The sequence below is a fragment of the Lutimaribacter marinistellae genome, assembly GCF_042648365.1.
GTDB classification, from domain to species: Bacteria; Pseudomonadota; Alphaproteobacteria; order Rhodobacterales; family Rhodobacteraceae; genus Lutimaribacter_A; species Lutimaribacter_A marinistellae.
Genome location: NZ_JBHRXI010000002.1, coordinates 113,000 through 169,897, shown reverse-complemented (window position 1 = coordinate 169,897; position 56,898 = coordinate 113,000). Strand labels below are relative to the sequence as shown.

Sequence of the window (56,898 nt, the reverse complement as noted above, 5' to 3'; positions counted from 1 at the left end):
TCGCGGTCTGGTTGAGGCCCTGAAAGACGAGGCTTCCAAAGCCGCCACCGCCGATCAAACCGGCAATCACCGCAAGGCCGATGTTCTGTACAAGGACGATACGCACCCCGGTCAGCAGGACCGGCAGCCCCAGTGGAAGCTCTACCTGCAACAGCCGCTGGGTTGCGGACAACCCCATGCCGCGGGCGGCCTCGGCGGTGGCTGGCGGTACCGTGTCCAGCCCCGAAACCGTGTTGCCCACCACCGGCAGCAGGGAATAGAGGACCAACGCAAAGAACGCCGGTGCAAAGCCGATCCCGGCAATTCCGATTTCGCGCGCGCCGGGCACGGTCATGGCGACCCAGGCCAGCAGCGGGATCATGATGCCGAACATGGCAAGCGACGGTATGGTTTGAAGAAAACTGAGAATGGGCAGCAAGGCACGCCGCAACCGCTCGCGACGATGACACAGGACACCCAAGGGAAAGCCGATGACGATGGCAACCGCGACCGATCCGAATGCCAGCTGCACGTGCCGCTCAAGCGCGGTCCAGAACGGATCCGCCCGCGATGCGAATTCCTGCGCGATCGAGAGATCACCCAGCCAACCGGACCCAAGCACCCAGGCCAGCACGACTGAAGCCGCCACCAGCAGCGCGACCCGTGCAGTCGGACCGGGGCGCATCTGGCTTAGCGCGTCTGCCGTAAGCAGCGCATAAAGGACGAGCAGCGCCCAGAACCCTCCGGCGGGCGAGGCGCGGGCATAATCGCCTGCCCCGTCGAGCAAAACGCCCGCTCCATGAGACAGCAGCCAGACAAGGCAGGCCATTCCCAAAAGCCCCGCGACCAGACGCATCAGGGCACGGGTCGACAGGCCCAGTAACAGAGCAATGGCCAAGCCCAGCATGGCCGGCCACAACCCCAGCGACCAGGCCAGAACGCCCTCTCCGCCGACTATGCGATTTGGAGCAATCGTCATGAAGGGCGCCCAAAGCAGCGCCCCCCCGACAAGACCAAACACGAGCCCCGGTGGCGAGACCGCCGGCATCGATCAGTCCAACGCGCCGATCTGGATCAGATACTCACGGGCAACGGCCTCGGCCGGCTCTCCGCCGACCTGGATGCGACCGTTGAGTTTTTGCAGCGTCTGCATGTCCATCTCGGCAAAGATCGGGTTCAGCACCTCGGCGATGGCCGGATACTCCTCCAGCACTTCGGCCCGCACGACGGGTGCAGGCTCGTAAACCGGCTGCACCCCCTTGTCGTCCCGCATCACGACAAGACCGGTCGCGCCCACGCCGCCATCGGTGCCGTAGACCATTGCCGCGTTGACCCCGGATGTGCCGCGCGCGGCGGCCTGGATCGTCGCCGCCGTATCGCCGCCCGACAGGATCACGGTCTGATCCGGCGCAAGCACAAAGCCATAGGTGTCCTGCATCGCGGGCAATACCGCAGGGGATGATACGAACTCGGTGGAGGCAGCAAGTTTCACATCGCCGCCGGCGGCCACCCATGCGCCGAAATCCGACATTGTGGCCAGACCATTTTCCCGTGCCAATGGTCCTCTCACGGCAATCGCCCAAGTGTTGTTGGCAGGCGCGCTTTGCAGCCAGATCAGGCCCTGACCGACATCCAGCTCGGCCGCCCGGTCATGCGCATCCGCAGCGTTTTTCCAGATGTCGCTATCTGCCTCGTTGTGAAAGAAGGCCGCGTTGCCGGTGTATTCGGGATAGATGTCGATCTGCCCTGCCAGAATGGCCTCGCGCACGATCTGCGTGCCCCCAAGCTGAAGACGCCGTTCGACAGGCAGGCCAGCGTTCTCCAGCGCCAGGGCGACAACATTGCCGAGCAGCCCGCCTTCAGTGTCGATCTTGGACGATACGGTGATGTCTGCGGACAAGGCAGAGGTAAGGCCAAGCGTAATGGACGTGGCCAGAGCGGCCGCGATCAGGGATTTCGAGGGCATCGGGGAAAAGGCTCCTGCCAGAGGGGATCATTGGGGCGCGCCCCAGCTCGCCCCAATGATAAGTACGCCTGCCGGATTTCCAACCTCTGTAGACGGAATTGCAGTCAGGTTCGGACACATGGTCTGCTCCATGACCGGAATGGCGGAAAAGGTTCCACCCCAAGTCAATTGCCGAAACGCATATACTTATCTGTTTCAGACGGTTGATCGCGCGCTGTGACTGGCCATGTCAGCAACCAACAGTCTTGAACCGCCCGAGTCACATTTCGGGCCCAAGTGGAAATTGTGACATGAACCGTATCGCTTCTATTGCCCTCGCCTTGACGCTGGGCACCTCCGCCGCCGCCGAAACGCTGACCGTTGGCATGTCTGGTGGCTATTTTCCGTTCACTTTCGTCAAACAGGACGAGCTGCAAGGTTTCGAGGTCGACGTGATGAATGCCGTCGGCCAAGAGGCCGGTCTGGACATCGAGTTCGAGACCATGTCCTTTTCCGGGCTGATCGGCGCGCTGGACGCGGGCCGCATCGATACCATTGCCAACCAGATCACGATTACGCCCGAGCGCGAGGCACGTTTTACCTTTACCCAACCCTATGTCTTCGACGGCGCGCAAGTGGTGGTGCGCAAGGGCAATGACCAGATCACCGGGGTCGAGGACCTCAAGGGTCAAACCGTGGCCGTCAATCTCGGGTCGAACTTCGAACAGTTGCTGAACGACCTGCCCTATGCCTCGGAGATCAAGGTCAAGACGTACGAGTCCAACATCGCACAGGATACCGCGCTGGGACGCGTGGATGCCTTTGTAATGGACCGGGTCTCTTCGGCGCAGCTGATTGCGGAAAGCCCGCTGCCGCTGCAACTGGCCGGTAAGCCGTTCTCGGAAATTCGAAACGCCCTGCCCTTCCGCGACGACGACGAAAGCCGCGCCCTGCGCGACCGGGTCGATGCCGCGCTGTCCACGCTGAAAGAAAACGGAACTCTGGCCGAGATCTCGGACAAGTGGTTCGGCACCGACATCACGGAGCAATAAGACATGCGGGGACTTGACCTCGACTACATGCTGGGGCTGGTCCCCGTCATTGCGGGTTACATCCCGTTGACGCTGGGAATGGCGGCGGCGGCCATGGTGCTGGCTCTGGTGCTGGCTGTGGCTTTGGCCGTCGAACGGGTGATCCGCGTGCCGGTGCTGGATGGAGCGGTACTGCTCTTCATCAGCTTCTTTCGCGGCACGCCGCTCCTCGTGCAGCTGTTCCTGTTCTATTACGGCCTGCCGCAGGTGCTGTCTTTCCTGACGTCGATCGATGGGGTCACGGCGGCGATCATGGGGCTGACCCTGCATTTCGCCGCCTACATGGCCGAAACGATCCGCGCCGCCATCATCGGCGTCGACCGATCCCAATGGGAGGCCGCGCAGTCGATCGGCATGACGCAATGGCAGATGATGATGCGGGTGATCCTGCCACAGGCCGCGCGAACCGCTGCGCCGACGCTGGTCAACTACTTCATCGACATGATCAAGGGCACCTCGCTCGCCTTTACCCTCGGCGTGACCGAGATGATGGGCGCGACCCAGAAGGAGGCCGCCGGCAGCTTTCTGTACTTTGAGGCGTTCCTTGTGGTGGCCGTGCTCTACTGGATCATGGTCGAGGGGCTTAGCCAGGTGCAGAAGCTGCTGGAAACCCGTTTGAACAAGGCATATGCGAGATGATCCGCATTGAAGGACTGACCAAGCGCTTTGGCGCGAACACGGTGCTGGATGGCATCGACCTGATCATTCAGGATGGCGAGCGTGTGGTGATCATCGGCCCTTCGGGGACCGGGAAATCCACGTTGCTGCGCACGCTGAACTACCTTGATCGGCCTGACGCCGGGCGGATCACCGTGGGCGATGTTTCCGTCGACGCCGCCAAGGCAAGTCGATCCGATATCCTCGCGCTGCGGCGGGTCACGTCGATGGTGTTCCAGAACTACGGCCTGTTTGCCAACAAGACCGCGTTGGAAAACATCATGGAGGCTCTGGTCACCGTCCAGAAACGACCGCGCGACGAAGCCGAGGCACAGGCGCGTTCGATCCTTGCGGAAACTGGTCTGGTTGACAAGGCAGACAGCTATCCCGCCAGCCTTTCGGGCGGGCAGCAACAGCGCGTCGGCATAGGGCGCGCAATGGCCATCGGGGCCGAGCTGATGTTGTTCGACGAACCGACCTCGGCGCTTGATCCCGAATGGGTGGGCGAAGTGCTGGGCCTGATGCGCTCGGTGGCGGAGCGGCGTCAGACCATGCTCATCGTGACCCACGAGATGCGCTTTGCCCGAGAGATCGCGGATCGCGTGATCTTCATGGAGGGCGGCCACATCGTGGAACAGGGCGCGCCCGACGCAATCTTCGACACACCGCAAGATCCACGACTGAAAAAGTTCCTCAGAAGCGTATCCGGCTGATCAGGTGGCCAGAGCCGTGGTCAGCCCCCCAACTGCTTGTCGGTTGAAGGGCCTGCCTGTTGGGGCGGTCTAGCGGCCAGAGAAGGCGGGCTCTCGCCCTTCAAGAAATGCCGCAATTCCTTCGCGGGAGTCGTGGCTATCAGCCGCGAGAAGGAATTGGTCGCTCTCCATGTGCATCAGCGCAGCATCCAGCGCCCCGCTCACGGCATTCACCGACCGTTTCACCATCTGTGCCGCAAGCGGAGGCAGGCCAGCATATTGCTGCGCCATGTCTTCTACCGTGGCTGGTAGCTGGTCCAAAGGAACCACCTGATCGACGAACCCCCAGCGTTCGAGCGTTTCCGCCCGTTCCAGCCGGCCCAGCATGATCAGACGCTTGGCGCGGGCCGGGCCGATCAGCCGGACGCACAAGGGCAGCGCGCCCCACATCAGGTTGAAGCCGCGGCGCACCTCGGGATAGCCCATGCGCGCGTCTTCCGCCGCGATGCGGAAATCGCAGGCCGTGGCCAGACAGGCCCCGCCCCCCGCGGCCACGCCCTGGACGGCTGCAATGGTGACCGCAGGGATTTCCGCCAGCGCGGTCATCATCCGCCTGCCAAGGTCGGCCTGTCTGCTGCGATTCATGAGCGAGGCATCGGACTTCAATTCCGTCAGACGTTCCTCAAGATGGAAACCACCACAGAAATGTGGACCCTCCCCTCGCAGTATCACCACGCGCGTTTCGGCATCTCCATGCAAGTCGCGGGCAAAGCGTTCGATTTCAGCCAGACTGTCGATCGTCAACAGGTTCGGGCCGTCGCCCCCGTGCAGGGTCGCTGTCAGGATCGACCCGTTTCGGGTCAACCGCAATCGGGCGCCGGCAAATGTCGCAGTCCCGGTCATGCGGACGCCCTGAGGATCTGGTCCCGCAGTTCACGTTTCTGGATCTTGCCGGTCGCGTTCTGCGGAAGCGTATCGAGGAAGACGATGTCGCGCGGATGCTTGTAGCGGGCCAGATTGGCCGCACAGGCGTTCCGGATATCATCTTCGCCGAGTGTCGCGTTCTCGCGCAGTACAATGCAAGCGCAACCGGTTTCGCCCCATTTGTCGTCGGGGACACCTATAACGGCCACCTGGAGCACACCGTCGAGGTTCGAGATCACGTTCTCGACCTCGGCGGGATACACGTTTTCACCACCGGAAATATACATGTCTTTCCAGCGATCCACGATGTAGTAGAATCCGTCGGCGTCACGATAGGCCGCATCGCCTGTCTTGAACCAGCCATCGCTGTAGTCGTTCTTGTTGGCCTCGGGCCTGCGCCAGTATCCCGGCGTGATCGACGGCCCCTGCAGCCATATCTCGGCCACCTCATCCTGCCCGGCATCGGTGCCGTCCTGACGCACCAGCCGCACATCGACATGCATCAGTGGTTTGCCCGAAGACCCGATCCGCTGTTGCGCGTCTTCCTTGTCGAGTACCAGGACACCCGGCCCGCTTTCGGTCATGCCGTAGGCCTGCGCGACCTCAAGACCGACCGATGCGCAGCGCCGCAACAGCGCTTCGGGCGCGGGGGCACCGCCCACCATCACACCTTCGAGCCGCGAGTAATCGGTGGTTTCAAAGGCGGGTTTCTCAGCCATGAACTGGAAAATCGTGGGCACGCCGATGAAATGGCTCACGCCAAGGTCCTTGTCGTCGATAATGTCGAGTATCTGCGCGGGATCAACGCTGCGGGTCACCACATTGGCCCCACCGATGTGAAAGGTCGGATTGGCGAATACGTTCAAGCCGCTCGTATGAAAGAATGGCAGCAGGCACAGGTTGACGCTTCTTGGGGTCAGCGATGTGACCGCGCCAACGTTCACCGCATGGGCAAAAACCATCCCATGGGTCAGGCGCGCGCCCTTGGGGCGGCCCGTCGTTCCAGAGGTGTATATGATGATCCAGTCATCGTCATGGGTCAGATCAACCATGTCATGAACAGGCATGGCCGCGGCGCATGCAGTCGACCATTCCGTATCGACCCCCAGCCCTTCGATCCCCATCAAGGGGGCAGAAACCTCCTCCGCGAGTGGCACCGCCATCTCGTGGAAAGTGGTGTCAGCGAGAACGAGAGATGGTTCGAGATCGTTGAGAATGAACAAAAGCTCGGGTGCGCTGAGCCGGATGTTTAGCGGGCAGAAGATTGCCCCGACACGCGCACAGGCGAATTCGATTTCGAACAGCGTCGGGGAGTTGAGGGACAGGACAGCAACGCGGTCGCCCTTCCCGACGCCCTTGTCACGCAATACGCCAGCGGCCTGTGCGACGCGTTCGTGCATCTCGCCATAGCTCACCCGATGCCCGGTGGCATAGTCGAGTATCGCAAGCCGTTCGGGGCGGCGGGCGGCGTGGGTCTGGATCCAGTCATATACTTTGTGCATCGAAATGCGCTCCTCGCATGTTGTTTTCGTGGGGGTTACAAGCGGTCAACTACCGCCAAGCACACCCACATCTGCGGCGGCACCGGTCTTCCAAACCGGTTCCAGCGCAGGGTCACAGTTTGGACGGCAGCCAAAGGGTGAGTTGCGGCACAAGTGCCAGAACGACGATTGCCGTGATGAAGATCGCCACGATAGGAAGGCTCGCCCGGAAGACGGTCGCGGTTGCGACGGTCTGGGCGGCGCCCGAGAAGGCGAAAAGGGTATAGCCAAAGGGGGGCGTGATGCCTCCGACCGTGAGGTTGATCAGAAAGATCGTCCAGAACCAGATCGGATCGAACCCCATGGCGCCGATGATCGGTTCATAAAGCGGCACCGCCAGCAGCAAGAACGCGACCTGATCGATGAACATGCACAGGACAAGCGGCAAGGCCATCATCAGCGCGAACATGACCATGGGCGAAAGCCCCAACTCGGTGGCCCAGGACACCAGTGCCCGAGAGGCCCCGGTGAACGCCAGCAACTGTCCGAACAGTGTCGAGCATGAAACGATGATCATGATCATGACGCTCAGCCGTGTGGCGGATGAGACGGACTCGAGCACCATGCCGAGTGAAAGTTTGCGATAGATCGCCGCCACGCCGATGGCGCCCAAAACCCCGATTGCCGCGGATTCCCCGGGTGTTGCGATCCCCAGAATGATGAACCCCATGACCGCGGCGATAATCAGGACGAAAGGCGTCATTCTCAGCAATGCCGCGATGGCACTTCCCTGCGCCGTTGTGTCCGTTTCGGCCCTTTCCGGTGCCAGCGAATGATCCAGCCCGACGCGCACGGCGACGTAAACAGCGGTCATAACGGCAATCAGAATGCCCGGCACGACCCCCGCGATCAGCAGACCAGAGATCGAAACATCGGCCAGAGAGCCGACGATGATCGCAAGCAGCGATGGCGGAATGATCGGCGCCAGCGACGCGCCTGCAAGGATGACGCTTGAGCTGAGACGGGTCGAATAACCGCGTGCCTCCATGTTCGGCAGAGCCGACCGGCCCAGCATTGCGGTTACGGCGATCGCGGATCCCGACAAGGCACCGAAGACCGTGGCGATCAGAATGACAACCGCATAAAGCCTCCCTCGGATCTGGCCGACAAGCCGGTCGATGGAGTCAAACAGGACGTCGACGCTTCCGGATCGGAACAGAATCTCTCCCATCAGAATAAAGAGCGGGATCGTCGCATAGCCACCGGTGGTCAGACTGTCGAGAACGCTGTTGGTGAACAGGCCGAAGCCCCTGTCGCCGATCAGCAGCGTCACGACGGTCAGGTTGACGATCAGGAAGGCGACAAAGACGTTCACCCCCATCATCATCAGCCCCATCAGGCCTCCGAAGAAAAACAGCAGTATGAATTGCCATTCCATTCCCGCTATCCCTTTCTTGCCGGAGATAATGCGACCATCACGAAGGTGAGCGTCGACATGGCAAACCCGAAGACCAATGCGCCGGAAAGCCAGTAACGATGGATCTTCCAAAGCCCCTGCGTCAGCGCACCGCTGTTCAGATGTCCGATGAAGACGTCGAGGAAGATCAGAGATGCAATCGCGCTGACGATGGCGCAAAGGACGGAAAGACCACGATTGTACAAACCTTCGGCGCTGAACTTTCGTGTGAAAAGATCAATCGCCACATGCTGCTGGTTCAAGGTCACATCCGGTAGGCCGAAGATGATGACACAGGCCATGAGGTACCGTACCGCGTCCGAGGCCCATATCGTCGGGCTTGAAAAGAAGTAGCGCGAAACGACTTCGATGAAGGTGATGGCGGCCAATGCCGCCAAAGAGATCTGGGCCAGGACGAAACTCGCCCTGATAACGGCCCTGATCGCACCACCGAACCAGCCGTGCCGAGGCATCAGTCAATCAGACCGGCATCAGCGGCCTGCTGATGCATTCTCTCCGCGATGTCACCGGCTGTCATGGCGACCTGCCAAGCCCCGTCGAACATCAGCGAATTGAGCTTTTCCGCCTCTTCGGCAGGCAACTCGGTCACCTGCATGCCGTTGGACAGAAGGAAGGCTTCCTCTTCCTTGGCCATCGCGTCAAAAACGGTCTGAACTTCGGTCTCAAGCGCAAGTGCCGCCGTTTCGATCAGGCGCTGCTGGTCGTCGCTCAGCCCGTTCCAGGTATCGAGATTCATGAAGATATATGCGCTGGTCGACCCGAAGACGGGACGCGACAGATAGCCGGCAACCTCGTGCCAATTCTGTTCCCTGATGCCGATAACAGTGGTCCCTGCCCCGTCGATCACGCCAGTCTGAAGCGATGAATAGATGTCGGACATGGGCAGGTTGACCGGTGCTCCGCCCAGACCTTCGATGACCGGAAAATACAGCTGGTTGCCGCGGACCTTCAGCCCGTCAAGCGATGGCATGCCAGACACCGGTTCCTTGAGGATGAAGTTGAACGCGCTTGTGCCGAGCGGTGCGATTGCCACGACTTTCAAGCCAAGCCCTTGGTAATATTCATCAAGCGTATCGAACACACCCGAGGATCTGCGCAATGCCGGGTCTGCGACTGTACCTTCGACCCCCATCCCGAGGGTGGCCGTTCCGACGTGGTACGCGGGGTGTGTGAAGAGTATGTCGAACACGCCGGCCTGAACGGGTTCGATCTGTTCCAGCGGTCCGACGACTTCGGGACCGTCGATCCGGATGGCGATTTCGCCATCGGAAATCTCGTCCATCATCTGAACGAACGTGGCTGCCACGTTTTTCGTATAGGCTTGGTTTTCGGGCCAGCTCGACAGCATTCTCAGGTTCACCTCCTGGGCCGAGACGCTTGCGCTGCCCAAGGAGATGGCCGTGGTCAAGGCGAGCGCGGAAACCTTGGTGATCATCGCGGAAAGTGCAGCGCGTCCACCGTGCATCTGCTGCTGTACAGCGTGTTTCATATCGATCCTCCCTACGGTCGACGGCGTGCCGCTTCGGGGCGGTACATCTCGACTCAAAAGTAAAACAATGTTTTAGCAACCGTGACTTCTCATGCAAAAACGGACCTTGTCAATGTTCTTTTGGGAACCGGTTTGGGACCACCGCACGGGATGATATGGGCTCCTACCCGAGACGTCGCCGGGTCAGAAGGGTCGGGTCCGTTTGTCCGTTGCTAGGCTCGGCGTGTTGCCTTAGGGTACTGATTTCAGGACATATTCCAATTGACGGCGCAGGCATTCGCGATATGGACAAAACGAAAAGCCCGACCGTGGAAAAGACCCACAAAGCTCCGGCAAAAGTCACGACCAGGCTTTTCCCGGCGACACTTAAACTTTTGATGCACGCGGATTTTCACCAGGTCCAGATCCGCGACGTAGCGGCCGAATCGGGAGTGAGTTCGGCTACCATCTACAAGTACTTCGGGTCGAAAGAGGGCCTGGTCATCTCCATTCTGGAGGACTTCCTCAATTCGATTTCGAAGAAGGTACAGTCTGTTGCCGAGTCGGATAACGACACATTGACCAAGTTCAGGATGATCTGGGCCCAGACCATGCAGGCCTATGATGAAAATCCTGCAATTGCAGTCGTTTACTTTATCACCGTGCCGACACGAACCTGGATCTTTCACGATTCATGGCAACTGGATGAAATCGCGAAGTCAATTGGCGCGATCGTCGAGGAGGGCCGGAAGCTTGGAGAAATCGATCCTGATATTAGTGACACGCAGATTATTGGCCTGTTTTATGCGCTGGTCGGCCGAGAAGTGGAAATCTGGTATCACAATGGCATGAAATGGCCTTTGATCTCCCGATCAGATCAGGTTTTCAAGCTGTTCTGGAAGACGGTTCGAATCCCAAATCCGGCAATGTGAGCTTGTCGATAAGCCCGAGACGCCCCGAGTGGTGTTCACAGGTAATCATGGAAAAAATTTCCGGACAGTACCGCGGCTCCTTGTTCCTCATGAGCATGGTGCCGGATCTCACGACTGTGGTGTGAACCAGATTGGCGACGTATAGGCGCGCTCCTGATGGCTTGCGGCGATGGTGCCAGGCAGTTCGATGCCGAAGAACACGCTGTCGTAAGTCGTCCAGCGCGGCGTCGGGATCTCGATCACACGGATGTAGTAGAAGGCGCGCTGCGTCGGGTCGAACTCGGGATCTTGCCAGAATGCTCCGAGCACAGGAGCGCCTATCGCATTGGTATAGGTAGCCGTGCTTGCGTCTGCGGTGTCGCCAACTGGCGGCAGCTTACCGTCGGTGCCCGGCACCCGGTCGTCCGACCACGCGACGTCATAGACGCGTTCCTGGGGACCCTCCGACGTCGTCCAACCTTTGACGACCTGGATTCGGTCGAGGTTGGCCCCGTCGGGGTCACGCAGCGCGCGAATGAGAAAGGTCGGCGCGGTGCCTTCGGGCGCAGCGCTCAGGTCGCCGCCCATGGGAACGCCTTCTTTGTAGCCGTAGGCCGCAAAGTCCGAACGATCCATGTCCTCGGCCGTGAACCCCCATCCGCCGAAGACACGCACACGCAGTCGCGTGCCCGTAGTCGCATAGACTTCCTTACGCTCCATCGCGTCAAAGAGCGCCTCGCGCGTGTTCTCCCGCGCCCAGACGGCGGCAAGGCCGGAGGCAAGCGCATCCGCATGGGTCAGGTCGTCCGAAGGGTCCGGCGTTGCCCGTCCCGTGATCGTCTCTTCATAGCGGATCGGGTCGCCCGTCGGTTCAACAAGGGCGACTTTGCCGAAGAAATTGTTCTCTCCGGCGGTCGACAGACCGGTATGGGCGTCGGTAGACCCGACGACGCCGAACTTGAAGGGGTTCGTGCCAAGCTCTGCCTCGTAGGCGATGCCCCGCATCCAAGCCGACCGGGCGTACTCCTTGGGCAGCATTTCTGGCGTTTTGGGGTCCGGGCCAAAGCTGCCCTTGTCCCACGTGCCGTAATCGGCGAAGTCGTCGTCGACCGAAAGCATGGGATGCGTCTCGCCGTCCCCCTTCATCTGGGTGATCTCGTAGAGCGGTTCATACTGCATGCGCCGCTGTGCATAGTCCGCTGTCAGCGGCTGGCCGGACAAGGTGATGTCGTCGAACATCAGCCCATTGGAGAGGTTGCCGCCATGCGGGATGGCCAGCATGCGCCCGCCGGTCGCTGTCTCATAGTCCTCCATCCAATCCCAAAGCATTTCCGGATCGTCCGTGTCATAGGAACTGATCGGAACTTTCTGGTCGGCTAGGTCCTTGCCGTCACGATAGATGATGTTGCGATGCATGTTCGAGCCATTGGGCTGCGACGTCCACTCGAACCCGATGAAGGCAGTGAAGGCGCCGGGATCGTTGTGCCGCTCGGCAGCTTCTGTCGCGACTTCCCACATCGTCTGGCCAAAGGGTGTTCCGGCCAACGGGTCTGTGCCCGCAAAGGTCGCCTGCATCCAGAACTCGTAAGATGCGATCATCGCCTCTTCGGTGCCCGGTGCCGCGATCTCGGCCAATTGAGCGCCCCATTCCGTGTCGGTCAGCACAGGATCGTCTGCAGCCAGCGCAGCGGGAATGCCGAGGTTCTCGGCATGGTCGGTGACCACCAACCAGTCCAGCGGCCGCCGCAGCCGAGCCGGAATACCGTTGGACGACGTGACCTCCTCACCCTTGGCAAAGCGGAACGCGTCATCCGGGGTCGTCGTGGCGCCCACAAGTCCCGCATCGGCCGAGAAGGACGTGTGCAGATGTGTGTCGCCAAAAAAGACCTGGTTGGGGAAGTCCTCTTGAAGGTAGGGCGAATATTCGACGTCCATGCCCGGACGGAGGCCGGGAAGCTCTTGCGCGAGGGTCGCGAGTGGCAGGAATACGGTGCAAGTGGCGAGCGTTGTTAGGTGGAGTGGCCTTGTCATGGGTGTCCCTCCGATCTGACGGTTTCGGTCGTGACACCCATTGCGATGGGTGCGGAATCTGCTTTCGCTGCTATATTTTAGCAGGCAACCGACCCAGTGAATGCCGGTGGCAGACATTCTGGATGGTAAATGATGGGAAGAATGGGCGAGGCAAATCTGTCGGAAATCTCGGCGCGAGGATGGATCGCGCAGCTCCCCGAGGAGGATCGTGAACGGATCCTGGGGCGTTTTCTGCACAGGAGCGCCGATCGGGGCATTGTGCTCTATCGGGTGGGTGATGAACCGGATGGACTTTACTACCTTGCCTCCGGTTGCATCCGAATGGACACCGTGCAGTCCGATCACGGGCCCACAATGCTCAGTCATTTCCATGCGGGCGCTTGGCTTGGCGAGGTTGAGCTGTTCTCGGGCATGCCCCGGCTCACGACGCTGACCGTGCTACGCCCGTCGACCTACCTCTTTCTGCCGGTGCCCACATTGGAAAGCCTTGCCAAGGAACGGCCAGAGATCTGGCGCGCGCTTGGTCATCTTGCTGCAGAACATGTCGCGCTCGCTGTTGCAGGTCTCGACGATCTGACAATTCGTGCCTCGGATGCGCGCCTTGCTGCGATACTTTTGCGACTATGCGGGGCGCGAGTTCCGACCGACCCGGCAGGTGAGGCGACCGAGTTGGACGTGACTCAAAACGAGTTGGCGCAAATGACGAACCTGTCCCGATCCATGGTCGGGGACCTTCTGACCGAGTTCGAACGAAAGGGCATCCTTGACCGGCGATACGGAAAGCTTGTGGTTCGGGATCTGCCCGCCATGCAAGGAATGCTGACGGACGGACGAACCGATACGGCGACCTGACTTTCGAGATCGGCCCTGACAGGTGGCCGGCTTCGGGGCCGAAAACGCCGGGTCTCGCCTTTAGAAGGTAGCTCTCACCCGGAGTCCCAGAACGGTGACAGTCGTCTTGTTCGGGTTTGCGATTGGGTTCTTGATGATCTGGATTGACGGGGTAATCGCCAAATTATCAAGCATCTGGAATCGGTAGAACATCTCTCCGGTGACTTGTTCCTGCAGCGCCGTGTTTGTCGGCTCTCCCCATGCAAGACCGATACCCAGAACATCGCGCGCCTTGCTTGCCGTGGTGTCAAAGGCAAAACCGACACCAACCGCGACATCCTTCTGGAACAGGGCTGCGCCGCCATTCGACACGCCAGCCAGCATGAAAGGCAGTACCTTGTCCTGAAGCATAAGCTTGCTGACCACGAAATTGGCCCCGTAGCTTTCCGGAACACCGGATTGCGCCAGCGCATCCTGATGCCAGAGGTTCAGCCGCATCTGGTCCCAGCGCGCGCGCTCGGGCGTCGTAAGGTAATATCGCAGTTCGACCGATTTCAGGTATTCGCCTTGCTTGATACTGTCGAAGGGGTTGCCGGTGGTCTTGGCGTTCGCGTCGTGGATGCCAGCCAGCGCGACGAGGCGCGGGGTGAACTCGTAGCCCACACCAAGACCAAAGCCGCGTCCGGGAAATGCGCGCGCGTTGCTGGACTGTAACGCGGTATTCTGGAACCCCCGTTTCGGGGAGGACAGCGCGTGGCCACCATACCAGCCGACGGCGCTGATCTTGCCGGCGACGAACCTCAGCCGCCCCTGCATCAGGGACTGCCGCCATGCCAGCTCTGACAGGTTGGCGCGGCTGTAGTCGCTGAAACCGGTGCCGACCAGCGTTCCGCTGCCGAACTGGTTGCCCAGACGAGATGGCGGGATCACCGTTCCAAGGGTAGATCGGTTTTCGATCCGGAAGGTCAGTCGGCCGGCGTTCTTCGTGCCCCGTCCAACCAGGGTCCAGGACCCGTTAAGCTCTGCCCGTCCTGCCGCTGCGCGGCTCTCTCCGGTGCTGTTGTCCGAGTTCTGATGGAGGGTCTGCAGGCTGAAGTTGAGCTTGAGGCCATATCGGTCATTCCATCGCCGCTTTGCATCGAACCAAGGTTTCAGCGGCTGGCCACGCAGGCGAAAGGCTGATCCGGCGCTGATGTCGTCCTCGTGGATGTCTTCGGTGACACTGTCGCCACCTTCCAGCGAGTTTGATGGCCCATATCCAGACTGAGACTGAGCATGCACCACCGTTGCCGCACCCAGTGTCAGCAAAAAACAAGCCATCAGACAGGCAAGCCATCGGTTCAGTGACCGTTCTGTGCCGACCCTTTTCATTGCCCGGCGGTGCCGTACCGGGTGTAATACTGGTGCATATCGTCGCCCACCATATCGACGGGCTTGTCCATCGTACCCTCGACGACAAGATCCTCGGTCGGCGTGACAGTCTCGAATTGCCAGCCTTCTGCGAGCGACAATTGCTCGGCCAGGTTCCCGGGATCGCCGTCGCGGACTTCCTCGCCATAGGCGTTCATCACATATGTGTTTCCGGCCGGATCGACCAACTGATAGACCGGCTTGCCAGCCTCGAAGACCATCGTTTGAAGCTTGGCGCTGACATATGGCTTATAGGGATCGGCCCCCTGCCCCGAGCCGAGGGCCGCCAGAGGAAGCGTCGCGGCATAGCGCGCCTCGATACCGCCAAATGTCTTGGTTTCGCCTAGTCCCAGCGTCTGTTTGTCCATGGCCCAGAAATGCGGACCGTTCAATTGCGCCTTGTTCGCTCCGTGGTCGGCGGCAATCGCATCCACGTCCATCGCCGCCCAATCCGCCTCGGGGCAGTCGTTCGAGGCAGACGTGTTGTAGATCACGATCCTGTCGTCGAAGATCAGCAGGAATTCGCAATAGCGCATCGCGCGAATATCCGACAGGTCGACAGTCTCGACCGGGTTGCCCTCTGCCGAAACAGCGCCACCCGAGGCCAGGATCAAACACAGCGCCAGCGTGCCCGATACGTATCGAAGGAATTTATTCGTCATCGCAGGCTCCTCCCTTTTCTTGGAGCAATTCTGTTGCAGAAAGATGCGCAGCACGACGTCGTCATTGCCCCCGCTTTGGCATGGGTTGGAGCACGATGAACCCCTTGTCCCACATGTAGTAGAACCGTCCTCCAAAGCCGGGCGACAGGAGCGTGTTGAAGTTCATCGGCTCAAAGAAATCCGATTGCGCCAGCAGTTTGCCGGTTTTGGCCTCAAGCCAGATAGCCTGTTGTCTGTAAGGCGGATTCGATGTCTGCATCAGGTCCTGTTGCGTAACACCCGGTTCAGCCCGCGCCGTGCCAAGAACACGCTGATCCGCCGGTCCATAAAGCGCCTGCAGAGCGGTTGTGGCTCCGTCGATTGTCCACGCCACGGTCATCTCGCCACTTTCCTGGTTCAGCGACACCGCCCCGATTTTCATCATGTTTTGATCCGCCGAGAACACCATGGAGTTCTCGACATCAACAGCGGCCTTTGGTGGTGCCCAACTCAGCCCCGTGGGCAGTTCTGTGCCAAACGGATAAACCCGGGTCAGTTTGGTGGCGTCGCTCTGGCTGATCGCCACCAGCGACGATGCCGCATCCTTGGTCGGCAGCCCGTTGACCTGAACGACCACCCAATCGCCCAGGATCCCCGGCGCGTCACCCGTGGTCTGTCCATTTTCAAGATACCCTCCCGCCTCCCAGCTTGTGTCGCGGGTCAGGCTGCGGGCCTGCGGGTCCCAGACAAAACGATAGAAACTGGCCACGGTCGGAACGTAAATCACGATCTGACCCTCGTGGACGGTGATGGTATGCGGAGTGACCGCATTCTCTGGCACGCTGGCGCTGGTGATAACTTCAAAGGTCTCCGGGTCGACCGCGTGGATGGTCGAGCCAGGCGATGCCGCAGCCCCGCCGGGGCACTGGAACGCAGCCAAGGTTCCTTGAATGTTGCACGGCGTTGCGCGGGTCTGGTTCTTGATGATCAGCGTGCCGTCTGGCGCAATGGTCAGGTGCTTGAAATTGCTGCCTTCGCGCGGCGCATCCGCCGGCAGATCGATATGCTTGAGAATACGCCCGGTATCGCCATCAAGCTTGACCAGATGGTTGCCGAAAGCGATCGGAATGTTTCCGTCTGGCGTGATGTTGAGGTTAGACGCCCCGGTCCATTCGCCAGAGACGTTGGCGTTCTGCAACACGGTTCTCCAGATCTCTTTACCGGTCGTCGCATCGACCTTTGCTACCCAAGGCCCTGGGGGCACCACCCCTTGCGCAGGCGGGTTGTTGCCCCCGGTCAGGTACAACTCGCCGGGGTGACGGTTGTTCATGAACAGAACACCCTGGTAATCGCCATCCGCCCGCCAGGCGTAAACGTCATTTTCGCCATTCATCGAACCAAGAAAACTGGCGCAGGGATACGTCTGACTGCGTGTCGCGTCCGCTACTTCGGCGCCGTTCATGGATTTGAAATAACCCGGCGTTTCCAATCCCTGCACGCACGACCATTCCTGGCTGATCCGCGACAGATCCCCGGGCATCGGTCCGTTTGCCCTTTCGAACCCGTCCTGCGCCAGCGATATGGTGGCGAGCGCTTGCAACGATAGCACTGCGAGCAGCGTTCTTCGCATCTGCGTTTCCTCACTTGACGACACCACGCGGCCAAACGCGCGAAGCATTTCTGTCAAGGAGTATAGGGGCCCTCGGATGGCTCGGTTTTTACTTTGCGCGCCAAAAAACAGCGCTACTGCAGGCCGCGCTCGGATGCGAGTTGCGAAGGGGTCTGGCCCGTCAGCCGCCTGACTGCACGGGTCAGTGCAGATTGGCCCGAATAGCCAAGCCGTTCCGACAACTCGGACAGCGATGCGTCCTCTTGGCCGTCCAGATGGGACATGACCAGTTCCCGCCGGACAAGGTCGAGCTGTTCGGAAAAGCTGGTACCTTCTTCGCTCAGACGGCGTTGCAAGCTGCGGACGCTGCCGCCATAGGTCAGCGCGATCCGCTCTATCGTCGGTTCCCCACCGTGCAGCATCGCCGCGATGACCGGACGAACCGACGCGGCAAGGCCGTGGTTTTCGGTCAGCGGCGGGATTTGCTTGAGATACGGGTTCGCGCTGCGGTCCCGGGCCACGGCCTGATAGGGCACCTGCGCAACGGACAGATCGATGGAGACCGTCAGCATACCGCTTTCGGACGGGAACAACCTGTCAGAAAAGCCGGTCGAGATATGAGATAGTCCGACCTGCGGGTGCGCCATCATTTCGACCTTTCGCAACAGCGGCGGTTGCTGACCGGTAAACCTAAGCACCTGTTGCAGCATGGAGATCAGCAGGACATGCACCGCGTGCAAGCTTTCGTCATCGATCTGGAAGTTGAGGGCATGACTGATCAATAGCTGGTCGCCCTCGACGCCGACCCGGAACGTTTCGTGACTGGAATGCAATGGCATCGCGAAACTCAGTCGTTGAAATGCCTCGACAGGGTTGCGCGCGCCAAGCGCCACAGCGCCAATGAAACCTATTTCGGCGACGCTGGCCTGGTTGACGATCCGCACGCCGATGTCCGGACCATGGTCGCGCGCAAGCATTCGCAGGTAATCTATCCCGCTGCGCAGCGGGATCGGGTCCATCGGCGATAGAGCGTACCAATAGTCGAGGTCGGTCTTGGCAAGATACAGTTCGGATCGGTGGCGATTGGCTTCGGTCCAGCGGACCAACGGCAGCAGGTTAGCCGCTCGGATGAGGGGTATCGTTTTCGCCAATGCACAACCTCGTGATTTCATCGAACGCCAAGCCAGTGGACCGTCATTGCGCAGACCTGTCAACAATGGCCACGGGCTTCGATATGCGAGATGATTTTCGTGGGTTACCAGTGCAACTTTTGCCCCAAGCTGGCCGGTTCGAGGCTGACGCAGAACTCCTTTTTGGAACGTATCGTCACTTCTTTGTTTCAGCGGGTCAGATCCATCGCCCTCAAACACGTTGGAATACGTTTCTTAACTAAGACTTCGGTCCACCCTTAGCGAGCATAGGGCGGTTGCATATTTTGCAGGCCAAGTTCTGTGCTTTGTTTTTCCGAAGTTCGAGTATTGTTGATCTCTTTCAAAGAGATCCGTCCGATCTGTTGGTATTGCCAGTTGGAACCCGTAATTCTTGGCAAATTGCTTGCGGCTTTGGTCTGTCACACCTGATGAATTGACGGAGTTTGCCGAGCCCGGATTGATTCACCTATCCGTTTGGATGATCCGCTACCCGCAAGCGTTTTGTATTACCCGTCCAAGACGTATCGAGACCCTAAAGCTTCTGCCAAAAGGCGTTATCGAGCGCATAAGCGGGCCTGTTCACCTGAGCAATTTCAGGCGCGGTCCTTCCCGCGAACAGCGAGCTGAACAACCACAAAAAACGCCAACCCAGCCATGAGGCAGGAGGCACGCACCAAAAGCTGAATCGTCGCGGACAGAGCGGCGGCGGTCCCGAACACCGACCTGTCCAGAGCAGGTCGGCATCTATTTGAGTTGGAGTGAATGATGACTTGGAAACAGAAGTTGAAGCAGATCATTGCCGATTTGCCTGCAGAACAACTGCATCGCGGCAGCAAGCACGACGAAGAGTTGAACGGCACGGCCTGGAACGACTTCCTGTCCGGCAACAAGGGCGACGACATCGTCAGAGCGGCAGGCGGTGATTTCGCTCGCGGCGGTAAAGGCAATGACGTCGTCGACGGATCATGCGCGCCAGAGGGCAGCGAAACCCATCTCGAGGGGAACCGAGGCAACGACCGGCTGATTGGCGGGGCCGGCAATGACAGCTTCGGTGCGGTCAACGGGTCGAACACGGTTACCACTGGCGGAGGCAACGATACCGTCATCGTGACGTTCCGCCAGGAAAAGATGGAAAAGCGCAACGCGGATTACGAAAGCGATGGCGGCGATCATTTCACCACCGTGACCGATTTCGATGTCACGAAGGACACGCTGCACGTGACCGGCATCCGCGCTGCCAAGGCCGATCTAAAGCTGGAATGGGTTGCAAGCGAAAACGGTATCATCCTGCAGACCGCGGCGGACGGAAACAAGCTCGTCGAGCTTCTGGGCGTCACGATGGCGGATGTGGACGCGTTGAACGTTGATTTCGGCGGTTACAACTGGTTCGCCCGCCGGGCCGAAGTTCTGACCAGTGAACCCGCTGAAAGCTACGAGGATGGTCCCAGTTTCGGTACCGATGACAGCATAGACCTGGCCGCCGCCGGCGATCGGATCGACCTAAAGGATGGCAGGGCGCAGACGGCCATATTCGATTTCGGCGAGGCCGGCGATCAATCCTTCTTTCACGGGGATCTTGGGCGGATCGACGACGCGCTGGCGGACAAGCTGCACCTGACGCGCAACGGCTCTTCCGTTCAGGAGAAATTCGGCGAGGTCGAAAGCTGGCTCGACGCGGTGAAGATGGATGTCGAGGCCGATGCCTTTGACCCGCTCGAGGTCCTCAACATCGCCCAAGACCAGATCGTTCTGACAATCGACAACGGCTCTGCCGTCGATACCATTGCCCTGCGCGGCCAACAGGTCGAGGATTTCGTGCTGGCCGAGTATGGGATCGTCAACCCCGAGAATTTCGACACCCGCGTCGACTTGAAGGACAAGTGGAGCAGCGATGGCGGCGCCAGCGGTTCGGATTTCACCAAGCAGGTGGCCCTTTTCGATTTCGCCGAAGACGACCGGAACCCCGACAAGCCCTGGAAAGGCGGGCAGTCGTTCTTCCATGGGTCGGATGGCGGATTCAGCAAGGAGGTACGCGAGTTCATCAGTGGTTCGTCCTTGTCAGAAGGCGAGGTGGAGTCCTTCGTTTTCGGTCTGTTGAATGATCGAAACGGCGACGAGATCGGCGAGCCTGAAGAGATCGAAGTGCAACTGGTGACAGAGAAGTTGATCAAGGTCGATTTCAGCACCGACCGTGCCACCGACACGATCATCCTGCAGGGCGAAGTGGTCGAAAACGCCATACAGAACTGGCAGTCCGATAGCAGTGTCGAGCTGTTCTGACGAGATCAGGTTACCGGCCCGCAATTCGAACCGGTTGCGACGCTACGGGTCGAAAACAGTGGCGCGTGGACAACCGCGCGTCACCGTCCCAAATAGGATGGCAACCAGACCGAAATGGCCGGGAATGCGATGATCAGGGCCAGGCCCGCAAGTTGCAGCCCGACGAAAGGCAATACCCCGGCATAAATCGTCCGGATCGGGACGTCCGGGGCGATCCCCCTGAGATAGAACAGCGCATATCCGAATGGCGGGGTGAGGAAAGACGTTTGCAGGTTCACGGCGATGGCAATGGCAAACCAGGCCAGTGTCACTTCGCGTGGCATGCCGAAATCCAGTCCCGCAATCACGGGTGCGACGATCGGGACGACGACCAGCGTGATCTCGACCCATTCAAGGAAGAAGCCCAGCAGGAACACTACCGCCATGATCAGCAGTAGAGAGGCGTAAGGGCTGCTGCCTTTAAGGGAGAATAGGTCCATCACCATCTTGTCGCCGCCCAGTTTCTTGAACACGAGGCTGAAAATGGTGGCCCCGATCATCACGAAAATGATCATCGCAGTGGTGCGGGTCGTGTCTCCAAGTGCGCGGTTCAGCGTTTCGAGGTTCAGGCGTCGGGAAAGCAGCGCCAGAACCATGGCGCCTGCTGCACCGATCGCCGCCGACTCCGTCGGGGTGGCGATACCCGCGACGATGGTGCCGAGAACGGACAGGATCAGGATGATCGGCAACAGCAGGTCGAACGCAAGCCTCAGCAACAATTCGCCCCGCGCGATCGGCTCGGACTTGGCCATCGGGGGCATTCGATGCGGGGCGGTGATCGCGACAAAGGCAAGGTAGGCGACATAAAGCCCGGCCAGCAACAGGCCCGGACCGACCGCCCCCATGAAAAGGCTTCCCACCGAGATTGACAATTGATCGCCAAGAATGATGAGCATGACGCTGGGCGGGATAAGGATGCCCAGCGTCCCGCTGGCTGCGATCAGGCCAGTGGAAATACGCGCGTCATACCCATTCTGAAGCATCGGCGGCAGCGCCATCATGCCCATCAGAACGACCGAGGCGCCGATGATCCCGGTCGAGGCTGCCATGATCACGCCGATCAGGGCGACCGCGAATGCGTAGCCTCCCGGCAGGGTGCGGAACAGCGTCGCCAGCGACCGCAAAAGGCGCTCGGCGATGCCCGAGCGTTCCAGCATGAGGCCCATGAACACGAAAAGCGGGATCGCGATCAGCAGCCAGTTGGTCAGCACTCCGGAAAAGATCCGTTGCACCCCGATCGACAGGAAGAGCATCGGCACATCCGCCAGCAGGGCAAAAACGATGCCCACCCCGGCAAGGACAAAGGCCACCGGATAGCCCGAAAAGACGCCGGCCATTAGCCCCAGCAACATCGCGGCAGGCCATGCATAATCGCTCATCGCGAGATCTCCTCGGACTCAAACTGCCCGCCTTTGGCAAGAGTGAGAAATGTGCGCAATGCACGGGCCAGCGCAGCCACACCCAGCAGGCCAAAGCCGATTGGCAGACAAGCCTTGATCAGCCAGCGATCCATCAGCCCGCCATAATTCGAGCCCTCGCCCGACATGAAGGCGGTTTGGGCGAAGCTCCACCCGAACCACAGGATGATGCCGCAGAAGGGCACCACGAAGACCAGATCGCCAATTGTTCGAATGATGAGGCGTGTTCGCGGGCGCAGCGTGCTGGACAGGAAGTCGACAGCGACATGCGCATTGTCCCGAAAGGCGTAGACGCCCCCGAACAGCACGATCAGCGCAAAGATGTGCCATTGAGCATCGATCAACGTGTTCACCGTGACACCGTCACCGAGAAGCAATACGTCATCGTCCCATTCGATAAAGGCATTGCGCCCGGTTTGCGCCGCCCAGACAGCGGCCAGGACAAAAGCGATCAGTGGCAGAAGAAGCCAACCGACCAGGCGACCGGGCAGCACACACAGGTCGATCAGGCGAGACAGAAGTCGGTCCATTACATCTCCGGGAAGACACGCTAAGGGGGCCGATTATTCGGCCCCCGTATTGGCGTCGGGCTTAGGTCAACGCGGCAGAACCTGCAAATCGCGCCAGCGGCCAACACGCTCGACATATTCCGTCAGCGATTGATAGGCCTCGGCAAAGATCGGGTCCTTTTGCGCCTCTTCCTCCATCACCTCCGTCGCGGCCTGCTGCATCGCGGCCAGTACTTCGTCGGGAAAGCGTTTGACCGTGACGCCGGCGGCTTCGATCTCTTCGATGGCGGCCATCTGCTGGTTGAGCTGATCGCCAAGCTGGTCCGTGATGTTGGCCTTGCAGGCTTCGACCATCACGAATTGCTCGTCTTCCGTCAGTTCGTTCCAGACATTCATGTTGATGATTATCGAGTCCCAGCTGGATGGCTGGTGCCATCCGGGGAAATAGTAGTTGGACGTGATGTCCTGAAACCCGAAATTCTTGTCGAGTTGCGGCGCCGAGAATTCGGCCGCGTCAATCCGGCCGGTTTCCAGCGAAACATAGATTTCTCCCGCGGGCACCAGCTGTGTGTTGGCACCCAGCTTGGCCAATGCCTGCCCGCCGAGACCGGCGACCCGCATGTTGAGGCCCTTGAGGTCATCGACGCTGTTGATTTCCTTGTTGAACCAGCCGCCCGCTTCGGGGACGACCAGATGGCACGGGATGATCTTGACGTTGTGCGGGTCATAGGCCTTTTGGATGATCTCCATGCCGCCGCCTTCGAACATCCATGCCATGGCGATTTCGGGGCTGGGGCCGAACGGCATGGAACCCACAAGGTTTGCCACCGGGATCTGACCGGCCCAATAGCCGATCCAGTCGAAACCCATCGGGATCGCACCCGAGCTGACCGCGCCGAACACCTCGAAGGGCGGCACGAAATCTCCCGCGCCATGCACGGTGATATCGACCTCTCCGCCGGTCATACGACGAACCTTGTCAGCCCAATTCACCGGGCTTGGCCCGATCGACGGTACGTTCAGTCCGAACACGCTTTGCAGGTCATAGCTGTCTGCCGAAAGGGGCGTGGCGAGGCCGACGGCGACGAGGGCCGTGGTCGCTAAAAATCTGGTCATTCCTGTCCTCCCTGGGCGGGCTGCGGCCCGCTTGCTGGTCATCATCCGCCCAAGACGCGATGAAAGTATCTTGGCGATACGTCAATGATTAGATATATGTGAACGCGTTTGCAATAGGTGAAAGCAGGAAGTGGATGCAACTTCTCAAAGGACAATGCGCCGTGGTGACCGGTGCGGGACGGGGAAACGGAGCGGCAATCGCGTTCGGCCTCGCGCAGGCAGGCGCGCGTGTCGCCTTGGCGGATATTGATGTGGAAACGGTCGAGCAGACCAAAGACAGGTTGATCCGTTCAGGCTTCGAAGCGATGTCGGCCCAACTGGATGTAACCGATTCGTCCGCGGCCGCTTCGTTCAGGAGCGCGGTCGACGAACAGTTCGGTCCCGCCAGCATCCTGGTGAACAACGCCGGCATCATCCGCCGTACACCCATCGACGACGCCGATCACGCGCAGGACTGGGCGGCTACCTTCGCTGTGAATGTCGATGGGCCGCGCAACATGGTGACGGCGTTTCTCGAAGACCTGCGCGAAACACGCGGCGCCGTCGTGAACCTCGGATCGATCATGTCGCTGACAGCAGGCCCGGGGCTGACGGCCTATGCCGCCAGCAAGGGCGCCCTGGCGCAATTCACGCGCGCGTTGGCACATGATCTTGCGCCGCATGGCGTGCGCGTCAATGCGATCCTGCCCGGTGTGATCGACACGCCGATGACCGAAGGCACCCGCGCCAATCCCGACGCGATCGGGCGCTTCATGGCGCATACGCCGATGGGCCGCACCGGACAGCCGGAAGAGCTGGCCGGACCCGTGATTTTCCTGGCCTCCGAGGCTGCAAGCTATGTGACCGGGGCGCTGTTGCCGGTCGATGGCGGCTATCTGGCTGCATGAAAGGATGAAGAGCAACATGACGAAACAGATCCACGAATGTGATGTACTGGTCGTGGGTTCGGGTGCCGGGGGGCTGGCAAGTGCAGTCTGTGCGGCGCATCGGGGCCTCAGCGTGCTGGTGGTCGAAAAGGAACCGGTCTTTGGCGGCACCACCGCCCGTTCCGGTGGGTGGATGTGGATTCCGGGCAATGCCCCCGCGCGGCGTGCCGGTGTCGAGGACAGCGCCGAGAAGGCAAGGACCTATCTGCAGCATGAGACCGGAGAGCATTTCGATCCTGCCCGCGTTGATGCCTTCCTTGAGGCAGGACCAAAGGCGGTGGATTTCTTCGAAAACGAGACCGCTCTGCAATTCGACCTCGGTCCGACATTTGCCGATTACCACCCCGATGCGCCCGGGGGAATTGATGGGGGGCGTTCCATCGTTGCGCGACCGTTCGATGGGCGGGAACTGGGAGATGACATCAAGCGCCTGCGGCCGCCTCTTTCGGAAATCACCTTTCTCGGGATGATGATCGGCACAGGCAAGGAGTTGCTGCATTTCTTCAACGTGACCCGTTCGCCGGTTTCCGCGTTCTACGTGGCCGGCCTGTTCATGAAATTCCTGCGCGACATGGCTTTCCACGGCCGGCCCATGCGCTTGATGAACGGCAACGCATTGGCTGCGCGCCTTGCCAAGTCCTGCCAGGAGAAGGACGTCCCGATCTGGACGCGCTCTGCAGTGCGCGAGTTGATCCGCGGCGAAGATGGGAGAGTGACCGGTGCCATTGTCGAGACCGTGACCGGGAACGTCGAAATCCGCACCCGGCGTGGCGTCGTAATGGCGGCTGGCGGCTTTCCGCAGGACGTGGCGCGCCGGTCCAAGCTGTTCGAACACGCACCTTCCGGCAATGAACATGCCTCGCCCGCGCCTCCGGGCAACACCGGTGATGGTCTGCGGTTGGGCGAGATGGTCGGCGCATCCGTCGATGAAAGCCTGCCGAATGCGGCGGCCTGGGTGCCGATATCGCGGCCCGTGCGCAAGGATGGGACGCTGGGCACTTTTCCGCATTTCGTCGACCGGTCAAAGCCCGGCGTGATCGCGGTGACCCGTTCGGGGCGAAGATTCTGCAACGAGGCGGACAGCTATCACGACTTCGGGCAGTCCATGGTTGCTCGCTGCCGTGAAGAGGGCGGCGAAATCTGCGCGTTTTTCATTGCCGACCACAAGACGCTGAGAAAGTACGGGCTTGGCTATGTCAAACCCTACCCGGTTCCCTACAAGCAGCATATCAAGTCGGGCTACCTGTTCCAGGGTAAGACACTGGCCGATCTGGCCCGGCAAATCGGCGCCGATCCTGAGGCTCTGACCCGCACGGTCGAGGCGTTTAACGGCCCGGCACGGCGCGGCGAGGACCCCGAATTCGGCAAGGGCTCGACCTCGTACAACCGGTCGCTTGGCGATCCCGAACATCGTCCGAATCCTTGTGTCGCCCCGATCGAGAAAGGGCCCTACTATGCGGTCAAGCTGGTCATGGGCGATCTGGGTACCTTTGCCGGGCTGCGCACCGACGAATATGCGCGCGTACTGGATGCCGGGAAACATCCCATTCCGGGACTGTACGCTGCCGGGAACGATGCAGCGTCGATCATGGGCGGCAACTATCCCGGAGGCGGCATTACGTTGGGACCGGCAGTGACCTTTGGTTATATCGCTGCACGACACATGGCGGGCGGCAATGCGTGACCGCGCGAGCGGGGGCCTTCTCTTTGGGCTGGCCGCGGTCGTGGCGTGGGCAGTCTACAATGTTGGCGTCGAGATGGGGCACGCGCAGGGATTTGCCAGCGCGGACCTGACCCTGTTGCGGTATGCAGGAGGCGCGGCCGCGATGGTGCCGCTTCTTCTGCTGGCACGCGCCAATCCGTTTGCAGGGCCTGGTGTGCTCCGCCTGGCGGTGCTCGTCATGGTGGCCGGTCCACCTTTTGCCTGGGCTATCAATACCGGGTATGCGCTGGCCCCGCTGAGTCATGCCGTGGTCATAGGCCCCGGCATGACGATGCTGGTGGCGACCGGGCTGACCCGGGCGACGGGCGGCACGGCAATCTCACCGAACCGCATGATCGGAATGGCGCTCGTGGTGATCGGGCTTGTCATCATGGCGACGGACGCCGGCAAGCCTGGCAACCATGCCGACGGAATGACGACGCTGCTGGGCGATCTATGTTTCGTTGTCTCGGGAACGCTCTGGGGAGTCTTTACCTGGGCGATGGGTTATTGGCGTCTGGATGCACTACGAAGCACGGGGGCCATAGCACTGGTCTCAACCGTGCTTTATCTGCCGCTCTACCTCGTTCTCTTCGACCCCCCTCGGCTGCCCGGCAGCCTTTGGGTCGAACAGGTGATGTACCAGGGATTGCTTGGCGGGGCGCTGGCGGTCGTTTTCTTTACAGCGTCCGTACGACGACTGGGTGGTGATCGGGCCGCCGTGTTCCCGGCGCTGGTCCCGATGGCTGCGGTGCTGGTATCGGTTCCGATGATCGGGCAATGGCCCAATCTGCAGCAATGGGCAGGGATTTCCACTGCAAGCCTTGGACTACTGGTTTCGCTCGACCTGGCTGCATCGGTCTTCAGGCGCTGGGGTCGTAGCCAAGATCGCGGGAAAGCGTCTCAGTGAACTCAAGCAGGTTCCGTACCGGTGTTCCATTCGGTTCAAGGTCGATGTAGCCTGTCGGGCCGATCACGGTCACTGCAAGCTGCATTTTCCCGCTGTGGTCGAAAACCGGTGCGGCCACAGCGGAAACACCCGGGATCGGCATGTCACGAGTGGTCGCATAACCGTCTTGGCGTGCCTGTTCGGTGGCTGCGCGATAGGCCTCGGCATCGACTTTGAAAAAGGCCCGGCGCAAGAACTCGCGATCCGACAACTCACGCGCGACCACCGGCTCGGTGACAGAACGCGGCAGGAATGCGCCAAAGACGGCACCCGTTGCCGTCACGGTCATATTGTAGTTCCCACCCACCTGAACGTTGGCATGGATCCGGGCGTCGAATTCCTGCACGTAAGTGATGGTCGGTCCGTGCATTCCCCAGACCGAAATTGACACCATCAGCCCCAGATCGTCTGACAGTGCACCGACACGCGCAATTGTCTCGCGATACGCGTTCTGGTTTCGCAAACGCGACAGGCCCAGATGCAGCGCGAAGGGGCCAAGCTGGTACCGCCCGCGGTCCGTCTGCTCGACCATGTCCATTTCCCGGAAGGAAACCATGTAGGGGTGCAGCTGGGCCGAGGAGATCCCGACGGCCTCGGCCAGATCACGCAGCTGAACGGCCCCACGCGCCTGGGCAAGCGCGGCAAGAATGCGGCCACCCGTTTCGATGGTTTGTACCCCCCGCGAACGCGTGGTTTTGGTGCCGTCATTGGTCATGTCAGAGACTGCTGCTTCTTCATTATCGTGCAAAAAGATAACCCGCACCGTTCATGCTGTCGACCTGAGGGGGGCAAGCGTTCAGCAAGTCTTTCAGATCGGCCCAAACAGCCATCGACACCGGCCACACCATGTTCCTGACACGGTTTGCCCCTACCGTCATCTCGCCTTCTATCCGCGCGGACCAAAGAGGCCAGCGGAGTCGCAGCGGTCCCTGTCACCTGAAGGGAAATCTGTGCGGACGGATCGCATCGAAGCAAAAGCGCAAAGGCATCTCCTGCAAGGCACAGTCTTGGTGCAGGAGCTGCACGTCACGGATTGCCCAAAAAGTTATCATCTCCGGCAACACCCAAAACAAGATGCATCGACAGTCACCCGGCCAGGAAGGCCCTCAAACGGGGGGTCATGAAATCCACAAAGGCGCGAACGCGTACCGGGATGCGCTCTCCACCCAGGAACAGGGCGTGCACATCCTCGGTGTCTCCTTCGGTCGCGTCATGCAGAACCTCCACCAACCGTCCGGCGCGCAGGTCTTCACGCGCGTGAAACTCGCCGATTCGGCCCAGCCCGACGCCGGCCACGGCTTGGCGGCGCACGGTTTCGCCGTTGTTCGCAAGAAGCGGCCCTTCGACGGTTCGGTCGACGATCCGACCACTTTCCCGCAAGGGCCAAACGGCGTTGGCCCGGCGAAAGTTGAACCCAAGGCAGGCATGCTCCGACAGGTCGTCGATGGTGTGAGGCGTGCCGTGTTTTTCCAGGTATGATGGCGCGGCGACGATCATGCGCTTCGCCGTTCCCAGCTTGACCGCTGTCATCGTGGAGTCCGGCAATGGTCCCACGCGAAAGGCCACATCCGTTCTGTCGAGGTAGAGATCAACGATTTCGTCCGAAAGGGACAAATCCACCACGATGCGCGGATGTGACTGCCAGAAGGCGGGAAGTTCGGGCTCAATTCCCAGCATGCCGAACCCGACCGAGCTGCTGACACGAACGCGCCCATCAAGGCTCGCCTGCCCGTGCGACAGCTCCTGCTCCATCTCCTCCATCTCGTCGAGAAGTATCCGGCTCCGGTCGTAATAGACCTGCCCTTCATCGGTGAGCGACAGGCGCCTGGTCGAGCGTTCGAGAAGCCGAACGCCAAGCCGTTCCTCGATCCGGCCAACCAGCTTGCTGACTGTCGAGGGTGTCATACGCAACATGCGCGCGGCCTCGGAAAAACTGCCGCAGTCGACCACCCGCAGGAAAACCTGCATTTCACCTGCCCGGTTGTCCACGTCTGCGCCCCTTGTGAATTCGCTTCATAGATAAAGTGGAGCAACGCCGCGTTATCAAGGCACAGCCCGTCGATTATCTGCCCGTTCGTGACCGCGAACAAAGCAATGGCGAGGCCATGGAACGCAATTCTTCACTCGACCTGATCCGCAAGCCGGATCGCATGACACTGGGCATTGAACTGCCCCTCGACAATGACTGGTCACCCGACGGAACGCGCCGCCGCGAGGCGGATGGCCGCCCCTTTGGTGTACCGGATCTGAGCAAGCAAACCGAACTGGTGCGCAAGGTGGACGATCTGGGCTTTGCAGCCGTCTGGGCACGCGATGTCCCGGTATTCGACACCGTGAACATGGGCGATGCCGGCTCGGTCCATGACGTGTTCACCCTGCTGGGTTACCTGGCTGGCGTGACGCGGAACGTGGCACTTGGGACGGCGGCGGTGGTTCTGCCGATCCGCCACCCCATGATGACGGCCAAGGCCGCGGCGTCTGCCGATGCGCTGTCGGGCGGGCGGCTGATCCTTGGCGTGGCCTCGGGCGACCGGCCGGTGGAGTATCCGTTGCTGGGGCTTGATTTCGACGCCCGCGCAGACGCCTTCCGCGATGCCGTCGGATACATGCGTCAGGCGTGGCAGCCGGGCGGGTTGCCGGTCGAGGGCGGGCGCATCCCCGAATACGATCTGCTACCGCGCCCTGCACAGGGTGCCATCCCCATGGTCGTGGCGGGGCAGGCGCGTCAGACGGATGAATGGCTTGGTGCCAACATGGACGGTCGTTTCGTCTATCCCGGCGGTGTCGGGCGCATGATGAAACAGACCGAGGCATGGAGCGAGGCGACCCAAGGGCGCGGTGCCTTCATCTCGGCCTTTCATCTCGATCTCTTGGGCGATCCCGATGCGCCGAACGAGCCGATCCGCTTTGGCGGACGGATGGGACGCAAGGCGCTCATCGACATGTTCCAGCGATATGCCGCCGTGGGCGTGGACCACATCGCGGTGAACCTCCGCCAATCGGGCCGTCCCGTGGCCGAGGTTCTGGACGAACTGGCGTCGGAAGTCATTCCGGCGCTGAACGACACCAAGGCGGCACTTGCCGCTTAACACATTCCTAGGAGTATTACATGCAGACCGTTAAATCGAACGGGTACGACATTCCCGCACTGGGCTTTGGCGTCTTCCGGATGTCGGACGAAGAGCTTGAACGCGTGCTGCCTGCCGCGCTCGAGGCCGGGTTCCGTCATTTCGACACCGCCCAGATCTACAAGAACGAAGCGGCACTTGGCAAAGCGCTCGAAGACGCCGGTGTCGCGCGGGACGAGATCTTTCTGACCACCAAGGTATGGGTCGATCAGTATAGTGAGGACAAGTTCGCCGCCTCTGTCGATGAAAGCCTCGAAAAACTGCGCGTCGACAACGTCGACCTGTTGCTGCTGCACTGGCCCGCGCACGAAGTTCCCGTGGCCAAACAGATCGAGCTGATCAACGAAGTTCAAGCCGCAGGCAAAACCCGTCTGATCGGGGTCAGCAACCAGAACATCGCCCAGATGCGCGAGTCGGTCGCAACCAGCGCCGCCCCCATCGTCACCAACCAGGTCGAGGTCCACCCCTATCTGGACCAGAGCAAACTGGCGGCGGCAGCGCGCGAACTGGATGTGGCCATCACCGGTTATTACGGGATGGCCGACGGCGCAGTGCCGAAGGACGAAGTGCTGCAGCAGATCGGTGCGGAATACGGTAAGACGGCTGCTCAGGTCACGTTGCGCTGGGTCGTGCAGCAAGGCTTTGTCGCGCTGTCCAAGACCGCAAACCCCTCCCGCGCTGCGGAAAACGCGGCGATCTTCGATTTTGCCCTTTCCGATGATCACATGGCCCGGATCAGCGGGCTGGCCCGCCCCGACGGTCGTATCATCAGTCCTGAAAACCTTGCCCCAGAGTGGGACGCATAAGGAGCCTCCGTCATGTCGACGAGCATAACTCAACCAAAGACCGGATCGGGCTGGATCCTGCTGGCGCTGGCCATCGGCGCCTTCGGGATCGGCACGACCGAATTCTCTCCCATGGGCCTTTTGCCCGTGATCGCCGAAGGCGTGAACGTGTCCATCCCGACAGCCGGCCTTCTGGTCAGCGCTTACGCGATCGGCGTGATGATCGGTGCGCCGATCATGACCCTGATCTTTAGCCGGTTCGGCAAGCGCGCTGCGCTGATGTCGCTGATGGCTATCTTCACGGTCGGCAACATCATGTCTGCACTCTCGCCCGACTACTGGACCCTTTTGGTGGCGCGTCTTGTCACCTCGTTGAACCACGGGGCGTTTTTCGGCCTTGGGGCGGTCGTTGCCGCCAGCGTCGTGCCAAAGGAAAAGCAGGCAAGTGCCGTGGCGACCATGTTCATGGGTCTCACCATCGCCAATATCGGTGGCGTTCCGGCCGCGACATGGCTGGGTCAGCAGATCGGCTGGCGCATGGCCTTTGCCGGCACGGCGGTTCTGGGCGTAATCGCCATAGCAGCGCTGTGGATTGCCCTGCCCCAGGGTGAGCGCGGACAGCGTCCGGACGTGAAGAAGGAGCTTAGCGTTCTGATCCGTTCCGAAGTGCTGATCGCGATGGGAACGACGGTTCTGGGTTCGGCTGCCCTGTTCGGTGTCTACACCTACGTCGCACCGATCCTGCAGGAACTGACGCAGGTCACCGAAAGCTATGTCACCGCGATGCTGGTCCTCATCGGGATCGGATTCACCGCCGGGAACTGGCTGGGTGGCAAGCTAGCCGACTGGTCGCTGGACGGCGCAACCATCATCTTCCTCAGCGGTGCGGCGCTGGTGACCTTCATCATGCCGCTCGTGATCGGAACACAGGTGGGCGCTGCGATCTCGCTGCTGGTCTGGGGTGCCGTGGCCTTTGCGATGGTTCCGCCGGTGCAGACACGCGTCATGCTCGCCGCGTCCGAGGCGCCGGGTCTTGCATCCTCGATCAACGTGGGCGCTTTCAACTTCGGCAATGCCGTGGGGGCCGCGGTTGGCGGTTGGGTGATCCATGCCGGCCTGGGCTATGGCATGGTCCCAGTCGCGGCAGGGCTGCTGGCTGCCGGTGGTGTCCTGCTGGTCCTGATAGGCCGGCAACGCCGGAGCAGCGACGCGGTTTTTGCCTGATCCCGTCAGAGAACAAAGAACCCGCCGCTGATTTCCAGCGGCGGGTTTTGCTGTGTCCAGGTGGGTAAAGCTGCCAACCTGTGGCTCAGCGGCTGATCATCTTGGGGATCGCGTCGTATCCGCCGCTGATCAGCGATTTCCCGACAAGGTCGAACGCCTTGTCGTCACCCTTGACGCCATAGCCCTCGACCAGACGATTCATGAAGGCGAAGACCGCCGCAACCGCGATCGTGTCCTGGATATCCCGGTCTGTCGCACCCGCACGGCGCGCGTCGTCGATATCCGCCTCGCCGACCATCGACGGTGTATTCGTCAGCCGCGCGGCGAGGACCAGCAAGGCATGCAGTTTTCCATCGGGCGAACGCCCGACTTCGACCTCGGCGATCTGCTCGGCAGTTTGCCCCATCGCCAAAAGAGCGGCGCGGTGGCTACCCACGCAATAGTGGCACCGGTTGATGGCCGAGACATGCAGGGCGATCGCTTCGCGCTCGACCGCCCCAAGCGTGTCCGAGCTGCGCATGACCTCGGCCATGAACGCCGTGTAGGGGTGGAAACGGTCCTTGTCGTGTCTGAAGACTTCAGTCACCAGCCGGGCGTTTTCGACGCCTTTGAAATATCCCATCGTGCGAATCCTGTTCTTAATTTGAGCGTTGCGGGGACGTCTTGGTCACACGACAGGCAATGCCCTTGAGGTGTGGAATACCCTGTTCCATGTCGAGGTGATCGGAATCGTCCGGGCAGATCTGGGCATCGGCATGGGTCCATGCGCCGGACAGCGTGCCGTCGCCTTCGGGGCGTTCGGGCAACCACCAGCCATGCGGCACCCTGACGACCCCCTCGGGCATGTCGTCGCGCACATCCGCCTTCAGCAGGACCCGGCCCTGTCTGGTTGCGACCTCCAGGTCGTCGCCAGAGGAAATTCCCAGCCTTTCGGCATCCGTGATCGAGAGGAAAGCCAGCGGTTCGGGCTTGCGCTTGCGCAGCGAAGCAATATGCCGGTGCCCGGTCTGAAAGAACTCGTCCTCGCGCACACCGGTAAACAATGTCAAAGGCCAGTCCGCATCAGCGGGCGGTGCAGGCCGCCAGTTAGGCAGCGGGTCGAAGCCAAAGGCGTCTAGGATCGTCGAAGACAACTCGACCTTGCCCGACGGGGTCGCGAAACCGGTTGTTTCGTACTTGCGGTATTCCATACGCGGTGCGACATAGGCCCGTTCCTCGGCAAGACTTGCGAAACTGTCGGACAGCTTCGCCACACGGTGATCCAGCAGGTCATCCTGCGTGGCCCATGGAAAATGCTCGGCCATTCCCATCCTATGCGCCAGCCCGCGCCAGAAATCATAGACCGAGCGGCATTCACCCGGCGGCTGAACCGCCTGTTGGCTGGTGCGATAGATCGCGGTCCAGGCGAAGCTGTCACTGATCGCGTTTCGTTCCAGCCAGGCATCGCCGGGCAGGATGTAATCGGCCAGCTGCGCGGTGGGCGTCTTGAAATGCTCGACTGCGACGACAAGCTCCTGCGCAGTGATCGCGCGGTGAATGAGCTGCATGTTCGCATAGCTCATCAGAGCATTGTTCCCCAGAACGAAGAAGGCTCGCACCGGATAGGGGTCGCCATCGGCCATCGCGCGAAAAACTGCCGAGGGAACCGCCATACAGGCCCCGTTCACGAGGTTGGGATAGTCGTGGCCCCAGACGCGGGCGGCGGGTTCGCGCAGCATGTCGGCAGCGCGATAAGTGAACGCCGGATGTGCATCGGCCCCCAACTGCTTGGCCCGCTGCGCGTCGGGAAGGTGCTCGTGCAGTTCCAACTCGGATTCACTTACCACGTCAGGGTGGAAGCCATGAAACAACTCGCCGCCTTTGACGTCGAGATTTCCACAGATCGCGCGCAGGGCGCACATCAGCCTGATCGCGCTGGTGCTGTTGCGTTGTTGGTCGGTGATCGGCGTCCACGGGATGACCGAGGGGCCGTTGGTTGCGTAAAGCCGGGCTGCCTGGGCGATCAGGTCTGGCGCGACCCCGGTGATTTCTGCCACGCGCGACAGAGGAAATTCGTCTACCCGCCGTTTGAATTCCTCGAAGCCCAAGGTCCACTTGCGCACGAAGGAGGCGTCGTAGAGCCCCTCGTCCAGAATGACCTTGATCCAGCCAAGGCACATGGCGGCATCCGTGCCGGGCTTGAGCGGTAGCCACAGGTCGGCTGCTTCGGCGTTTTCGCTGCGGCGTGGGTCCAGAACGATCAGCTTGGCGCCGCGCTGTTGCGCCCGCCGGATCGCGTTGTGGATCGGTGTCCAGGAATGCGGTTTGGGGTTGTGGCCGAACAGGACGATGCATTCGGTATTGGGATAATCCGGAAACGGGTACCAGCCATAGACCAGCCTGTTGACCGCGGCCGTGTTGCCCGCGCACATGGCCACCCCGCTTATCCAGTTGGGTGAGCCCAACAGGTTCATGAACCGCCGTGCCGCACCATTGTCAGTCTGCGTGTTCCATTGCGAGGTCGACACCGCCAGCGCCTCGGGTCCGTGGCGCGCCACGATGTCCCCAAGCCGCGCGGCGATGTCGTCCAAGGCCTCGTCCCAGCTGACCTGTTCCCACTGGCCCGAACCCCTTGGGCCTGTTCGCCGCAACGGATAAAGTACGCGGTCGGGATTGGCGAAGCCTTCGGGCGCGTGCACGCCTTTCATGCAGATATTCGCCATCAGTGGGCGGGTATCGATGGCCTTTGTACGCACTTCGGCCACCTTGCCGCTTTCGGGAACCTCGGCATGGACCTGGCAATAGATGTCGCAGCCTGAACACAAGACGCGCCGGGTTGTCATTTTCCTGTCTCCTCTCGACGGGCTGCCTTGGCCGCCTTTTGCTGTTCATTTCGTCTTTCGGCGAAAACCGGGCTGACCTGTGCAAGCGACTCGTTGGCCGAAACGGGTTCTCCGCAGCAGGCGCAGGTGACCTGAACCACAAGCGGATGGTCTCTGCCCTTATGCTCCAACACGACAGGCGGTTGATCATCCGCCCATGGACCGAACCATTTGTCGCCCCATTGCTTGATCGCGATGATCGCGGGCCACAGTTCCAAGCCCTTTTCGGTCAGCAGGTATTGCGCCTTTCGCGGTTTGTCCTTCGGCGACCGGCGTTCGAGGATACCTGCCTCCTCCAGCCCGCCAAGACGCGCGGCGAGAGAGGCCGGCGCCATTCCGGTCTGCTGACGGATACCTTCGAAGCTGCGGTTCGACAGGAAGAGTTCTCGCAGGATCATCAGCGTCCATGCATCGACCAGTTGGGCGCCTGCCCGCGCGATCGAGCAGTATTCTTCGGCAAGTTGGGTGCGGCGCATGTGTCCTCCTTTTTGATACGAAAAATGTACCTAAATTTCATGCATGTCAAAGGAAATCGGACGCAGCGCCAAAAACGGCCTGCGTCGCGTGCCTTGTCAGAGTGCCGAGAAAAGGAGCAGGACCGCCGGAATGGTCGCAACGGCAAGCAGGGTCTGGAACGTCACGATACCCGCCATGAACGGCCCGTCACCCTTTAACTGCTGGGTCAGGACATAGGCGGTCGGTGCGGCCGGAACCGCAGAGAACACGACCAGCACCATGGCCTCTACCCCGGACAGGCCAAAGACGCGCGCCACGATGCCCGCAAGCACAGGCATGATCAACAGGCGTGCCAGACCCGCACCAAGCAAACCCTTGATGTCTTGGCGCAGTGAAGCGGGTCGGAGCGCTGCGCCAACGCAAAGCAAGCCGAGCGGAAGGCTCCCCTCTCCCATCAGTTTGAGGAATCGGTCCGAACCGTAGGGTAGGCCGACCTCGCTCAGCGCGAGGCACGCGCCGATGACGCAGGCAAGAACAAGCGGATTACGGAAAACCGTAGCGATCAGAACAAATGGCCGGTGCGCGGTTCCCGCATCGCTCAGTGCGACGATGGCGAGAACGTTGACCAACGGCACTGCGACCGCGAGATAGACCGCCGCACGCTCCAACCCCGCAATCCCTTCGAGTGTCGCCAGGATGGACAGGGCAAGGTAGGTATTGAACCGCACGATCCCTTGCACCAGCGGGCCGAAACGTGCCGGCGGCATATGGTGGACGGCTCGCAAGGCGTACAACACCGCAACGGCGATCAGGATCGTCAGCACCGTCGCCCCACCCAGTCGCAGGATCTGCGGATCACGCACCGGGGCGTTGGCAAGGCTTGAGACGAGCAAGGCCGGGAAAAGAACGTGATAGTTCAGCCGCTCTGCCGCGGGCCAGAATTCAGCCGAGGGAAAGTTGCGCCGCGCCAGCACATGGCCGAGGCATATCAACGCGAAAATCGGCCAGATCGTGATAAACAGCATTTCGGCCTCGAACAGGATCACCGTTACCGCTGTTAACAGGAGCCGGTTGCCGGATGAAAGACGTCATCCATGTTCACCAAAGGTGACGCGGGGCTGCGCGAAATCCGGCCGTGTTGACGTTTGGAAATGCCGCCGTGCGTGTCCGGCCACTTGACCTTTCGCGCCGGTCATCCTTTATACCGACTTCTGGTCGGTAAAAGAACAATGACCGACCGTGACATGAGGCACGGCATGCATACCAAGGCGGGCGGGGCGTCGATCCGCGGCGAGGAAGACGAGCGGAAACGACTGCGAATGGCGCCCGAAGAGCGGCGCGAAAGTATCCTGGACGCGGCGCAGCGCCTGTTCCTGGCGCGCGGCTGGGACGCGGTGACGATTGCCGATGTTCTGGCCGAGGCCGGCATATCCAAGGGCGGTTTCTATCATCATTTCACTGCGAAGGAAGAGTTGCTCGACGGGCTCGTGCAACGCATGACGTGGCAGGGCATGTCGGTCGCGCAGGCAGCACAAAAGGCCGCCGACGGCGACGCGCTGAGCCGGTTCAACGCCTTTATCGCCGCCACCAACCGCTGGCGGGTTCATCGAGCGCCCGAACTGAAATTCATCGCGGATGTCCTGTTGCGCCCCGAGAATGATGCGCTGTTTCACAGGATCAACGCCGAGGCCTCTCGCGTGGCTCTGCCGATGCTGCAAGAGATGATCGATGAAGGAGTGGCAGAGGGCTGTTTCACCGTGACCGACAGCCAGATGGCCGCCGAGGTGATCCTTGCCTTGGGGCCGGGACGCCGCGACATATCGCAAAAGGCCATCGCGATTGCGGAAGACGGGGATGTCGACGACGCCATACGCCTGTTGAACGAGCGCATGATTGCCGAAGGCGCGATGCTTGACCGTTTGCTTGGCCTTCCCATCGGCAGCGTTGCCTTGGCCGACCCCGACGAGTTTCGCATGATGATCGCCGAGATTGCCGGGTCGCGATGACCGGCGCGCCGAGTGTGTAACGACAGGCCTTTCCACGTCACGCGTTAGTGACCGCATCCGAACATACCTGGACCGCCGCCGTCGGCGTCACGCATAGCGGTTTCTGACGGCCAAAAACCTCTGCAAAAGGAGGCACAGAGCTTATGAGTACACCCGACGGAGCGAAGCCGCCGCTTCGGCTCGAATTCACGGACGAACCCGGTTCGGCACGGTCCAAATGGGTCGCGGGCCTGTTGGCCCTTGCCCTTGTCGGCTGGATGGCCAGCGGCCTGATCCTGCCCGCGCCGCCCGAGGACGAGGCCCAGCCTGCCGTAACGGTCAAGCCCGTTACGGTTGCCGTGCGCGACAGCACGGCGCGGCAGGTGACGCAGCTATTCACGGCGGAAGGACAGGCACAACCGGACCGCCGCGCCATCCTGCGGGCTGAAACAGACGGAGATGTCGCCACGCTGTCGGCAGAGAAAGGCGATTTTGTCGAACGGGGCGAAGAAATTGCTCGCCTCGTCACCCGAGAGCAGGAAGCTCAGGTGCAGGAAGCCCGCGAAGAGGTCGCGCGCGCCCGCCGCGAATTCGAGAACTCCCAGACGCTTCTGGAACGGGGTGTTTCGACGACCGACCGGGTTGCCGCCGCCCGTGCGACGCTTGCATCGGCCGAGGCCAAACTGACCCAGGCCGAAGAGGCGGTCGACGCCGCGGTGATCCGCGCACCTTTCGCCGGACGGCTCGATGCGCTGGACCTTGACGACGGTGCCTATGTCTCGGCGGGGACCGAGGTGGGCACGATACTCGACACCGACCCGCTCAGCATCGTGATCCAGATACCCCAGCAATCGCTTGCGCGGATCAGCGAAGGACAGGAGGCAACCGTCGATTTCATCACCGGCGAAACGCGCACCGGCACCGTTGGATATGTCAGCAAGGACGCGGCGTCGCAGACGCGTACCTTCCGCGCTGAGATAACCGTGCCGAACCCTGGTGGTGCCATTGCGTCCGGCCTGTCCGTCCAGGTGCGGATTCCCACCGGCCAGATGTCGGCGCATTTCGTCTCGCCGGCCATCCTGTCTCTTGGGCCCGACGGCGCGCTTGGCGTCAAGACGGTGAACGATGAAAACAAGGTCGTGTTTCACGAGGTCGTCCTGGAACGCGCGCAAACCGATGGCGTCTGGATCAGCGGCCTGCCCGACACGGTGCGATTGATCACGATCGGCCAGGGATTTGTCAGTGATGGCGAGCCGGTTTCGCCAAGTGTCGAGGCAGACGATACAGCAGCGCAAGGCGTCAAGATGCCCGCAACCACGAGCGGGGAAACCAACTGATGAACATGTTGATCGATGCCGCCTTCAGCCGTGCGCGGGTGGTCGCGTTGGTTCTTGGGCTTGTCCTGGCCGTCGGCGCGCTAGCCTACAGCGCGATCCCCAAGGAAAGCTCGCCCGAGATCCCGATTCCGACGGTTTACGTCTCGACCGCGCTCGAAGGCATTACCCCCGAAGATGCCGAGCGTCTGCTGATCGAACCGCTCGAAACGGAACTGGGTGCGTTGAGCGGCCTCAAGACCATGACGGCCACTGCCGCCGAAGGTTACGCCAGCGTTCAGCTTGAGTTCGAGCCCGGTTTCGACGCCGATGCGGCGCTCGACAAGGTCCGTGAGGCGGTCGACAAGGCCACGGACGAGCTGCCTGACGACGCCTCGGATCCTGTGGTGACCGAGATCAACACCGCCCTGTTCCCGATCCTGACCGCGATACTGTCCGGACCGGTACCCGAACGCACGCTCAATGCCCTTGCCGATGACCTCAAGGACAGGATCGAAAGCCTTACGGGCGTGCTCGAAGTCGATATCGGTGGTGAGCGTTTCGAGCTGATGGAGGTGTTGATCGACCCCACGGTGTTCGAGACCTACAACCTTTCCTTTGACGAGCTGATCGGCCAGATCAACCGCAACAACCGACTGATTGCCGCCGGCGCGATAGAGAACAGCGCCGGACGCATCGTGCTCAAGGTGCCGGGTCTCGTCGAAGATCTCGGCGATGTCATGGAGTTGCCGGTCAAGGTTTCGGGCGACACGGTGGTGACCTTCGGCGATGTCGCAACTGTAAGGCGCACGTTCGAAGACCCGACGAGCTTTGCGCGGATCAACGGTCAGCCTGCGCTGGCCCTCGAAGTCAAGAAACGCGTCGGCGCCAACATCATCGAAACCGTCGCCGCCGTCCGAGCCGAAATCGAGAGCGCGCAGGCCGAATGGCCCGAAAGCGTCCGCATCAACTACATGCAGGACGAGAGCGAACAGGTGGAGACGATGCTGTCGGACCTGGAATCGAATGTGATCGCGGCCGTACTTCTGGTGATGATCGTCATCGTCTGGGCCCTGGGCCTGCGGTCATCGGTTCTGGTCGGCCTGGCGATACCCGGGGCCTTCCTGGCCGGTGTCGCCGCGCTCTATTTCATGGGTTACACGATGAATATCGTGGTCCTGTTCAGCCTTATCCTCGTGGTGGGGATGCTTGTCGATGGCGCCATCGTCACGGTCGAGCTGGCAGACCGCTACCTGCACGAGGGACAGTCGGCGCGGGCTGCTTATGCCCAGGCCGCCAAACGGATGGCTTGGCCGATCATCGCCTCGACGGCGACGACGCTCAGCGTGTTTTTTCCCTTGCTGTTCTGGTCCGGCACCGTGGGGGAGTTCATGAAGTTCCTGCCGATCACCGTTCTGTTGACGCTTGCCGCGTCCTTGTTCATGGCGCTGATCTTCATCCCCGTCCTTGGCGGGTTGATCGGAAAACGCCAGCCGCAGAGTGCGAGTCAGCAGCACCAGATCGCGGCAGCCGAGTACGGCGATCCCCGCCGCATGCGAGGATTGGCGGGGATCTACGTCCGGACGCTGGAGTGGGCGATCCTGCGGCCCGGCCGCACGCTCTTGTTTGCAATCATGTCGCTGGTGGCCGCCTTTCTTGCCTATGGTCAGTTCGGCAACGGCCTTTCGTTTTTCCCAGAAGTCGAGCCTGATTTCGCGCAAGTCGAAGTACGCGCGCGGGACAATTTCTCGATCTACGAGCAGGATGCGCTGATCCGTCAGGTCGAAAACCGCCTGCTGCGCTATGACGAGGTCTCCAGTGTCTATGCACGCACCGGCTCCAGCCAGCAGGCCGATGAAGAGGTGATCGGCACCATCCAGCTGGAACTGACCGAATGGGACACCCGGCGCCCCGCGGCCCAGATCGCCGAGCAGATCCGGCAGGACATGACGGTCATTCCCGGCATCGACGTGCAGGTGCAGGTGCAGTCGGGCGGTCCGTCTGCGGGCAAGCCGGTCAGCCTCGAGATCACCTCGCGCGATCGCGCCGCACAGGCGGCTGCGGTCGAGATGATCCGCGCGCGGATGGAGGCGATCGGCGGCTTTACCGATTTAACCGACACCCGCCCGCTGCCTGGCGTCGAATGGGAGATCAAGCTTGACCGGTCCGAGGCAGCCCGTTTCGGTGCAGATGTCACCCTTTTGGGGCAAGCCGTTCAACTTCTGACGCAAGGCATCACGGTCGCCGAGTACCGGCCCGACGACGCCGAAGGGGCCGTCGATATCCGCGTAAGGTTCCCCGCGGGAGAGCGCACGCTCGCCGAGCTGGAGAGCCTGCGCGTCCCGACATCCAACGGCCTTGTACCGGTTACCAACTTCGTGAGTTTCGAACCGGCCCCGCGAAGCGGCACGATAAAGCGGATCGACCAGGAGCGCGTGACGACAATCGCCGCCAACGTGGCGCCCGGTCTTCTCGTCAATGACCAGATCGTCGCGCTGCGCTCGGCGCTTGAACAGATGGATCTGCCGGACGCCGTGTCATGGTCCTTTGCCGGCGAGGCCGAAGACCAGATGGACGCGATGATCTTTCTGGCCGGCGCGTTTGCCGCAGCCATCGGTCTGATGATCGTGATCCTTGTGACCCAGTTCAACAGCTTCTTTCAGGCCTTCGTGGTCATGAGCGCGATCATCTTCTCGATCGCGGGCGTGCTGCTGGGGCTGATGCTAACCGGACGGCCCTTTGGCGTGGTCATGGGCGGGATCGGTGTCATCGCGCTGGCAGGTATCGTGGTGAACAACAACATCGTCCTGATCGATACGTTCAACGACCTCAAGAAGACAGGAATGGAACCCCTCGAGGCGGCGTTACGGACCGGCGCACAACGCTTGCGCCCGGTCATTCTGACCTCGGTCACGACAGCACTTGGCCTGATGCCCATGGTGATCGGTATCAACATCGATTTCTTCCGGCGCGAGATCGTCTATGGTGCGCCGTCGACCCAATGGTGGACCGAACTCAGCTCGGCCATCGCCGGCGGGCTGATGGTCGCGACACTGCTGACCCTGATCGTCACGCCGGCAATGCTGATACTGGGTGAGCGCCTGACAGCCCGACGGAAACGGCGGCGGGAGCGGAACCGAACGATATCGGGGAAACGGGCAACCGCCTGACCCGTCGCCGGTCAAAAGGATTGGACGCGGCCCGGAACATGGGGCTATCTGGGGCCGCGCCCGTTTCCATCCAACCCCTTTCGGAAAGCTTGCATCGTGCCCGAACGCTTTACACTCTATTACTGGCCAATCCCCTTTCGCGCACAGTTCGCCCGCTACATCCTGGCCCATGCCGGCCAACCCTGGACAGAACCCGACAGGGATGCAGTCATGGCGCTGTATCAAACCGATATCGCCGAGCAGCCGGTGCCATTCATGGGGCCACCGGTACTGCAGGACGCCGAACATGACGCGTGGATTTCTCAGGCCCCCGCCATCTGCTCCTATCTGGGCGAAGAGCTTGACCTGATGCCGGGCGATCCGGTCGGGGATGCCATGACGCGCAAGGTTCTGGGCGATTGCATCGACGTCCTGCATGCGCTGACGCGGAATTGCGGCGACCAGATGTGGACGCAGGAAAGCTGGAACAATTTCGCCGCCCATCGCCTGCCCCGCTGGTTGCAGATCTTTGAAGATCTGGGACGCCGCAACGGTCTGGGCGCAGAGCATGGCACGCTGCTGGGAACGCCCAGTCCGGGCGTGGCCGATCTTGCCTGCTCGGCGCTTTGGGTAACGATTGTCGATACTCTTCCAGCACTGGAAGGCACGATCAGCGATCACGCGCCCAATGTGCTGGCGCTGTCGAGACGATTGGCAGCGGCGCCGGCCATCACCCGCTTGCGTGCGGAACAGGCCGAGCGTTGGGGCGATGTCTGGTGCGAGGGGCAGATCGAGGCCTCGCTCCGGTCCGTGTTGGCGGATTGGGCCGGGTGACGGCTAGGTCCTGTGCCTGACGGGGGTCTTGAGAAAGGCCTCCAACGCGTCCACGAAAACCCTTGCGTTGCTCAGCCTGCTGCGGCGCGCCGAAAACAGGGCATAAACACCTATACTGGGCATTTCCAGTTCTGGCAGGACGCGGATCAGGGACCCTTTTGACACTGCGTCCCTGACCGCGAAATCGGGAAACACAGCATAACCCGCTCCAAGCGCGATGAGGTGCCGGGTAAGCTGATCGCTGTTGACGCTCATCGCCGGAGCACCTTCGAGGGTGACCCGCGTTCCCGTTCGGCTGTCGGTGAATCCCATCCTCTCGGCCTTCATCCGTTCTGTCCGCACCCATCGAAACCGTTTCAAATCCTCGGGCTTGCGCAGGTCCGGCGCTATCTGCGGTCCGGCGCAAATCCAGCCTTCGGTTTGGAAAAGCCTGCGTGCAGGTCGGCTGTCATCCTCGGGGTTGCCGATACGGATCACGAGGTCGACACGGTCGTCGATCGCGTCCCGGTGATCGTCGCTGAGATCGACGGACAATTCGAGCGCAGGCCGGGCCGTCTGAAATTGCACGAGGAATCTTGCGAGCGCTTCGGTCGCCATGATCGTTGGCGCCGAGATCCGCAACCTTCCGCTGGCGCCGGATTTCTGGTGCCTGACGGCCTGCGCGCCCTGATCGAACGCATCCAGCATGGCCGACACGCCATCCAGGAAACGCCGCCCTGCATCCGTGAGTTCGAGCTTACGGGTCGAACGGTACAACAGCTGGACGCCCAGCCGATCCTCCAACTCTGTCACCAACTGGCTGACGAAAGGCGGCGACAGGTCCAACTGCGCGGCAGCGGAACGGAAGGAGCCATGCTCAACCACTGCAGCAAAGACAGCTGCCGGGCGCAGAAGGTCAATCTCATTATGCTTCATTGGCAAGCAATGAATTCGATAACAGCCCGATAGTCAATCAATGATGGTTGGCTCAGACTTGGTGGATCAGATCCAACCAGAGGAACCTCCGATGCGAACGACCGTCCTTGCCGCGCTGGCGCTATCCGGGCTGACCGCCACAGCCGCGACAACGGCACCTGCCGATCATGAATACCTTACCGTTCATCCCGCCGAACTGCCCCGGACCGATGCCAATATCGCCACGCTCGACAGGATCTTTGAAGCGATCTTTGCCCGCGACTGGAACGCGATGCGCGCGCTTTACTCCGACAACTACGTTCAGCACAGCCTTTACATGGAAGATGGCAAGGAAGGTGTCATCGACCTGTTCAGGGGGCTGGACTACAACCAAATGGTGTATGAGCCGGTGTTGCGCATAGCCGAAGGGCCATACGTGACAATGATGTCAAAGCTGAAGTTCAACGCGGGCGCCCCGATGATGGTCGCCATTGACCTGAACTTTATCCGCGACGGTCAGAGTCGGGAGCATTGGGACATCCTGATGCCGGTCAAGGACGCTGAGAAGGCCTTTGGCATAGCCCTCGAGACGCAGCCGGAACCGCAAGACGTGGTCGACCAGAACAAGCTGCGGGTGGCTGATTTCATCAACACCGTGTTCAACGCCAGCGGCGCGGACAAGGTGCGCGATTTCGTGTCCGGGGACTATGTTCAGCATGGCACCGGAGGGGACGGTCCGGATGCGCTGATTGAAGACGTGAAAACCCGGTTTGTCGGGGCCGAGGTCGACATCAAACGGATCATTGGCCAGAATGACTTGGTACTTGCCCATAGCCGCGTGTTCATCGGCGGCAAGCAGTTCGCCCGTGCCGACATCTGGCGCCTGCGCGACGGCATGATGGTGGAACACTGGGCCGCGATGGAGCCGGTACCCACCGAGTACCGGAACCCGAACTCGATGTTCTGAGGGCGTCGGGCGGGGCGGCCCAGACCGCCCTGGCCGTTCGGCAATATCCCCGGAAAGAATGTCGGGGATCAGAAGAAACCAGCCACGAAGACCACGGCAACGCCGACCGGGGCGACCAAGCGGGCCAGAATGGACCACAAAGCCGCGCCGCCGCCCGAGAGCCCAAGTTCATCCTGCACGCCCTGCCATTTCAGGGCCCAGCCGACGAACAGCGCGGCAAACAACCCGTTCAGTGGCAGCATGTACTGGCTGGTGATCACATCGAGAGAGTCGAACACGTTCATCCCGATTACTGGCAGCGGGGCGCTCCAGACGTTGAAGGACAGCAGCGCCGCGATCCCCAGTGCCCAGATCACGGCTCCCGCAACTGCGGTGGACACGGCCCGGCCCAGCGAACTGCGTTCCGACAGGAACTCGACGACCGGTTCCAGCAGCGAGATGGACGAGGTCAGCGCGGCAAAGGACAACAGCAGGAAGAACAGCAATCCGATCACCGTGCCGCCGATCATTTCGGCAAAGGCAAGCGGTAGCGTCACGAAGATGAGCCCCGGACCTTCGCTTGTTTCCAGCCCATTGGCGAACACGATGGGAAAGATGATCAGGCCGGCGGCCAGCGCGAAACCTGTATCGAACAGGATCACGGTGCGCGCGGTGCTGAGCAGGTTCGTTTCATGCCCGAGGTAGGAGCCGTAGGCGATCATCACGCCCGCGCCCACGGAGAGCGTGAAAAAGGCCTGCCCCATCGCGGCAAGGACGGTCCCTCCGCTGATTTCGCGGAGGTCGAACGAGAACATGTAGCTGAACGCCTCGCCAAAATGACCGGTCGAGACAGCATAGGCGAGCAGGACAAGTATCAACCCTGCCAGTGTCGGCATCAGCAGTCGGACCGAAGCTTCGATCCCGCCCTTGAGACCGCGCGCGACGATCGCCACGGTCGCGGCCATGAACACCGTATGCGCCAGCAGCAGCGTGGCCGGGCTGGCCAGCATCTGCTCGAACAAGTCCGAGATACCGGCGGCGTCCTGTTCGGCGAATTGCCCCGCGCCAGCCTGCACCGTGTAGTAGAGGGACCAGCCGCCGATGACGCTGTAGAATGACAGGATAACAGCGCCGACAAGGACCGAACTGACCCCAAGCAGTGTCCAGGCGGAACTGCGTCCGTTTTCCTTTGCCAGATCGCGCATCGTGTCGATTGCGTTCTTCTGCCCGCGACGGCCCAGCAGCCACTCGGCAATCAGCACCGGCATTCCTATGGCGGCAATGCACAGAAGGTAGACGAGCACAAACGCGGCGCCGCCGCTTTCGCCGACCATATAGGGAAACTTCCAGATGTTGCCCAAACCGACGGCGGACCCCGTCGCCGCAAGGATGAAGGTCAGCCGTGAGCCCCAGTGCTGATGCTGTGTGGTCATGAATGTCTTCCCTTGGCAATCTGTCCGAGTCGGGCGCCCTATACAACCGGCGCCCGGACAAACGAAAGGCCCGCCGGGTCTTGGCGGGCCTAATAGGCTCAAAAAAATGTCAGGTTACTGGGCGCAGTCGCGCAGAGCGGCCGCATCGGGCCCTGCCGGGGTGCGGCCCAGGTTGAAGGGGGCCGAGGCATCACGCCACTGGGCGTAGTCCTCGAGGTATTCAACCATGCTCAGATAGACCTTGGCCGAGTTCGGGTTGGCGCAGGCCGTTTCGACGATGACCTCGTTGGCCATCTCCTGCACCTTGGCCAGCGTCTCGTCGTCGTAACGGTTGATCTCGACCGCCTCGTCGAACTGGGCATAGGCTTCGGTGGCGCGCTTCTCGGTGAAGGCCAGCGACCACAGCAGCGTCGCGTCAGCCGCAATCTGCAACTTTTCCTGGGTTTCCGGGCTCAGCGCATCCCAGGCGGATTTGTTGATCATCACGCCGAAGATCGAGGCCGACTGGTGCCAGCCGGGTGTCGCCCAGTACTGGGTGACCTGCTGGAACCCTGCGGACCAGTCGACATTCGGGGTCGAGAATTCGGCACCGTCGATCACGCCGCGTTCCAGCGACTGGTAGATCTCGCCACCGGCCATCGACACCTGGTTGCCGCCCAGTTGCTCAAGCAGTTTGCCCTGCTCGAGGCCCGAAAGACGCAGACGCTTGCCCTGCAGATCGTCGAGGTTGCGGATCGGCTCGTTCGTGCGGAAGCCGGACTCGTTGTTGGTCACGCCATAAGGCAGGTAAACCATGCCGTACTGACCGTAGATCTCGTTATAGAGCTCCGCGCCGCCCCACTGCTGGATCCAGTTGACGTAATCCACGGCGTTGAACAGCGATGCCGTTGTCGCCAGCGGCGAAAAGGCCGCGTCGCGTCCGGCCCAGTAGCCGGGCCAGTCGCCACCGGCCTGAACAGTGCCGGATTCGACCGCGCCGAACACTTCGCCCGCGGGCACGAGGCTGCCGCCTTCGAAGAACTCGATGCTCAGTTCGCCCTGCGTCAGCTTGTTGGCGAGCTCGACGAATTTCTTGTCGGTCTCGATCAGCTCCAGCGACGAGGGCCAGGTGGTCGTCATTGTCCAGCTTTCCTGAGCAAGCGCCGGACCTGCGAAGGTCGCCGCGGCCGCGGCGGCCAGGACTGTCGACTTGAACGTCATGGAATCTCTCCCTTGGGTGGTTGGGTTACTTCGTGTAGAGGGCTTCGGGCAGCCAAGTGACCAGTTGCGGGAAGCCCGCGACCAGCAGGCACATGCCCACGATCAGCCCGATGAAGGGCAGGACGCCGCGGACGATATGCCCGGTGCGAACGTCCGAAGGCGCGATGGCACGCAGATAGAACAGCGCATATCCGAACGGTGGCGTCAGGAACGAGGTCTGAAGGACGACCGCCATCAGAACGACGAACCACAGCAGGCTCACGCCCTCCATTTCCTGCACGATGGGCAGGAAGATCGGGAAGGACAGCAGCACGATCCCGGTCCAGTCGAGAAAGGCACCGAGGATGAACACGACGAACATCATCATCGCGATCAGCATCCACGGCTCCATCTCGAGTCCACGGATCAGTTCCTGCGTCGCCCGCAAACCGCCGGTGATGTTGAACACGCCGGTAAAGGCCGTGGCACCCACGACGATGAACAGGATCATGGCCGAAGTGCGCCCCGTTTCGAGCATCGCACCATAGAAGGTTTCAAGCCGGAAACGACCCCGGAAGATGACGATCAGCAGCGCAAGTGCGGCACCGATCGCGCTGGCTTCGGTCGCGGTGGCGATACCGGCGAGCAAGGAGCCGAGGATACCGAAAATCAGCACCAGCGGAGGCAGGGCTTCGATCACCAGCATCCGCATCAAAGCGCCGCGGCCGATCTTTTCATCCTCTTCGACCATCGGGGCCAGATCGGGACGCAGGACCGAGATCACGTAGACGTAAAACGCATAGCTGAGGCCCAGCAGGACACCGGGGATCATGGAGCCCGCGAAAAGCTCGCCCACCGAAAGCGGGGAATAGGACGCCATCAGGATCAGCATGATCGACGGCGGGATCAGGATACCCAGACAGCCCGAGGCCGCGATCACACCCGTGGTCAGTGTCGGCGCGTATCCGTATTGCAGCATCGGCCGCAGCGCCATGACCCCCATAACGGTGATGGACGCCCCGATGATGCCGGTGGTCGCCGCAAGCAGGATCGAGATGAACACGACCGCCAGCGCCAGCCCGCCGCGTACGCTGCTGAGCAGCAGGCGCAGCGTTTCGAACATCCGGTCGGTCACGCCGGAATCCGACAGGAACCGTGCCATCAGGACGAAGAGGGGAATTGCAATCAGCGTGTAATTGTCGAGCACATCGCCAAAAATACGGTTGATGACGATGCCCAGCACCATGGGCTTGCCCGCGACGATGGCGGTGACCACGGCGGTGCCGCCCAGTACAAAGGCCAGCGGGTGGCCCATGAACAGGCCTACGACCAGCAAGCCGAACATGAACAGAGCGATGAGTTCCGGATTCATTGCTTGGCCTCCTGCCGGTCGAGGATCAGTTTCAGCACCTCGGATACACCCTGCAGCAGCAGCAAGGCGGCAGCCGCACACATCGCCATCTTGAGCGGGTAGACCGGCATCTGGATCGCGCCGTAGGTCACCTCGGCCTGGTTCCACGAACGCAGTGCGAAATCCCACGACCGGGTCAGAAAGACCCACGCGAACGGAAAGAAGAAGATCAGATAACCCAGTACATCAACGATGCGTTGGGTCCTGTGCGAGAAGTTTTCGGTCAGGATGTCGACGCGCACATGCGCCTTGTGACGCAGGGCATAGCCACCCAAAAGCACGAAATAGAACCCGAACAACTGCTTGGACACGTCAAACGCCCACCGGGTCGGTTCATTGAAGACATAACGCAGGATCACGTCATAGATGATGACGGCCGCGAAGATCACGGCGACGACAGACACGATCCGTCCCACGATCTCGTTCACCCCGTCGATTACCTTGATCACGGTGTATCTCCCCTTGAGACTCGGCGCGTAACTTGCGTTTTTGGCATCCGAGTTCAAGGGTGAGATCGCCCCTGGCGTGTACGTGTGAATACGTACACAGCCCCCCGTTGACTATGCCGGCGAATTCTGGGGTCAAGCCGTTGATCTGCTGGATGTTCCGAGTTCCCGCCAACGTTCGAGGCCTCGCTTCCGGCCAGCCCTTGGCCGCGAGAAAAACACGTATATACAATACGGAACGGTCCTTTGGGGCGTTCAATCGCGGCAGGAAGACACATGTTTTTCGAACAGACCAACGCCATGAGCGCCATGGGCAACGAGATCGTCGGGATATTGGAGAACCGATACGCGTCCGACGGTCTGACGCGGGACACCTTTGGCCTTGTCATCGTAGAAGAATCGCCGGAAGGCCCGTCCGGTTTTGCTTATCGTGGCGAGTGGCAATGTTATCCGTGCAGCCTGGTCAAGGCCTTCCATCTGGCCCACGCTCTGCACGCGCTGGAGGCGGGACGGATCGAGCGCCATGACGAGCTTGACCGAGCAATGCATGACATGATCGCCTTCTCCTCCAACACCGCAACGAATTACGTGATCGATCTGTTGACAGGCACAACCGGCGATACGCTGCTGCCGCCGCCGGAACTTGCTGCGTGGATCGACCGACGGGAAGAGCTGAACCGGTTCTTCCAGCGACTTGGCTGGTCCGAATGGGCCGATTGCAACATTACTCAGAAACTGATGGACGACACCCGCTATGGACGCGAGGCGCAATTTGCAGGCGCGGATGGGCGGAACCTCAATGCTTTGACGCCAATTGCATCGGCCCGGTTGTTCTTCGAATTGTTCGCTAGCGCGCTACCGCTTGGCCGTGCTGCGAGACTGCAGGCGACGGCAACCTTGCTCCGCGAAAGAAGCGGACCGAAATCCCAAGACCCTCATTACCAGGTTGACGATTTCCTGGGTGGCGGCATTCCGAAGGATGTTCCGATCTGGAGCAAGGCCGGAATGAACGGCTGGACAGGCGATGAGCGCGCCTCGTATTTCAAGCACGACCTGATCCGGTTCCACGTACCGGGCAAGGCCCCGGTGATCGTGGCCTTCATGACGCAGGGAAAGACCCTGTGCGAGGACAAGCCCGACATCTTTCCGGAAATCGGAAAGGCGATGTTCGAAACGATCGAACGGCACAGGTCGGGCTAGGGAAGCTGACCCCGCGCACCTGCGACAAATATTGGACGGGCCCCGACGATAGAGCCCGTCCACATGCTCTTACTTTGCGACTGTCAGAACGCCGCCGAACTCTTCCCGCAACTTGTTCTTCAGAACCTTGCCCGTCGCACCAAGCGGCAACGCCTCGACAAAGATCACCTTGTCCGGAACCTGCCACGAGGCGATCTTGCCTTCGTAATGATGCAGGAGGGCGTCCTCGGTCACTTCGGCGCCGGGGGCCTTTACCGCGATCAGGACCGGGCGTTCGGCCCATTTCTCGTGGGCGGCCGCAATGGCGGCGGCATTCGCGATCCCGGGATGCGCAATGGCGATGTTTTCAAGCTCGACGGTCGAGATCCACTCGCCGCCGGATTTGATGATGTCCTTGGAGCGGTCGCGGATCACCATATAGCCATCGGCATCGATCGTGGCGATATCACCGGTGTCGAACCAGCCATCTTCGGTCAGGGTGGTTTCGTCGCGCTTGAGATAGCTGTCGACGATCCAGTGGCCGCGGATATGCAACTCGCCCTGCGTCTCGCCGTCATGCGGTAGTGCCGCACCGTTTTCATCGACGATGCGCAGCTCTACGCCCCAGGGCGGACGCCCCTGCCCCAGCCGGATCGCGGCCTGTTCATCCTCGGACAGCGCTTCGTGCTTTTGCAGCAGCTGGTTCAGCGTACCCAGCGGACTGGTTTCGGTCATTCCCCAGGCATGGATCAGTTCGACCCCGTACTTGTCGCGGAATTCAGGGATCATCGAGGGCGGCAAAGCCGACCCGCCAACCACTGTGCGCTTCATCGATTTCGCGGTGGCGCCGGTCTTTTCCAGCCCGTCCAGCAGGCCCATCCAGATAGTCGGAACGCCCAGCGACATGGTGACAGATTCCGCATCGATCAGCCGCGCAAGGCTCTCCCCGTCAAGGTTCGGCCCCGGCAGCACCAGCCGCGCACCGGTATGGGCGGCGACATAGGGGATACCCCAGGCGTTGACGTGAAACATGGGGACCACCGGCATGACCGAATCCTTGGCCGAGACATTCATGCCGTCCGGCTGGTTGCCCGCCAGCGAGTGCAGCACTGTCGAACGATGGGTGTATTGCACGCCTTTCGGGTTTCCGGTCGTCCCCGACGTGTAGCAGAGCGCCGATGCGCGCGTCTCGTCGATCTCGGGCCATTCAAAGTCCGCGTCGCCTCCCGCGATCCACTCGTCGTAGAACAGCAGGCCGGGGATGGTCTCGGCGGCGCGGTCATCGCGGGGGCCAAGCAGCACAAAGTGTTCGACCGTGTCGAAGTGATTGCGCACTGCGGCCACCAGCGGCAGGAAGGTCGCGTCGAACATCACGACCTTGTCCTCGGCATGGTTCACGATGTACGCGATCTGCTCGGGGAAGAGGCGCGGGTTGATCGTGTGGGTCACGCGACCGCTGCCGGCCACGCCGAAATAGATCTCAAGATGCCGGCGGTTGTTCCATGCAATGGTGGCAACCTTTGCATCGTCGGCCACGCCGAGCTTGTCCAGCGACGAGGCCAGTAGGCGGGCGTTCCGTGCGACCGCGCCCCAGCTGCTGCGCTCGACGCCGCCCTGTGTTTCGACCGAGACGATCTCGGTACCTCCATGGTACCGCGCGGCATGATCGATCAAGGAATTGATCGTCAGCTGCTGATGCATCATTGTTCCGCTCATTTCATCCTCCGTAATGCATCGCCACCGGGGCGTGCGATCATGTGCGGCCTCAGGGCTGCGCGCGCAGGCTCGTGTTTTCGGGCCGCAGGCGCAATGGCTGCGACGTGACGTAGTTTCGGGTTATGCCGCAGCTTCCCTTTGCCGGATCATGTCCAGCGCGACGTCCGTGATCATGTCCTCCTGCCCGCCAACCATCTTGCGCCGTCCCACCTCGACAAGGATGTCGCGCGTGTCGAGCCCGTACAGCTCGGCCGCGCGTTCGGCGTGTCGCAGGAACGAGGAGTAGACGCCGCTGTAGCCCAGCGTCATGGTTTCACGATCGACGCGGACGGGCCGATCCTGCAACGGGCGCACCAGGTCATCGGCGGCGTCCTGCAACTTGAACAGGTCGCAGCCATGGTCCCAGCCGTACAGGTCGGCAACCGCCACGAAAGCCTCGATCGGACAGTTCCCGGCGCCTGCGCCCATACCTGCCAGCGAGGCATCGACGCGCGTAGCGCCGTGTTCGACCGCAACGACCGAGTTGGCGACCGAGAGCGACAGGTTCTCATGCATATGCGCGCCGCGCCCGGTATCGGTGTCGAGCACCGCGCCATAGGCATCGAACCGTTCCCGCACGTCCCGCATCGTCAGACGCCCGCCCGAATCCGTTACATAGACACAATCGGCACCATGGCTTTCCATCAGCTTTGCCTGCCGGGCAAGCTCTGCTGCGGTGGTCATGTGCGACATCATCAGGAAACCGGATACGTCCAGCCCCATCTCCTTCGCGGCAGCAATATGCTGAGCGGCGACATCGGCCTCGGTACAATGCGTGGCGACGCGGACCGACCGAACACCGTTGTCGCGGGCGCGCCTCAGGTCTTCGATGGTGCCGATACCGGGCAGCAACAGCGTCGTCAGTCGTGCGGTCCGGCAGACCTTGGCCGCTTCACGGATCCAGGCCTCGTCCGTGTGCCGTCCGAACCCGTAGTTGAAGGTCGAGCCGGTCAAACCGTCGCCATGCGCCACCTCGATCGCATCGACGCCAGCCTCGTCCAGCGCCTCGGCTATGGCACGCACATGGCCAAGGTCATACTGGTGGCGGACAGCATGCATGCCGTCGCGCAATGTCACGTCCTGTATGTATAGTCTTGTCATGTCAGGCGACCTCCAACCAATTGCGCTTCAACGACAGGCGTTCGGCCGTCTTCATCGCGGCCGAGGTCATGATGTCGAGATTGCCGGCATATGCAGGGAGGTAATGGGCGGCGCCTTCGACCTCCAGAAAGATCGTCACCTTGAGACCGGTGAACTCCCGCCCCATTTCCGGAATGTGGAACGGGCCGTCGCTGCCAACCTGCTCGAACTGTACGTCCTGCTTCAGGCGGTACCCGGGCACGTAGCTTTGAACCTCGCTCACCATTGCGGCGACGGATTGGCGGATCTCCTCGGGATCGGCATCGTCGCAAAGGCAAAATACCGTGTCACGCATCATCAGCGGCGGCTCTGCAGGGTTCAGGATGATGATCGCCTTGCCCCGTGTCGCACCGCCCACCTGTTCGATGGCGGCGGCAGTCGTTTCCGTGAACTCGTCAATATTGGCGCGGGTACCCGGGCCCGCCGATCTGGAACTGATCGAAGCAACGATTTCGCCCCAATGCACCTTGGCCACGCGGTTGATGGCCGCCACCATCGGGATGGTCGCCTGGCCACCGCAAGTGACCATGTTGACGTTCGGCGCATCGAGATTGACCTCAAGGTTGACCGGTGGAACCGTATACGGACCGATTGCCGCCGGGGTCAGGTCGATCATCTGTTTGCCGTCGGCAATGGCGACCTCGGAATGCCGGGTATGAGCCCTCGCGCTCGTGGCGTCGAAAATGATCCGGATACCCGCGTATTCCGGCAGCGCGCGCAAGCCGTCGATCCCCTCATGCGTCGTCGTCACGCCCAGCCGTCTTGCCCGTTCCAGCCCGTCCGAGGCAGGGTCGATTCCGACCATGGCCGATACGTCCAGCATGTCCGATCTACGCATGATCTTGATCATAAGGTCGGTGCCGATGTTGCCGGAACCGATGATCGCGCATTTGATCTTTTTCATGCCGCATCTCCGAACTGCACGGCCACCTTGCCCAGCCCATCGATCGAGGCCTCGTAGCGTGTGCCGGGCGTGGCGGCGATCATCGGCCCCAATGCGCCCGACAGGACCACGTCTCCGGCTTTCAACGACCGGTCCGCTGCCTGCATGACCCGCGCAAGCCAAAGCGCCGCGTTGAGGGGGGAGCCATAGCAGGCTGCGCCCGTGCCTTCGGATTTGCTGCCATCCGATCCGGCCATGTGCATTTTGCAACCGACAAGGTCGACTGCATCCGGGCGACGTATGCCTGAGCCAAGCACGAAATGCGCCGAGGACCCGTTATCGGCCACCGTATCGACGAAACGGATGTCCCAGTTCTGGATCCGCGAACCGACGATCTCGATGGCGGGAACCACCCAATCAATGGCCCGGATCAGATCGGCCGAGGTGATCTGCTCATGCGCAAGATCGCGACCGAGGATAAAGGCGATTTCGGCCTCGACCTTGTACTGCGCCGCGTCCGACCATGGGATCATCGCGTCATGCATCACCTCCATATCGGCAAAAAGCATGCCGTAATCGGGTTGGTCGACGCCCAGCTGCGCCTGCACCGCCGGATTGGTCAGCCCGACCTTGCGGCCGACCAGCCGCCCGCCCGCGGCAAGCCGGGCCTTGGTATTGATCTCTTGCACCGCATAGGCCTCTTCAGCGGTGGTGATCCGGTCGCGTACGGGCGGGATGTTGAACGCGCCCTCTTCGGCCTCACGCAGGGCGGTTGCGACGGTTTCCAGTGTCATGCGGCCTTCCTTTCGACGGTATGCTCGGGGCTTCCCAGCTTGTTGAACAATTGTTGGCTGACCGCTTCCATGGTCTGCGGCCTTGCCACGGCGGCAACGACGCGGTCAGGCCGGACGATCAGAACATCACCTTGGCCGACGCCGTGCTTGCGGCAGAACACGCTCAACTCGTTCGTGGTATCTTCGATCTCGATGGTTTCGGGCGAAAGCGCCCCGAACGTACGCACGCCCTGTGGCCGCTTGGTATAGGTCCAGAGCGCCGCGCTTTGCACACCGATGCCCTGCCATCTGAGCTTCGCCGCATCCGAGAGTTCCGCCCAAGGGTCGGTGCCGATGCCGATCAACGAGAACCCCTCGCCCAGTACATCGTCCGCCCGCGTGATCTTGCCGAGGAAACTGCGCACCTGCGGCTGCGGGATCAGGCGCCCTTCGGCCCCATTCCGGCGGTCACGCGGAAGGCCCCAGAAACGGCCTTTCCGAAAATCCGGTCCGGGTTTGAACGCGCCACGGCGCAATTCGCCCTTGACCCATGGCAGTTTGCCAGCCGCGACCATGGCAGAGTTGCGCAGCGCTGCAAGCAGACGGCTGCGAACGGAAACGACCTTCATCATCATGATCGACACATCGATCATCGACTGGGCATGGGGGCGGCGTTCGCTCATGTAGCTGTCGAGCAATGCATCACCCGCCTGCCCGCGCAGGATCATGTCCAGTTTCCACGCGATGTTGGCAGCGTCACGGATACCCGAGCTCATCCCCTGCCCCATGAACTGCGGCGTCATGTGGGCGGCATCGCCGGCGAGTATCACCCGTCCCTTGCGCCATTGTTCGGCGTTGAGCGCGTTGAACGTGTAAACCAGCTTGCGCAGCACTTTGGCCTTGTTCGGGTCGATGAAGCGGCTGAGCAGCGAGCGTACCTTCTCGTCGCTTTCCCATTCTTCCTTGTCGTCATCTTCGTTGAGCATGAACTCGAACCGGTGATGGGCACCCGGTTGCGGGCAGTTCACGATCGGACGCTCAGGATCGCAGACGAAGCTGAAGTAAGGCAAGTGTCGCAGGGTCGTGTCGGCATCTTCGACCTCCAGGTCGATGACCAGCCAGCGTTCGGGAAAACTCCCCCCTGTCATCTTGATGCCAAGCCCTTCTTCGCGGGTCTTCGACCGGCCGCCGTCACATGCGACAAGGTAGGTGGCGCGGGTTGTCTGCTCGTCCGCGCCATCGACCGGTCGGTGGCGAAGCGTCACCCCATCCGCGTCCTGCTCGAACCCCAGGACCTCGACCCCGCGATGCAAGGAGACGTTGGGATAACGTTCCCGGATCAGGCTTTCCATCTTGGTCTCGAGCCAGGGTTGGTAAAGGAAATTCATCACCGGCCAGCCATGGGGCCGGTCGGTCAGCACCATCTGCGACAGCACTCTGCCGTCAGGCCGTACCCATTGGGCAACCTGGTCCTGGATCATGTCGGGCGCCAGCTCGTCCGCGATCCCGGCCCATTGCCATGCCCGCATGCATTCATCGTCGGTATAGACCGCGCGGGCGCGTCCATAGAATTCCTTGTCTCGCTCAAAGACCTTCACGCTCAGACCACGCTTGCCCAGAAAATGCGCAAGGGTCAGGCCGGTGGGTCCAAGGCCGATAATGGCAACATCTACCGCATTCATGATCAGAACACCTTGTACTCGGGCCGGAACAACGACGAGACGCCACGGCGCAACTGTGCGATCTCGTCACGGATGCCGCGACCTTCGGGCAGGTGCCCCCATTCAGAGATGCCATGGTGAACCTTGCCCTCAGGGAAATCCTCGAGAGCGTCATTCACGCGGATGCCGTCGCAGCTGAACTCGACATCGAAGCCAGAGGGCGACT

At 61.3% G+C, this 56,898-nt stretch carries 50 protein-coding genes (2 of these 50 only partly in view); 18 read left to right on the top strand and 32 right to left on the bottom strand.

The annotated features are described in order from the left end of the window. Together ACFORG_RS03755 and osmF are read right to left on the bottom strand one after the other, a co-directional pair. Positions 1-958, bottom strand: partial view of an ABC transporter permease gene (locus tag ACFORG_RS03755; RefSeq protein ID WP_386734056.1) — the 5' portion only. The gene continues 113 nt to the left of window position 1, outside the view; only the first 958 of its 1,071 coding nucleotides appear in the window; its start codon is at positions 956-958; the stop codon falls past the left edge of the window. Positions 959-1,030: 72 nt separating this feature from the next. Next, positions 1,031-1,945 carry a glycine betaine ABC transporter substrate-binding protein OsmF gene (osmF, locus tag ACFORG_RS03750; protein WP_386734055.1) on the bottom strand — a complete coding sequence of 305 codons (915 nt, stop codon included), beginning with the start codon at positions 1,943-1,945 and terminating at the stop codon, positions 1,031-1,033. Between the two features lie 290 nt (positions 1,946-2,235). Here osmF and ACFORG_RS03745 point away from each other — a divergent pair, with 290 nt between their 5' ends. From ACFORG_RS03745 to ACFORG_RS03735, 3 genes are read left to right on the top strand one after another with little or no spacing between them, the layout of a single operon-like run. Continuing rightward, the gene (locus ACFORG_RS03745; RefSeq protein WP_386734054.1) at positions 2,236-2,976 is read left to right on the top strand and encodes an amino acid ABC transporter substrate-binding protein; all 741 of its coding nucleotides are present in this window, start codon (positions 2,236-2,238) and stop codon (positions 2,974-2,976) included. Between the two features lie 3 nt (positions 2,977-2,979). Next, positions 2,980-3,654 (top strand): amino acid ABC transporter permease, encoded by a 675-nt coding sequence (locus ACFORG_RS03740; protein ID WP_386734053.1) that lies wholly within the window; start codon positions 2,980-2,982, stop codon positions 3,652-3,654. Continuing rightward, positions 3,651-4,385, top strand: a complete 735-nt coding sequence (locus ACFORG_RS03735; RefSeq protein ID WP_386734052.1) for an amino acid ABC transporter ATP-binding protein — start codon at positions 3,651-3,653, stop codon at positions 4,383-4,385. The genes ACFORG_RS03740 and ACFORG_RS03735 overlap by 4 nt, the downstream gene beginning before the upstream one ends. A 69-nt stretch (positions 4,386-4,454) precedes the next feature. On the opposite strand, the gene ACFORG_RS03730 is transcribed toward ACFORG_RS03735, so the two are convergent. The 5 genes from ACFORG_RS03730 to ACFORG_RS03710 form a co-directional block, all read right to left on the bottom strand. Continuing rightward, a complete protein-coding gene (locus tag ACFORG_RS03730) occupies positions 4,455-5,267 on the bottom strand; it encodes an enoyl-CoA hydratase/isomerase family protein (protein ID WP_386734051.1) in 813 nt (270 codons plus the stop codon). Then, the gene (locus ACFORG_RS03725; RefSeq protein WP_386734050.1) at positions 5,264-6,790 is read right to left on the bottom strand and encodes an acyl-CoA synthetase; all 1,527 of its coding nucleotides are present in this window, start codon (positions 6,788-6,790) and stop codon (positions 5,264-5,266) included. The genes ACFORG_RS03730 and ACFORG_RS03725 overlap by 4 nt, the downstream gene beginning before the upstream one ends. Before the next feature lie 112 nt (positions 6,791-6,902). Next, positions 6,903-8,207 (bottom strand): TRAP transporter large permease, encoded by a 1,305-nt coding sequence (locus ACFORG_RS03720; protein ID WP_386734049.1) that lies wholly within the window; start codon positions 8,205-8,207, stop codon positions 6,903-6,905. Between the two features lie 5 nt (positions 8,208-8,212). Next, positions 8,213-8,698 (bottom strand): TRAP transporter small permease, encoded by a 486-nt coding sequence (locus ACFORG_RS03715; RefSeq protein ID WP_386734048.1) that lies wholly within the window; start codon positions 8,696-8,698, stop codon positions 8,213-8,215. After that, the gene (locus ACFORG_RS03710; protein ID WP_386734047.1) at positions 8,698-9,735 is read right to left on the bottom strand and encodes a TRAP transporter substrate-binding protein; all 1,038 of its coding nucleotides are present in this window, start codon (positions 9,733-9,735) and stop codon (positions 8,698-8,700) included. The genes ACFORG_RS03715 and ACFORG_RS03710 overlap by 1 nt, the downstream gene beginning before the upstream one ends. A 284-nt stretch (positions 9,736-10,019) precedes the next feature. Here ACFORG_RS03710 and ACFORG_RS03705 point away from each other — a divergent pair, with 284 nt between their 5' ends. Continuing rightward, a complete protein-coding gene (locus ACFORG_RS03705; RefSeq protein ID WP_386734046.1) occupies positions 10,020-10,646 on the top strand; it encodes a TetR/AcrR family transcriptional regulator in 627 nt (208 codons plus the stop codon). Between the two features lie 108 nt (positions 10,647-10,754). On the opposite strand, the gene ACFORG_RS03700 is transcribed toward ACFORG_RS03705, so the two are convergent. After that, a complete protein-coding gene (locus tag ACFORG_RS03700) occupies positions 10,755-12,656 on the bottom strand; it encodes a DUF3604 domain-containing protein (protein ID WP_386734045.1) in 1,902 nt (633 codons plus the stop codon). Positions 12,657-12,797: 141 nt separating this feature from the next. Here ACFORG_RS03700 and ACFORG_RS03695 point away from each other — a divergent pair, with 141 nt between their 5' ends. Next, positions 12,798-13,508 carry a Crp/Fnr family transcriptional regulator gene (locus ACFORG_RS03695; RefSeq protein WP_386734044.1) on the top strand — a complete coding sequence of 237 codons (711 nt, stop codon included), beginning with the start codon at positions 12,798-12,800 and terminating at the stop codon, positions 13,506-13,508. Positions 13,509-13,568: 60 nt separating this feature from the next. Here the strand turns inward: ACFORG_RS03695 and ACFORG_RS03690 are convergent, their stop codons facing one another. The 4 genes from ACFORG_RS03690 to ACFORG_RS03675 form a co-directional block, all read right to left on the bottom strand. Further along, complete coding sequence (locus ACFORG_RS03690) at positions 13,569-14,807, bottom strand: carbohydrate porin (protein ID WP_386734043.1); 1,239 nt, start codon at positions 14,805-14,807, stop codon at positions 13,569-13,571. A 47-nt stretch (positions 14,808-14,854) separates the two neighbouring features. Continuing rightward, positions 14,855-15,559 (bottom strand): hypothetical protein, encoded by a 705-nt coding sequence (locus ACFORG_RS03685; RefSeq protein WP_386734042.1) that lies wholly within the window; start codon positions 15,557-15,559, stop codon positions 14,855-14,857. A 61-nt stretch (positions 15,560-15,620) separates the two neighbouring features. Further along, positions 15,621-17,168: a hypothetical protein gene (locus tag ACFORG_RS03680; RefSeq protein WP_386734041.1), complete on the bottom strand. Its 1,548-nt coding sequence runs from the start codon at positions 17,166-17,168 to the stop codon at positions 15,621-15,623. A 113-nt stretch (positions 17,169-17,281) separates the two neighbouring features. After that, the gene (locus ACFORG_RS03675; RefSeq protein ID WP_386734040.1) at positions 17,282-18,298 is read right to left on the bottom strand and encodes a helix-turn-helix transcriptional regulator; all 1,017 of its coding nucleotides are present in this window, start codon (positions 18,296-18,298) and stop codon (positions 17,282-17,284) included. 765 nt (positions 18,299-19,063) lie between these two features. Here ACFORG_RS03675 and ACFORG_RS03670 point away from each other — a divergent pair. Then, entirely contained in the window at positions 19,064-20,578 is a 1,515-nt protein-coding gene (locus ACFORG_RS03670) for a hypothetical protein (protein WP_386734039.1), read from the top strand. 80 nt (positions 20,579-20,658) lie between these two features. On the opposite strand, the gene ACFORG_RS03665 is transcribed toward ACFORG_RS03670, so the two are convergent. The 3 genes from ACFORG_RS03665 to ACFORG_RS03655 form a co-directional block, all read right to left on the bottom strand. After that, positions 20,659-21,996: a TRAP transporter large permease gene (locus ACFORG_RS03665; RefSeq protein WP_386734038.1), complete on the bottom strand. Its 1,338-nt coding sequence runs from the start codon at positions 21,994-21,996 to the stop codon at positions 20,659-20,661. Next, positions 21,993-22,565, bottom strand: a complete 573-nt coding sequence (locus ACFORG_RS03660; RefSeq protein ID WP_386734037.1) for a TRAP transporter small permease subunit — start codon at positions 22,563-22,565, stop codon at positions 21,993-21,995. Before ACFORG_RS03660 ends, ACFORG_RS03665 begins: the two co-directional genes overlap by 4 nt. A 66-nt stretch (positions 22,566-22,631) precedes the next feature. Continuing rightward, positions 22,632-23,660, bottom strand: a complete 1,029-nt coding sequence (locus ACFORG_RS03655; RefSeq protein WP_386734036.1) for a TRAP transporter substrate-binding protein — start codon at positions 23,658-23,660, stop codon at positions 22,632-22,634. Positions 23,661-23,794: 134 nt separating this feature from the next. On the opposite strand from ACFORG_RS03655, the gene ACFORG_RS03650 reads away from it, so the two are divergent. Genes ACFORG_RS03650 through ACFORG_RS03640 form a run of 3 tightly spaced genes read left to right on the top strand, consistent with a single transcriptional unit; the run spans position 23,795 to position 27,198 of the window. Continuing rightward, the gene (locus tag ACFORG_RS03650) at positions 23,795-24,547 is read left to right on the top strand and encodes an SDR family NAD(P)-dependent oxidoreductase (protein ID WP_386734035.1); all 753 of its coding nucleotides are present in this window, start codon (positions 23,795-23,797) and stop codon (positions 24,545-24,547) included. Positions 24,548-24,563: 16 nt separating this feature from the next. Continuing rightward, positions 24,564-26,270 carry an FAD-dependent oxidoreductase gene (locus ACFORG_RS03645; protein WP_386734034.1) on the top strand — a complete coding sequence of 569 codons (1,707 nt, stop codon included), beginning with the start codon at positions 24,564-24,566 and terminating at the stop codon, positions 26,268-26,270. Further along, the gene (locus tag ACFORG_RS03640) at positions 26,263-27,198 is read left to right on the top strand and encodes a DMT family transporter (protein ID WP_386734033.1); all 936 of its coding nucleotides are present in this window, start codon (positions 26,263-26,265) and stop codon (positions 27,196-27,198) included. Before ACFORG_RS03645 ends, ACFORG_RS03640 begins: the two co-directional genes overlap by 8 nt. On the opposite strand, the gene ACFORG_RS03635 is transcribed toward ACFORG_RS03640, so the two are convergent. Continuing rightward, positions 27,152-27,952 (bottom strand): IclR family transcriptional regulator, encoded by an 801-nt coding sequence (locus ACFORG_RS03635; RefSeq protein WP_386734032.1) that lies wholly within the window; start codon positions 27,950-27,952, stop codon positions 27,152-27,154. The two genes, ACFORG_RS03640 and ACFORG_RS03635, sit on opposite strands and share 47 nt — an antisense overlap. A 371-nt stretch (positions 27,953-28,323) precedes the next feature. Then, the gene (locus tag ACFORG_RS03630; protein WP_386734031.1) at positions 28,324-29,226 is read right to left on the bottom strand and encodes a LysR family transcriptional regulator; all 903 of its coding nucleotides are present in this window, start codon (positions 29,224-29,226) and stop codon (positions 28,324-28,326) included. A 116-nt stretch (positions 29,227-29,342) separates the two neighbouring features. Here ACFORG_RS03630 and ACFORG_RS03625 point away from each other — a divergent pair, with 116 nt between their 5' ends. The 3 genes from ACFORG_RS03625 to ACFORG_RS03615 are packed head-to-tail and all read left to right on the top strand — an operon-like array spanning position 29,343 to position 32,374. Beyond that, positions 29,343-30,326 (top strand): TIGR03571 family LLM class oxidoreductase, encoded by a 984-nt coding sequence (locus tag ACFORG_RS03625; RefSeq protein WP_386734030.1) that lies wholly within the window; start codon positions 29,343-29,345, stop codon positions 30,324-30,326. A 20-nt stretch (positions 30,327-30,346) separates the two neighbouring features. Further along, a complete protein-coding gene (locus ACFORG_RS03620; protein WP_386734029.1) occupies positions 30,347-31,171 on the top strand; it encodes an aldo/keto reductase in 825 nt (274 codons plus the stop codon). A 12-nt stretch (positions 31,172-31,183) separates the two neighbouring features. Further along, a complete protein-coding gene (locus ACFORG_RS03615) occupies positions 31,184-32,374 on the top strand; it encodes an MFS transporter (RefSeq protein WP_386734028.1) in 1,191 nt (396 codons plus the stop codon). An 85-nt stretch (positions 32,375-32,459) separates the two neighbouring features. Here the strand turns inward: ACFORG_RS03615 and ACFORG_RS03610 are convergent, their stop codons facing one another. From ACFORG_RS03610 to ACFORG_RS03595, 4 genes are all read right to left on the bottom strand, one after another. Continuing rightward, positions 32,460-32,996: a carboxymuconolactone decarboxylase family protein gene (locus tag ACFORG_RS03610; protein ID WP_386734027.1), complete on the bottom strand. Its 537-nt coding sequence runs from the start codon at positions 32,994-32,996 to the stop codon at positions 32,460-32,462. A gap of 16 nt (positions 32,997-33,012) precedes the next feature. Next, entirely contained in the window at positions 33,013-35,196 is a 2,184-nt protein-coding gene (locus ACFORG_RS03605) for a molybdopterin-containing oxidoreductase family protein (protein ID WP_386734026.1), read from the bottom strand. Further along, complete coding sequence (locus tag ACFORG_RS03600) at positions 35,193-35,711, bottom strand: winged helix-turn-helix transcriptional regulator (protein ID WP_386734025.1); 519 nt, start codon at positions 35,709-35,711, stop codon at positions 35,193-35,195. Before ACFORG_RS03600 ends, ACFORG_RS03605 begins: the two co-directional genes overlap by 4 nt. 96 nt (positions 35,712-35,807) lie before the next feature. Further along, positions 35,808-36,716, bottom strand: a complete 909-nt coding sequence (locus ACFORG_RS03595; protein ID WP_386734114.1) for an AEC family transporter — start codon at positions 36,714-36,716, stop codon at positions 35,808-35,810. A 204-nt stretch (positions 36,717-36,920) separates the two neighbouring features. Between ACFORG_RS03595 and ACFORG_RS03590 the strand changes: the two genes are divergently transcribed. The 4 genes from ACFORG_RS03590 (at position 36,921) to ACFORG_RS03575 (ending at position 42,972) form a co-directional block, all read left to right on the top strand. Next, positions 36,921-37,697, top strand: coding sequence for a TetR/AcrR family transcriptional regulator (locus ACFORG_RS03590; RefSeq protein ID WP_386734024.1), 777 nt, complete (start codon positions 36,921-36,923; stop codon positions 37,695-37,697). A 143-nt stretch (positions 37,698-37,840) separates the two neighbouring features. Then, the gene (locus ACFORG_RS03585) at positions 37,841-39,013 is read left to right on the top strand and encodes an efflux RND transporter periplasmic adaptor subunit (RefSeq protein WP_386734023.1); all 1,173 of its coding nucleotides are present in this window, start codon (positions 37,841-37,843) and stop codon (positions 39,011-39,013) included. Next, positions 39,013-42,159, top strand: a complete 3,147-nt coding sequence (locus ACFORG_RS03580; protein ID WP_386734022.1) for an efflux RND transporter permease subunit — start codon at positions 39,013-39,015, stop codon at positions 42,157-42,159. Before ACFORG_RS03585 ends, ACFORG_RS03580 begins: the two co-directional genes overlap by 1 nt. A gap of 96 nt (positions 42,160-42,255) precedes the next feature. Continuing rightward, the gene (locus tag ACFORG_RS03575; RefSeq protein WP_386734021.1) at positions 42,256-42,972 is read left to right on the top strand and encodes a glutathione S-transferase; all 717 of its coding nucleotides are present in this window, start codon (positions 42,256-42,258) and stop codon (positions 42,970-42,972) included. Between the two features lie 3 nt (positions 42,973-42,975). On the opposite strand, the gene ACFORG_RS03570 is transcribed toward ACFORG_RS03575, so the two are convergent. Beyond that, positions 42,976-43,887 (bottom strand): LysR family transcriptional regulator, encoded by a 912-nt coding sequence (locus ACFORG_RS03570; protein ID WP_386734020.1) that lies wholly within the window; start codon positions 43,885-43,887, stop codon positions 42,976-42,978. A 91-nt stretch (positions 43,888-43,978) separates the two neighbouring features. On the opposite strand from ACFORG_RS03570, the gene ACFORG_RS03565 reads away from it, so the two are divergent. Then, the gene (locus tag ACFORG_RS03565) at positions 43,979-44,833 is read left to right on the top strand and encodes a nuclear transport factor 2 family protein (protein WP_386734019.1); all 855 of its coding nucleotides are present in this window, start codon (positions 43,979-43,981) and stop codon (positions 44,831-44,833) included. A gap of 68 nt (positions 44,834-44,901) precedes the next feature. Here ACFORG_RS03565 and ACFORG_RS03560 read toward each other — a convergent pair whose 3' ends face one another. From ACFORG_RS03560 to ACFORG_RS03545, 4 genes are all read right to left on the bottom strand, one after another. Continuing rightward, the gene (locus ACFORG_RS03560) at positions 44,902-46,245 is read right to left on the bottom strand and encodes a sodium-dependent transporter (protein WP_386734018.1); all 1,344 of its coding nucleotides are present in this window, start codon (positions 46,243-46,245) and stop codon (positions 44,902-44,904) included. A 114-nt stretch (positions 46,246-46,359) separates the two neighbouring features. Continuing rightward, a complete protein-coding gene (dctP, locus tag ACFORG_RS03555) occupies positions 46,360-47,445 on the bottom strand; it encodes a TRAP transporter substrate-binding protein DctP (protein ID WP_386734017.1) in 1,086 nt (361 codons plus the stop codon). 25 nt (positions 47,446-47,470) lie between these two features. Next, a complete protein-coding gene (locus ACFORG_RS03550; protein ID WP_386734016.1) occupies positions 47,471-48,796 on the bottom strand; it encodes a TRAP transporter large permease in 1,326 nt (441 codons plus the stop codon). Then, on the bottom strand, positions 48,793-49,284 hold the full coding sequence (locus ACFORG_RS03545) for a TRAP transporter small permease subunit (protein ID WP_386734015.1): 492 nt from the start codon (positions 49,282-49,284) through the stop codon (positions 48,793-48,795). Before ACFORG_RS03545 ends, ACFORG_RS03550 begins: the two co-directional genes overlap by 4 nt. Before the next feature lie 273 nt (positions 49,285-49,557). Between ACFORG_RS03545 and ACFORG_RS03540 the strand changes: the two genes are divergently transcribed. Further along, positions 49,558-50,481 carry a hypothetical protein gene (locus ACFORG_RS03540; protein WP_386734014.1) on the top strand — a complete coding sequence of 308 codons (924 nt, stop codon included), beginning with the start codon at positions 49,558-49,560 and terminating at the stop codon, positions 50,479-50,481. Between the two features lie 69 nt (positions 50,482-50,550). Here ACFORG_RS03540 and ACFORG_RS03535 read toward each other — a convergent pair whose 3' ends face one another. The 6 genes from ACFORG_RS03535 to ACFORG_RS03510 form a co-directional block, all read right to left on the bottom strand. Beyond that, complete coding sequence (locus ACFORG_RS03535) at positions 50,551-52,176, bottom strand: long-chain-fatty-acid--CoA ligase (protein ID WP_386734013.1); 1,626 nt, start codon at positions 52,174-52,176, stop codon at positions 50,551-50,553. Between the two features lie 120 nt (positions 52,177-52,296). Beyond that, positions 52,297-53,316: a 4-hydroxy-2-oxovalerate aldolase gene (gene dmpG / locus ACFORG_RS03530; protein ID WP_386734012.1), complete on the bottom strand. Its 1,020-nt coding sequence runs from the start codon at positions 53,314-53,316 to the stop codon at positions 52,297-52,299. Position 53,317: 1 nt separating this feature from the next. Then, positions 53,318-54,259: an acetaldehyde dehydrogenase (acetylating) gene (locus tag ACFORG_RS03525; RefSeq protein WP_386734011.1), complete on the bottom strand. Its 942-nt coding sequence runs from the start codon at positions 54,257-54,259 to the stop codon at positions 53,318-53,320. Further along, complete coding sequence (locus ACFORG_RS03520; protein ID WP_386734010.1) at positions 54,256-55,032, bottom strand: 2-keto-4-pentenoate hydratase; 777 nt, start codon at positions 55,030-55,032, stop codon at positions 54,256-54,258. The genes ACFORG_RS03525 and ACFORG_RS03520 overlap by 4 nt, the downstream gene beginning before the upstream one ends. Next, positions 55,029-56,693 carry a bifunctional 3-(3-hydroxy-phenyl)propionate/3-hydroxycinnamic acid hydroxylase MhpA gene (mhpA, locus tag ACFORG_RS03515; RefSeq protein ID WP_386734009.1) on the bottom strand — a complete coding sequence of 555 codons (1,665 nt, stop codon included), beginning with the start codon at positions 56,691-56,693 and terminating at the stop codon, positions 55,029-55,031. The genes ACFORG_RS03520 and mhpA overlap by 4 nt, the downstream gene beginning before the upstream one ends. Positions 56,694-56,695: 2 nt before the next feature. Further along, positions 56,696-56,898: the final stretch of a VOC family protein gene (locus ACFORG_RS03510; protein ID WP_386734008.1), read on the bottom strand. It continues 781 nt past the right edge of the window; 203 of the gene's 984 nt are visible here — the last part of the coding sequence; its start codon lies off the right edge, out of view; it ends in the stop codon at positions 56,696-56,698.

Bases quoted from the DNA above. Each gene is read 5' to 3' on its own strand.
- ACFORG_RS03650 (WP_386734035.1), top strand. From the start codon at position 23,795: ATGCAACTTCTCAAAGGACAATGCGCCGTGGTGACCGGTGCGGGACGG.
- dctP (WP_386734017.1), bottom strand. From the start codon at position 47,445: ATGACGTTCAAGTCGACAGTCCTGGCCGCCGCGGCCGCGGCGACCTTC.
- ACFORG_RS03605 (WP_386734026.1), bottom strand. From the start codon at position 35,196: ATGACAACCCGGCGCGTCTTGTGTTCAGGCTGCGACATCTATTGCCAG.
- ACFORG_RS03725 (WP_386734050.1), bottom strand. From the start codon at position 6,790: ATGCACAAAGTATATGACTGGATCCAGACCCACGCCGCCCGCCGCCCC.
- ACFORG_RS03620 (WP_386734029.1), top strand. From the start codon at position 30,347: ATGCAGACCGTTAAATCGAACGGGTACGACATTCCCGCACTGGGCTTT.
- mhpA (WP_386734009.1), bottom strand. From the start codon at position 56,693: ATGAATGCGGTAGATGTTGCCATTATCGGCCTTGGACCCACCGGCCTG.
- ACFORG_RS03625 (WP_386734030.1), top strand. From the start codon at position 29,343: ATGGAACGCAATTCTTCACTCGACCTGATCCGCAAGCCGGATCGCATG.
- ACFORG_RS03660 (WP_386734037.1), bottom strand. From the start codon at position 22,565: ATGGACCGACTTCTGTCTCGCCTGATCGACCTGTGTGTGCTGCCCGGT.
- ACFORG_RS03520 (WP_386734010.1), bottom strand. From the start codon at position 55,032: ATGACACTGGAAACCGTCGCAACCGCCCTGCGTGAGGCCGAAGAGGGC.
- ACFORG_RS03535 (WP_386734013.1), bottom strand. From the start codon at position 52,176: ATGAGCGGAACAATGATGCATCAGCAGCTGACGATCAATTCCTTGATC.
- ACFORG_RS03560 (WP_386734018.1), bottom strand. From the start codon at position 46,245: ATGACCACACAGCATCAGCACTGGGGCTCACGGCTGACCTTCATCCTT.
- ACFORG_RS03590 (WP_386734024.1), top strand. From the start codon at position 36,921: ATGACCGACCGTGACATGAGGCACGGCATGCATACCAAGGCGGGCGGG.
- ACFORG_RS03550 (WP_386734016.1), bottom strand. From the start codon at position 48,796: ATGAATCCGGAACTCATCGCTCTGTTCATGTTCGGCTTGCTGGTCGTA.
- ACFORG_RS03730 (WP_386734051.1), bottom strand. From the start codon at position 5,267: ATGACCGGGACTGCGACATTTGCCGGCGCCCGATTGCGGTTGACCCGA.
- ACFORG_RS03600 (WP_386734025.1), bottom strand. From the start codon at position 35,711: ATGCGCCGCACCCAACTTGCCGAAGAATACTGCTCGATCGCGCGGGCA.
- ACFORG_RS03745 (WP_386734054.1), top strand. From the start codon at position 2,236: ATGAACCGTATCGCTTCTATTGCCCTCGCCTTGACGCTGGGCACCTCC.
- ACFORG_RS03710 (WP_386734047.1), bottom strand. From the start codon at position 9,735: ATGAAACACGCTGTACAGCAGCAGATGCACGGTGGACGCGCTGCACTT.
- ACFORG_RS03690 (WP_386734043.1), bottom strand. From the start codon at position 14,807: ATGGCTTGTTTTTTGCTGACACTGGGTGCGGCAACGGTGGTGCATGCT.
- ACFORG_RS03635 (WP_386734032.1), bottom strand. From the start codon at position 27,952: ATGACCAATGACGGCACCAAAACCACGCGTTCGCGGGGGGTACAAACC.
- ACFORG_RS03670 (WP_386734039.1), top strand. From the start codon at position 19,064: ATGACTTGGAAACAGAAGTTGAAGCAGATCATTGCCGATTTGCCTGCA.
- ACFORG_RS03645 (WP_386734034.1), top strand. From the start codon at position 24,564: ATGACGAAACAGATCCACGAATGTGATGTACTGGTCGTGGGTTCGGGT.
- ACFORG_RS03705 (WP_386734046.1), top strand. From the start codon at position 10,020: ATGGACAAAACGAAAAGCCCGACCGTGGAAAAGACCCACAAAGCTCCG.
- ACFORG_RS03700 (WP_386734045.1), bottom strand. From the start codon at position 12,656: ATGACAAGGCCACTCCACCTAACAACGCTCGCCACTTGCACCGTATTC.
- osmF (WP_386734055.1), bottom strand. From the start codon at position 1,945: ATGCCCTCGAAATCCCTGATCGCGGCCGCTCTGGCCACGTCCATTACG.
- ACFORG_RS03610 (WP_386734027.1), bottom strand. From the start codon at position 32,996: ATGGGATATTTCAAAGGCGTCGAAAACGCCCGGCTGGTGACTGAAGTC.
- ACFORG_RS03720 (WP_386734049.1), bottom strand. From the start codon at position 8,207: ATGGAATGGCAATTCATACTGCTGTTTTTCTTCGGAGGCCTGATGGGG.
- ACFORG_RS03680 (WP_386734041.1), bottom strand. From the start codon at position 17,168: ATGCGAAGAACGCTGCTCGCAGTGCTATCGTTGCAAGCGCTCGCCACC.
- ACFORG_RS03640 (WP_386734033.1), top strand. From the start codon at position 26,263: ATGCGTGACCGCGCGAGCGGGGGCCTTCTCTTTGGGCTGGCCGCGGTC.
- ACFORG_RS03735 (WP_386734052.1), top strand. From the start codon at position 3,651: ATGATCCGCATTGAAGGACTGACCAAGCGCTTTGGCGCGAACACGGTG.
- ACFORG_RS03715 (WP_386734048.1), bottom strand. From the start codon at position 8,698: ATGCCTCGGCACGGCTGGTTCGGTGGTGCGATCAGGGCCGTTATCAGG.
- ACFORG_RS03570 (WP_386734020.1), bottom strand. From the start codon at position 43,887: ATGAAGCATAATGAGATTGACCTTCTGCGCCCGGCAGCTGTCTTTGCT.
- ACFORG_RS03540 (WP_386734014.1), top strand. From the start codon at position 49,558: ATGTTTTTCGAACAGACCAACGCCATGAGCGCCATGGGCAACGAGATC.
- ACFORG_RS03685 (WP_386734042.1), bottom strand. From the start codon at position 15,559: ATGACGAATAAATTCCTTCGATACGTATCGGGCACGCTGGCGCTGTGT.
- ACFORG_RS03665 (WP_386734038.1), bottom strand. From the start codon at position 21,996: ATGAGCGATTATGCATGGCCTGCCGCGATGTTGCTGGGGCTAATGGCC.
- ACFORG_RS03595 (WP_386734114.1), bottom strand. From the start codon at position 36,716: ATGCTGTTTATCACGATCTGGCCGATTTTCGCGTTGATATGCCTCGGC.
- ACFORG_RS03525 (WP_386734011.1), bottom strand. From the start codon at position 54,259: ATGAAAAAGATCAAATGCGCGATCATCGGTTCCGGCAACATCGGCACC.
- ACFORG_RS03615 (WP_386734028.1), top strand. From the start codon at position 31,184: ATGTCGACGAGCATAACTCAACCAAAGACCGGATCGGGCTGGATCCTG.
- dmpG (WP_386734012.1), bottom strand. From the start codon at position 53,316: ATGACAAGACTATACATACAGGACGTGACATTGCGCGACGGCATGCAT.
- ACFORG_RS03655 (WP_386734036.1), bottom strand. From the start codon at position 23,660: ATGACCAGATTTTTAGCGACCACGGCCCTCGTCGCCGTCGGCCTCGCC.
- ACFORG_RS03585 (WP_386734023.1), top strand. From the start codon at position 37,841: ATGAGTACACCCGACGGAGCGAAGCCGCCGCTTCGGCTCGAATTCACG.
- ACFORG_RS03580 (WP_386734022.1), top strand. From the start codon at position 39,013: ATGAACATGTTGATCGATGCCGCCTTCAGCCGTGCGCGGGTGGTCGCG.
- ACFORG_RS03740 (WP_386734053.1), top strand. From the start codon at position 2,980: ATGCGGGGACTTGACCTCGACTACATGCTGGGGCTGGTCCCCGTCATT.
- ACFORG_RS03565 (WP_386734019.1), top strand. From the start codon at position 43,979: ATGCGAACGACCGTCCTTGCCGCGCTGGCGCTATCCGGGCTGACCGCC.
- ACFORG_RS03695 (WP_386734044.1), top strand. From the start codon at position 12,798: ATGGGCGAGGCAAATCTGTCGGAAATCTCGGCGCGAGGATGGATCGCG.